Source organism: Herbidospora sakaeratensis (genome assembly GCF_001570525.1).
In the GTDB taxonomy this organism is placed as follows: Bacteria; Actinomycetota; Actinomycetes; order Streptosporangiales; family Streptosporangiaceae; genus Herbidospora; species Herbidospora sakaeratensis.
Genome location: NZ_BBXC01000025.1, coordinates 1 through 56,746, shown reverse-complemented (window position 1 = coordinate 56,746; position 56,746 = coordinate 1). Strand labels below are relative to the sequence as shown.

At 68.3% G+C, this 56,746-nt stretch carries 57 protein-coding genes and 1 pseudogene (1 of these 58 cut by a window edge); 37 read left to right on the top strand and 21 right to left on the bottom strand.

The window, feature by feature from the left end; translation table 11 throughout:
- From AW271_RS34930 to AW271_RS34920, 4 genes are all read left to right on the top strand, one after another.
- Positions 1-650: the final stretch of a multifunctional oxoglutarate decarboxylase/oxoglutarate dehydrogenase thiamine pyrophosphate-binding subunit/dihydrolipoyllysine-residue succinyltransferase subunit gene (locus tag AW271_RS34930; RefSeq protein WP_062342198.1), read on the top strand. 3,025 nt of this gene lie to the left of the window's left edge; the window shows 650 of its 3,675 coding nt (coding positions 3,026-3,675); its start codon lies beyond the left edge, outside the window; its stop codon occupies positions 648-650.
- A gap of 68 nt (positions 651-718) precedes the next feature.
- A complete protein-coding gene (locus AW271_RS41005) occupies positions 719-895 on the top strand; it encodes a DUF6104 family protein (protein ID WP_169806449.1) in 177 nt (58 codons plus the stop codon).
- A gap of 73 nt (positions 896-968) precedes the next feature.
- Positions 969-1,766: a DUF4097 family beta strand repeat-containing protein gene (locus AW271_RS34925; protein WP_062342069.1), complete on the top strand. Its 798-nt coding sequence runs from the start codon at positions 969-971 to the stop codon at positions 1,764-1,766.
- Positions 1,763-2,521, top strand: a complete 759-nt coding sequence (locus AW271_RS34920; protein WP_062342067.1) for a PadR family transcriptional regulator — start codon at positions 1,763-1,765, stop codon at positions 2,519-2,521. Before AW271_RS34925 ends, AW271_RS34920 begins: the two co-directional genes overlap by 4 nt.
- A 73-nt stretch (positions 2,522-2,594) precedes the next feature.
- Here AW271_RS34920 and AW271_RS34915 read toward each other — a convergent pair whose 3' ends face one another.
- Positions 2,595-3,557, bottom strand: a complete 963-nt coding sequence (locus tag AW271_RS34915) for a zinc-binding dehydrogenase (protein WP_062342065.1) — start codon at positions 3,555-3,557, stop codon at positions 2,595-2,597.
- A gap of 264 nt (positions 3,558-3,821) precedes the next feature.
- Between AW271_RS34915 and AW271_RS34910 the strand changes: the two genes are divergently transcribed.
- The 11 genes from AW271_RS34910 to AW271_RS34860 all read left to right on the top strand — a co-directional run bounded on the left by AW271_RS34910 (position 3,822) and on the right by AW271_RS34860 (position 19,257).
- The gene (locus AW271_RS34910) at positions 3,822-4,931 is read left to right on the top strand and encodes a trypsin-like serine peptidase (RefSeq protein ID WP_062342063.1); all 1,110 of its coding nucleotides are present in this window, start codon (positions 3,822-3,824) and stop codon (positions 4,929-4,931) included.
- Positions 4,932-5,155: 224 nt separating this feature from the next.
- Entirely contained in the window at positions 5,156-6,268 is a 1,113-nt protein-coding gene (locus AW271_RS34905; RefSeq protein WP_062342061.1) for a trypsin-like serine peptidase, read from the top strand.
- 90 nt (positions 6,269-6,358) lie between these two features.
- Entirely contained in the window at positions 6,359-7,552 is a 1,194-nt protein-coding gene (locus tag AW271_RS34900; protein WP_062342059.1) for a trypsin-like serine peptidase, read from the top strand.
- Positions 7,553-7,805: 253 nt separating this feature from the next.
- A complete protein-coding gene (locus tag AW271_RS34895; RefSeq protein ID WP_062342057.1) occupies positions 7,806-9,005 on the top strand; it encodes a trypsin-like serine peptidase in 1,200 nt (399 codons plus the stop codon).
- A gap of 365 nt (positions 9,006-9,370) precedes the next feature.
- Complete coding sequence (locus AW271_RS34890; RefSeq protein ID WP_062342056.1) at positions 9,371-10,639, top strand: trypsin-like serine peptidase; 1,269 nt, start codon at positions 9,371-9,373, stop codon at positions 10,637-10,639.
- Positions 10,640-11,041: 402 nt separating this feature from the next.
- A complete protein-coding gene (locus AW271_RS34885) occupies positions 11,042-12,217 on the top strand; it encodes a trypsin-like serine peptidase (RefSeq protein ID WP_062342054.1) in 1,176 nt (391 codons plus the stop codon).
- 172 nt (positions 12,218-12,389) lie between these two features.
- The gene (locus AW271_RS34880) at positions 12,390-13,619 is read left to right on the top strand and encodes a trypsin-like serine peptidase (RefSeq protein WP_062342052.1); all 1,230 of its coding nucleotides are present in this window, start codon (positions 12,390-12,392) and stop codon (positions 13,617-13,619) included.
- 341 nt (positions 13,620-13,960) lie between these two features.
- The gene (locus AW271_RS34875; RefSeq protein WP_062342050.1) at positions 13,961-15,166 is read left to right on the top strand and encodes a trypsin-like serine peptidase; all 1,206 of its coding nucleotides are present in this window, start codon (positions 13,961-13,963) and stop codon (positions 15,164-15,166) included.
- A gap of 325 nt (positions 15,167-15,491) precedes the next feature.
- Entirely contained in the window at positions 15,492-16,703 is a 1,212-nt protein-coding gene (locus AW271_RS34870) for a trypsin-like serine peptidase (RefSeq protein WP_062342048.1), read from the top strand.
- 164 nt (positions 16,704-16,867) lie between these two features.
- A complete protein-coding gene (locus AW271_RS34865; RefSeq protein ID WP_062342046.1) occupies positions 16,868-17,953 on the top strand; it encodes a trypsin-like serine peptidase in 1,086 nt (361 codons plus the stop codon).
- Positions 17,954-18,117: 164 nt separating this feature from the next.
- Positions 18,118-19,257: a trypsin-like serine peptidase gene (locus AW271_RS34860; protein WP_062342044.1), complete on the top strand. Its 1,140-nt coding sequence runs from the start codon at positions 18,118-18,120 to the stop codon at positions 19,255-19,257.
- Positions 19,258-19,303: 46 nt separating this feature from the next.
- Here AW271_RS34860 and AW271_RS34855 read toward each other — a convergent pair whose 3' ends face one another.
- Positions 19,304-20,479, bottom strand: coding sequence for an NAD(P)-dependent malic enzyme (locus tag AW271_RS34855; protein WP_062342042.1), 1,176 nt, complete (start codon positions 20,477-20,479; stop codon positions 19,304-19,306).
- A gap of 269 nt (positions 20,480-20,748) precedes the next feature.
- Here AW271_RS34855 and AW271_RS34850 point away from each other — a divergent pair, with 269 nt between their 5' ends.
- Complete coding sequence (locus AW271_RS34850) at positions 20,749-21,294, top strand: CGNR zinc finger domain-containing protein (protein ID WP_062342040.1); 546 nt, start codon at positions 20,749-20,751, stop codon at positions 21,292-21,294.
- On the opposite strand, the gene AW271_RS34845 is transcribed toward AW271_RS34850, so the two are convergent.
- Complete coding sequence (locus AW271_RS34845; protein WP_062342038.1) at positions 21,249-21,563, bottom strand: S24 family peptidase; 315 nt, start codon at positions 21,561-21,563, stop codon at positions 21,249-21,251. The two genes, AW271_RS34850 and AW271_RS34845, sit on opposite strands and share 46 nt — an antisense overlap.
- 57 nt (positions 21,564-21,620) lie before the next feature.
- Between AW271_RS34845 and sodN the strand changes: the two genes are divergently transcribed.
- The 3 genes from sodN to AW271_RS34830 all read left to right on the top strand — a co-directional run bounded on the left by sodN (position 21,621) and on the right by AW271_RS34830 (position 23,383).
- On the top strand, positions 21,621-22,007 hold the full coding sequence (gene sodN, locus AW271_RS34840; RefSeq protein ID WP_030456454.1) for a superoxide dismutase, Ni: 387 nt from the start codon (positions 21,621-21,623) through the stop codon (positions 22,005-22,007).
- A 159-nt stretch (positions 22,008-22,166) separates the two neighbouring features.
- Positions 22,167-22,586, top strand: coding sequence for an ATP-binding protein (locus tag AW271_RS34835; protein ID WP_030456453.1), 420 nt, complete (start codon positions 22,167-22,169; stop codon positions 22,584-22,586).
- Between the two features lie 17 nt (positions 22,587-22,603).
- Entirely contained in the window at positions 22,604-23,383 is a 780-nt protein-coding gene (locus AW271_RS34830) for an RNA polymerase sigma factor SigF (protein WP_030456452.1), read from the top strand.
- A 52-nt stretch (positions 23,384-23,435) separates the two neighbouring features.
- Here AW271_RS34830 and AW271_RS34825 read toward each other — a convergent pair whose 3' ends face one another.
- Positions 23,436-23,816: a hypothetical protein gene (locus AW271_RS34825; RefSeq protein ID WP_169806448.1), complete on the bottom strand. Its 381-nt coding sequence runs from the start codon at positions 23,814-23,816 to the stop codon at positions 23,436-23,438.
- Positions 23,817-23,851: 35 nt separating this feature from the next.
- On the opposite strand from AW271_RS34825, the gene AW271_RS34820 reads away from it, so the two are divergent.
- Positions 23,852-24,805, top strand: coding sequence for a diacylglycerol/lipid kinase family protein (locus AW271_RS34820; RefSeq protein WP_062342034.1), 954 nt, complete (start codon positions 23,852-23,854; stop codon positions 24,803-24,805).
- Positions 24,806-25,080: 275 nt separating this feature from the next.
- A complete protein-coding gene (locus AW271_RS34815) occupies positions 25,081-25,335 on the top strand; it encodes a WhiB family transcriptional regulator (RefSeq protein WP_030456449.1) in 255 nt (84 codons plus the stop codon).
- Positions 25,336-25,388: 53 nt separating this feature from the next.
- Here AW271_RS34815 and AW271_RS34810 read toward each other — a convergent pair whose 3' ends face one another.
- Positions 25,389-26,867, bottom strand: a complete 1,479-nt coding sequence (locus AW271_RS34810; RefSeq protein WP_062342196.1) for a PAS domain-containing sensor histidine kinase — start codon at positions 26,865-26,867, stop codon at positions 25,389-25,391.
- A 67-nt stretch (positions 26,868-26,934) separates the two neighbouring features.
- On the opposite strand from AW271_RS34810, the gene AW271_RS34805 reads away from it, so the two are divergent.
- From AW271_RS34805 to bioD, 3 genes are read left to right on the top strand one after another with little or no spacing between them, the layout of a single operon-like run.
- Positions 26,935-28,086 carry an 8-amino-7-oxononanoate synthase gene (locus AW271_RS34805; protein ID WP_062342032.1) on the top strand — a complete coding sequence of 384 codons (1,152 nt, stop codon included), beginning with the start codon at positions 26,935-26,937 and terminating at the stop codon, positions 28,084-28,086.
- Entirely contained in the window at positions 28,083-28,808 is a 726-nt protein-coding gene (locus AW271_RS34800; RefSeq protein WP_030456446.1) for a GntR family transcriptional regulator, read from the top strand. Before AW271_RS34805 ends, AW271_RS34800 begins: the two co-directional genes overlap by 4 nt.
- Positions 28,809-28,818: 10 nt before the next feature.
- A complete protein-coding gene (gene bioD, locus AW271_RS34795; RefSeq protein WP_062342030.1) occupies positions 28,819-29,586 on the top strand; it encodes a dethiobiotin synthase in 768 nt (255 codons plus the stop codon).
- Here bioD and AW271_RS34790 read toward each other — a convergent pair.
- A pseudogene (locus AW271_RS34790) lies at positions 29,554-30,766 on the bottom strand (RNA-guided endonuclease InsQ/TnpB family protein). The gene bioD and the pseudogene AW271_RS34790 overlap by 33 nt on opposite strands.
- 116 nt (positions 30,767-30,882) lie before the next feature.
- Here AW271_RS34790 and bioB point away from each other — a divergent pair.
- A complete protein-coding gene (gene bioB, locus AW271_RS34785; protein WP_062342028.1) occupies positions 30,883-31,875 on the top strand; it encodes a biotin synthase BioB in 993 nt (330 codons plus the stop codon).
- Positions 31,876-31,949: 74 nt separating this feature from the next.
- Entirely contained in the window at positions 31,950-33,584 is a 1,635-nt protein-coding gene (locus AW271_RS34780; protein WP_062342026.1) for an acetolactate synthase, read from the top strand.
- 39 nt (positions 33,585-33,623) lie between these two features.
- Here AW271_RS34780 and AW271_RS40380 read toward each other — a convergent pair whose 3' ends face one another.
- Both AW271_RS40380 and bsaP read right to left on the bottom strand, forming a co-directional pair.
- Entirely contained in the window at positions 33,624-35,255 is a 1,632-nt protein-coding gene (locus AW271_RS40380; protein ID WP_062342024.1) for a serine/threonine protein kinase, read from the bottom strand.
- Positions 35,256-35,394: 139 nt separating this feature from the next.
- Entirely contained in the window at positions 35,395-35,577 is a 183-nt protein-coding gene (bsaP, locus tag AW271_RS43300; RefSeq protein WP_083974672.1) for a biotin synthase auxiliary protein BsaP, read from the bottom strand.
- Between the two features lie 47 nt (positions 35,578-35,624).
- Between bsaP and AW271_RS34770 the strand changes: the two genes are divergently transcribed.
- Positions 35,625-36,008 (top strand): thioesterase family protein, encoded by a 384-nt coding sequence (locus tag AW271_RS34770; protein ID WP_062342022.1) that lies wholly within the window; start codon positions 35,625-35,627, stop codon positions 36,006-36,008.
- Here the strand turns inward: AW271_RS34770 and AW271_RS34765 are convergent.
- The 7 genes from AW271_RS34765 to AW271_RS34735 form a co-directional block, all read right to left on the bottom strand.
- A complete protein-coding gene (locus tag AW271_RS34765; RefSeq protein ID WP_156046122.1) occupies positions 35,998-36,207 on the bottom strand; it encodes a biotin/lipoyl-binding carrier protein in 210 nt (69 codons plus the stop codon). The two genes, AW271_RS34770 and AW271_RS34765, sit on opposite strands and share 11 nt — an antisense overlap.
- A gap of 33 nt (positions 36,208-36,240) precedes the next feature.
- Complete coding sequence (locus AW271_RS34760) at positions 36,241-37,572, bottom strand: acetyl-CoA carboxylase biotin carboxylase subunit (RefSeq protein WP_062342021.1); 1,332 nt, start codon at positions 37,570-37,572, stop codon at positions 36,241-36,243.
- A gap of 88 nt (positions 37,573-37,660) precedes the next feature.
- The gene (locus tag AW271_RS34755) at positions 37,661-38,926 is read right to left on the bottom strand and encodes an HD-GYP domain-containing protein (protein WP_062342018.1); all 1,266 of its coding nucleotides are present in this window, start codon (positions 38,924-38,926) and stop codon (positions 37,661-37,663) included.
- The gene (locus AW271_RS34750; protein WP_439649021.1) at positions 38,923-40,266 is read right to left on the bottom strand and encodes an HD-GYP domain-containing protein; all 1,344 of its coding nucleotides are present in this window, start codon (positions 40,264-40,266) and stop codon (positions 38,923-38,925) included. Before AW271_RS34750 ends, AW271_RS34755 begins: the two co-directional genes overlap by 4 nt.
- Before the next feature lie 122 nt (positions 40,267-40,388).
- Entirely contained in the window at positions 40,389-41,297 is a 909-nt protein-coding gene (locus tag AW271_RS34745; RefSeq protein ID WP_062342014.1) for an NAD-dependent epimerase/dehydratase family protein, read from the bottom strand.
- A 10-nt stretch (positions 41,298-41,307) separates the two neighbouring features.
- The gene (rsrA, locus tag AW271_RS34740; RefSeq protein WP_062342012.1) at positions 41,308-41,574 is read right to left on the bottom strand and encodes a mycothiol system anti-sigma-R factor; all 267 of its coding nucleotides are present in this window, start codon (positions 41,572-41,574) and stop codon (positions 41,308-41,310) included.
- Entirely contained in the window at positions 41,571-42,176 is a 606-nt protein-coding gene (locus AW271_RS34735) for a sigma-70 family RNA polymerase sigma factor (RefSeq protein WP_061297191.1), read from the bottom strand. The genes rsrA and AW271_RS34735 overlap by 4 nt, the downstream gene beginning before the upstream one ends.
- A gap of 239 nt (positions 42,177-42,415) precedes the next feature.
- Between AW271_RS34735 and AW271_RS34730 the strand changes: the two genes are divergently transcribed.
- On the top strand, positions 42,416-43,159 hold the full coding sequence (locus AW271_RS34730; RefSeq protein ID WP_062342010.1) for a methyltransferase domain-containing protein: 744 nt from the start codon (positions 42,416-42,418) through the stop codon (positions 43,157-43,159).
- On the opposite strand, the gene AW271_RS34725 is transcribed toward AW271_RS34730, so the two are convergent.
- The 3 genes from AW271_RS34725 to AW271_RS34715 form a co-directional block, all read right to left on the bottom strand.
- Positions 43,156-43,461: a TraR/DksA family transcriptional regulator gene (locus AW271_RS34725; RefSeq protein ID WP_062342009.1), complete on the bottom strand. Its 306-nt coding sequence runs from the start codon at positions 43,459-43,461 to the stop codon at positions 43,156-43,158. The genes AW271_RS34730 and AW271_RS34725 overlap by 4 nt on opposite strands.
- Positions 43,462-43,618: 157 nt before the next feature.
- Complete coding sequence (locus AW271_RS34720) at positions 43,619-44,497, bottom strand: ankyrin repeat domain-containing protein (RefSeq protein WP_169806446.1); 879 nt, start codon at positions 44,495-44,497, stop codon at positions 43,619-43,621.
- A gap of 48 nt (positions 44,498-44,545) precedes the next feature.
- The gene (locus AW271_RS34715) at positions 44,546-45,262 is read right to left on the bottom strand and encodes an SOS response-associated peptidase (RefSeq protein WP_062342192.1); all 717 of its coding nucleotides are present in this window, start codon (positions 45,260-45,262) and stop codon (positions 44,546-44,548) included.
- A 36-nt stretch (positions 45,263-45,298) separates the two neighbouring features.
- Here AW271_RS34715 and aroA point away from each other — a divergent pair, with 36 nt between their 5' ends.
- Together aroA and rsgA are read left to right on the top strand one after the other, a co-directional pair.
- Complete coding sequence (gene aroA, locus AW271_RS34710; RefSeq protein ID WP_062342005.1) at positions 45,299-46,576, top strand: 3-phosphoshikimate 1-carboxyvinyltransferase; 1,278 nt, start codon at positions 45,299-45,301, stop codon at positions 46,574-46,576.
- A complete protein-coding gene (gene rsgA, locus AW271_RS34705) occupies positions 46,573-47,580 on the top strand; it encodes a ribosome small subunit-dependent GTPase A (RefSeq protein WP_062342190.1) in 1,008 nt (335 codons plus the stop codon). The genes aroA and rsgA overlap by 4 nt, the downstream gene beginning before the upstream one ends.
- Here the strand turns inward: rsgA and AW271_RS34700 are convergent.
- The gene (locus AW271_RS34700) at positions 47,577-48,023 is read right to left on the bottom strand and encodes a DUF4442 domain-containing protein (protein ID WP_245653345.1); all 447 of its coding nucleotides are present in this window, start codon (positions 48,021-48,023) and stop codon (positions 47,577-47,579) included. The two genes, rsgA and AW271_RS34700, sit on opposite strands and share 4 nt — an antisense overlap.
- An 82-nt stretch (positions 48,024-48,105) precedes the next feature.
- Between AW271_RS34700 and hisN the strand changes: the two genes are divergently transcribed.
- Complete coding sequence (hisN, locus tag AW271_RS34695; protein ID WP_083974678.1) at positions 48,106-48,885, top strand: histidinol-phosphatase; 780 nt, start codon at positions 48,106-48,108, stop codon at positions 48,883-48,885.
- On the opposite strand, the gene AW271_RS34690 is transcribed toward hisN, so the two are convergent.
- A complete protein-coding gene (locus AW271_RS34690) occupies positions 48,882-49,196 on the bottom strand; it encodes a hypothetical protein (RefSeq protein ID WP_157554954.1) in 315 nt (104 codons plus the stop codon). The two genes, hisN and AW271_RS34690, sit on opposite strands and share 4 nt — an antisense overlap.
- A 115-nt stretch (positions 49,197-49,311) precedes the next feature.
- Here AW271_RS34690 and AW271_RS34685 point away from each other — a divergent pair, with 115 nt between their 5' ends.
- From AW271_RS34685 to AW271_RS34660, 6 genes are all read left to right on the top strand, one after another.
- Entirely contained in the window at positions 49,312-50,568 is a 1,257-nt protein-coding gene (locus AW271_RS34685) for a helix-turn-helix domain-containing protein (RefSeq protein ID WP_062341997.1), read from the top strand.
- A 200-nt stretch (positions 50,569-50,768) separates the two neighbouring features.
- The gene (gene pstS / locus AW271_RS34680) at positions 50,769-51,884 is read left to right on the top strand and encodes a phosphate ABC transporter substrate-binding protein PstS (RefSeq protein WP_062341995.1); all 1,116 of its coding nucleotides are present in this window, start codon (positions 50,769-50,771) and stop codon (positions 51,882-51,884) included.
- 3 nt (positions 51,885-51,887) lie between these two features.
- Complete coding sequence (pstC, locus tag AW271_RS34675; RefSeq protein ID WP_062341994.1) at positions 51,888-52,871, top strand: phosphate ABC transporter permease subunit PstC; 984 nt, start codon at positions 51,888-51,890, stop codon at positions 52,869-52,871.
- Positions 52,868-53,755: a phosphate ABC transporter permease PstA gene (pstA, locus tag AW271_RS34670; protein ID WP_245653344.1), complete on the top strand. Its 888-nt coding sequence runs from the start codon at positions 52,868-52,870 to the stop codon at positions 53,753-53,755. Before pstC ends, pstA begins: the two co-directional genes overlap by 4 nt.
- Before the next feature lie 5 nt (positions 53,756-53,760).
- Positions 53,761-54,537, top strand: a complete 777-nt coding sequence (gene pstB / locus AW271_RS34665) for a phosphate ABC transporter ATP-binding protein PstB (RefSeq protein WP_062341990.1) — start codon at positions 53,761-53,763, stop codon at positions 54,535-54,537.
- Positions 54,538-54,560: 23 nt separating this feature from the next.
- The gene (locus tag AW271_RS34660; protein ID WP_030456421.1) at positions 54,561-55,247 is read left to right on the top strand and encodes a response regulator transcription factor; all 687 of its coding nucleotides are present in this window, start codon (positions 54,561-54,563) and stop codon (positions 55,245-55,247) included.
- Here AW271_RS34660 and AW271_RS34655 read toward each other — a convergent pair.
- On the bottom strand, positions 55,237-55,974 hold the full coding sequence (locus tag AW271_RS34655; protein WP_245653343.1) for a serine hydrolase: 738 nt from the start codon (positions 55,972-55,974) through the stop codon (positions 55,237-55,239). The two genes, AW271_RS34660 and AW271_RS34655, sit on opposite strands and share 11 nt — an antisense overlap.
- Positions 55,975-56,746 lie beyond the last annotated feature (772 nt).

Genomic DNA, 56,746 nt, shown 5'->3' with positions numbered 1-56,746 from the left:
TGCTGCCGCACGGCTACGAGGGTCAGGGTCCCGACCACTCCTCGGCCCGCATCGAGCGGTTCCTGCAGATCTGCGCGCTCGACAACATGACCGTGGCCCAGCCGACCACTCCGGCGAACTACTTCCACCTGCTGCGCTGGCAGGCGCTGTCCGACCGGCGCAAGCCGCTGGTGGTGTTCACGCCCAAGTCGCTGCTGCGCCACAAGGCGGCGGCGTCGGCGGCCGGCGAGTTCACCTCGGGCACCTTCCAGCCGATCATCGGCGACACCACCGTCGACCCGGCGGGCGTGCGCAAGGTCGTCCTGTGCTCCGGCAAGATCTACTACGATCTGGCCGCCGCACGTGACAAGGGTGGCCACACCGACACGGCGGTCGTCCGGATGGAGCGGCTCTTCCCGTTCCCCGAGCAGCCGCTGAAGGCCGAGCTGGCCCGCTACGCCGGTGACGTCGAGCTGGTGTGGGCGCAGGACGAACCGGTCAACATGGGCCCGTGGCCCTACCTGGCGCTGAAGATGACCGAGCGGCCCGAGGTCCTCGACGGCCGTCGGCTGCGGCGGGTCTCGCGGGCGGCGAACTCCTCGCCGGCCGCCGGTTCCCACAGCACCCACGACAACGAACTGCACACCATCGTCTCCGAGATCTTCGGCTAGACACGTCACACCCAGCGGGAGGCCCTCCACTGCGGGGGGCCTCTCGCCGTTTCCTGGAGCGGATATCCATGTACTTCACCGACAGGGGCATCGAGGAACTCGTCGAACGCCGGGGCGAGGAGGAGGTGCAGATGCTCTGGCTGGCCGAGCGGCTGCGCGAGTTCGTCGACCTCAACCCCGAGTTCGAGACCCCGGTCGAGCGCCTGGCGACCTGGCTCGCCCGGCTCGACGACGACGAGGACTGAACGCGATACATCTTGACTTTCCGCGAACGCGACATATCGTGTTTTGTAAGCAGTTCGCGGAAGGGGCGGCGTCATGCCGAGATGGACCATCGACAAACCCGACCAGCTCACGTTCGATCCGGTCGACCGGCTGAGCGTGCGCATCGTGGCGGGCCACCTCGCGGTGCTGGCCAGTGACGGCCCGCCCAGCCTGGAGATCAGCGAGATCGGCGCCGACCCCCTGGTCGTCGACCACGAAGATGGCCGGTTGACGGTCAGCTACGGCGATCTGAGCTGGGAAGGCGTGCTCGGCTGGTTGCGGCCCGGCGGCGGACGCCGCTGCGTGGCCACGCTGACCGTGCCGAAGACCTGCCGGGTCGAGGCGGGGGTGATCTCCGCCGGGGCGGTCGTCGCCGGGTTCGAGGGGCGCACCCGGGTGCGCAGCGTGTCGGGCGACATCGTGCTCGACGGTGTGAGCGGCGACGTCCAGGCCGAGACCGTCTCCGGGTCGGTCGAGAGCCGCGCCCTGGCCGGCGACCTGTCGTTCACCAGCGTCTCGGGCGAACTGACCGTCGCCGACGGCGTGCCGCGCCGCCTGCGCGGCAACACCGTGAACGGCGACATCACCGCCGATCTGGTGCTCGGCCCGACCGGCCATGTGACCCTCAACACGGTCTCGGGCTCGATCTGGGTGCGGCTCCCCCGGGCCACCGACAGCGACGTGACCTTCCGGTCGATGTCGGGCAGTCTGGAATCCGCCTTCCCGGGCCTCGCCTACAACGGCCACCCCGGCAGCAAGACCCTCACCGGACGCCTCGGCGGTGGCATGGCCACGCTCAGCGCGACCACCGTCTCGGGCGGCGTGACCCTGCTCAGTAAGGAAACAGAATGAGTCCCGTCTTCGGCCACGGCAGGCTCCGGCTCTACCTGCTCAAGCTGCTGGAGGAGAGCCCGCGCCACGGCTACGAGGTCATCCGCCTGCTCCAGGACCGCTTCCTCGGCGTCTACTCCCCCTCCCCCGGCACGATCTACCCGCGCCTGGCCCGGCTGGAGGAGGAGGGCCTGGTCACCCACGAGGTCGTCGACGGCAAGAAGGTCTTCACCCTCACCGACAAGGGCCGCGAGGAACTGAACGCCCGCCTCGACGAGCTCGCCGACCTCGAACGCGAGATCACCGCCTCGGTCCAGGACATCGCCCGCGAGGTCAAGGAGGACGTCCGGCAGACCGTGCGCTCCCTGCGCCACGAGCTGACCACGATGGCCCGCACCATCAACCACGAGACGACCGGCACGGCCCGCGACACCCGCGACGAGTGGAAGCGCCAGCGCGACCGGCAGAAGGCCGAGTGGTCCCGCCAGAAGCAGCAGTGGAAGGCCGACTCGGAGCGCTGGAAGGTCGAGTGGCAGCGCATCTGGACCGACACCTGGGCCATGACGGGCTTCCCGGCGCCCCCGAACGGCACGACCGACGACGAGCGGGCCACGGCCAACGACGCCGAACTCGGTCAGCATCTGGCCGACTTCGTCGCCGACGTCCGTTCGGAGGCGGCCGAGATCCGGCTGAGCGACGACGACCTGGCGGCCTGCAAGGCGGTCCTCGACGAGACGGCGGCCCGCCTGCGGGCGATCCTCGATCCGAACGGCTGAGCCCGGTGGGTGACGCTCACCTGTGCGTGGTGTGCGGCCTGTCACGCCGCTCGTGGTCGCTGCTCTGTTTCCGTCAGAGCGTGAAGACGATCTTCCCGAACACGTCGCCCCCGGCCATGGCCGCCACGCCCTCGGGGGCCTCGGTCAGCGGGAGCACCCGGTCGACCAGCGGGCGCACGCCCGTCTGAGCCAGGAAGGTGGCGAGGCGGCCGAGCTGGTCGCGGGTGCCCATGGTCGAGCCGATGATCTGCTTCTGCAGGAAGAAGACCTGGGCCAGCTTGGTCGGGGCCACCATGCCGCTGGTCGCGCCGCAGATCACCACCCGGCCGCCGGGACGCAGCGAGGCGATCGAGTGGTCCCACGTCGCCTCGCCCACGCTCTCCATGACGGCGTCGACCCGCTCGGGCAACCGCGCGCCGGTCTCGAAAGCCTGGTCGGCGCCCAGCTCCAGGGCCCTCTCGCGCTTGTCGCCCGAACGGCTGGTCACCCACATGCGGTGACCGGCCGCCCGGCCCAGCGCGACCAGCGCCGTCGAGACGCCGCCGCCGGCGCCCTGCACGAGCACGGTCGAGCCGGGCTCCAGGCCCGCCTTCTCGAAGAGCATGCGGTAGGCCGTCAGCCACGCCGTCGGCAGGCAGGCGGCGTGCTCGAACGACAACGCGGCCGGCTTGGGCACCAGGTTGCGCCGGGGCACCACGACCTTCTCGGCGAAGGTGCCCTGGTGGAGTTCCGACAGCAGGGTGCGCTTGGGGTCGAGGGTCTCGTCGCCGTCGACCGGCTCGCCGATGACGGCGTGCACGATGACCTCGTTACCCGCCTCGTCGACGCCGGCCGCGTCACAGCCGAGCGTCATCGGCAGCCGGTCGGGGCTGATGCCGATCCCGCGGAGGGTGAACAGGTCGTGGTGGTTGAGCGCGGTGGCGCGGACGGTCACCGTCGTCCAGCCGTCGGGGACGGCGGGCTCGGGCCGCTCGCCCACGGTCAGACCCTTCAGTGGGTCGTTCGGATCGATCTGCGAAGCCGTGACTGCGATCATGTCCAGAACATTACTCTATCCCTGTTACTGAAGTGACAAAAGGGACCGAGACCGGCCGCGAATAATGCGTAAACCGAATCGGCAAACCAGGGATCACCTGCGGAGATGCCATTCATAACAGCGGCGCATGAATAACGGTAAGGCCAATTGACCCAGCCCTCTCGTTATATCTGCGGCGTTACCCGTGATCGCGTCATTAACGTTCGGAGCTGTTTCCACGTATTTGGGACGCACCCTCAATTCGTCCCAAGGGAAAGGACTTCGATGATCTCCCGAGCACGTCGTCTCTCCATCCCCCTCGCCGGCGCGATGGTCGCGTTCGGCGCGGTGGGCACCGCCTCGTCGGCCACGGCCACGGCCCCCAGTGACGTGACCCAGAAGGCGGCCCCCACCACGGCCGCCGCCGCGGCGCAGTTCTGGACCCCCGACCGGCTCCGCGCCGCGAAGGACCGCACCGAGGAACTGGGCAACGCGGTCAAGGGCTCGGGCCGTCCGAGCACCCCCCAGCCCGACGGCAAGGCCGGTGTGGTCCCGCCGATCGGCGGCGAGAAGGCGGGCACCCCCGCCAGCAAGCAGGTCAACCTGCCCAACACGGTCGGCCGGGTGTTCTTCACCCTGCCCGGCAAGAACCCGCTCGACCCGCGGAGCTGGAAGTACTGCTCTGGCACCTCGATCCAGGGCAAGTTCCGCAACGTCGTGGCCACCGCCGGCCACTGCGTGTACGACCCGGCCAGCAACAAGTTCTACGACAACTGGGTGTTCATCCCGTCGTACTGGGACGGCACGCAGGCGTGGAACGGCAAGGCGCCCTACGGCATCTACCCGGCCACCTGGTACCAGGCGCACGACGACTTCGTGGTCAAGGAGGACTACGACTACGACTACGCGTTCGTCAACGTCGCCTCCGGCTACAAGGCCAGCTGGGAGAAGGTCGACGGCAAGTACAAGCTCGTGAAGACCGCCGTCGGCCGTCTCGGCGACAACGTCGGCGGCCAGGGCTTCACCTGGAACCGCAGCACCAAGACCAACGTCTTCTCCTTCGGCTACCCGGCCGGCCCCCACCCGGACGGCGACCGTCCGTTCAGCGGCAAGACGATGAAGTGGTGCTACGGCCAGACCTCGGCCATGCCGGCCGCGCCGAAGTACAACGTCCAGGAGCACGTCGGCATCAAGTGCGGCATGACCGCCGGCGCCAGCGGCGGCCCGCTGCTGTGGAACTACAAGAGCAAGACCCGCTCCGGCTACCTCTACGGCGTCAACAGCATCGCCTGGGACACCGACGGCAACGACCGGTACGACCGGCTCTCGTCGCCCTACTTCAACGGCGAGACCTACGACGTCTACAAGGTCGCGGCGAACCGCTGGACCGCGTAACGGCTTCGAGAACACCGGTGCCCGGGGGACGATCTTCGTCTCCCGGGCACTTCGTTTTACGCGGGCCGTAGCGTGAGCCCGATCTACTGGGACGGACCAGAGGGCCGTTCGGTTCCCTCGAATTCATAACGAGACAGCCAAGAACCTGTGCCTGATCACTGGTGATCTGGAAAAATCACCCTCTACGATCGATACCTCCGTCACGAGACCCCCGAGAGGCCCCCATGACCAGGCGGATCACCCTTGCCGCGGGCGGCGTCGCCGCCGCGCTGGGTGCCGCCGCGCTCCTCTCGGTCTGGACGCCGACGTCCACCCCCGCCATCGCGGCCCCGCCCACGGCGCCCCTGATGGAGGTCTCCGCCAAGATGGCCGCCCCGCCGGCTGAGAAGCACCTCGGCAAGGGCGTGATGGCCTACCCCCTCGCGGCGGCCGGCGCCGACATGCAGAAGGTCGCCGCCTACTGGACGCCGGCCCGCCTGAAGGAGGCCAGCACCTACGTCCCGGCCTCCAAGCCGTCGACCGGCGCGCGGCAGGCCCCCTCGATGGCCGAACTGTCCGGCGAGACCACGCTGACCGCGACCGGCACGGCCGCGGCGCCCTCGCCGCAGCCGATGGTCGGCAAGGTCTTCTTCAAGCTGGGCGACAAGGAGTACTGGTGCTCCGGTTCGGTCGTCCACTCCAAGAACCGCAACCTGGTCGCCACGGCCGGCCACTGCGGCTGGTCGCTGGGCCAGAACAAGCCCGTGGAGAACTGGGTCTTCATCCCGTCCTACGCGGGCGGCTCGACCGACGCGGGCGTCTACGTCGGCCACACCCTCTACCTCCACGAGGACTTCTCCGGCGCGGGCGACTACGACCGCGACTACGCCTTCGTGACCGTCTACCGGGGCTTCACCTGGAAGGGCGACCAGCGGGTGCAGGGCGGCCGGCTCGAAGACAAGGTCGGCGCGTTCCAGTTCGCCTCGACGAAGGGCCGCTCGCGCGCGGTGTCGGTGTTCGGCTACCCGGCCGGCGCCCACCCCGACGGCAGCCGCCCCTACGACGGCCAGACGGTCCGCTCCTGTTCCGGCACGACCAGGGCCACCGCCGCGAGCGCGCCCACCTATCTCCTGGAGAACGGCGTGCTGCTGAACCCGTGCCCGTTCACGGCGGGCGCGAGCGGCGGCCCGTGGGTGCTCGGGTGGGATCCGGTGAAGAAGACCGGCTTCCTCAACGGCGTGACCAGCCTTACGTGGAACATCAACGCCGACGGCAAGCTCGACGCGGCGTCGTCGCCCTATTTCAACGCGGTGACCGCGCGGGTCTACCAGCAGGCCGCCAAGCAGGCGACGAACTAGAAAGCGTCCTGCAAGCGCGCATAAAGCCGAGATAAAGCGCAGGAACCTACCTTCATCACAGCACACCCTCTGTGATGAAGGAGCACCACCATGCGATCCCGAGCGAAGCACCTCGCGCTCCTGGGCGCCACCGCCGGCCTTCTCGGCGCGGCCCTGGCCGTCCCGTCCGCGGCCAGCGCCGCGCCCGACGAGGCGTCCGACCCGCTGGCCGGCAGCGGCATCGCCGCCTGGAACGTCGTCGCCTTCTGGTACGGCCAGGAGAAGGCCAACCTGAACGCCGCCACCCCCTACGATGTCGAGACGAAGGTCGTCGCCAAGCACCTGTCGAAGGGCGGCCCGTCGGCCGACGGCAAGCCCGGCCTGGTCGCGCCGATCGGCGGCGCGGGCTCCACCTCGTCCAAGAACGTCAACCTGCCCCGCACCACCGGCAAGGTCTTCTTCCTGGACGCCGACAAGAAGCCCCGCTGGTGCACCGCCACCTCGCTGCAGTCGAAGTACAAGAACCTGGTCGCCACCGCCGGCCACTGCGTCTACGACACCGAGTCGAACGCCGCCACGATGAAGTACTGGGTGTTCGTCCCGGCCTACTACCAGGGCAAGACCCCCTACGGCGTCTACGTCGGCAAGCAGGCGTTCACCCACTACGACTTCGACGTCTACGAGGACTTCGACCGCAACTACGCCTTCGTCACCGTCTACAACGGCCTGAAGGCCCCGCACGACGGCGGCCCGCTCGACGGCGACTGGAAGAAGGTCTCCAAGAGCGAGTGGGACAAGTACCGCTCCTACGGCACCTACCCGTGGCTCGTGAACAAGTACACGAAGAAGATCGGCTCGAAGTACTACATCTGGAAGTTCGTCGACGCCGGCCGCCTGGGTGACAACGTCGGGGGCCAGGGGTTCGCGTACAACCAGAAGAAGAACGTGAAGGACTACGTCTTCGGCTACCCGAGCGGGTCACACCCCGACGGCAACCACGCCTACACGGGCCAGACCCAGAAGTGGTGCTACGGGACCACGTTCCCCGCCTCGGCCTCGGCCATCAAGGCGGAGGAACTGCTGGGCGTCAAGTGCAGCTTCACCGGCGAGGGCTCGTCGGGCTCGGCCTGGATGTACAAGTACAGCAACACCAGCCGCAAGGGCTACCTGAACGGCGTCACCGCCGCGGTCTCCGACACCGACGGCAACGACCGCATCGACGTCAGCCTCTCGCCCTACTTCGACGGCGAGACCTACGGCATCTACAAGCACGCGGCGAACCTGTGGTCGGGTTCGATCGCCTAGCGCGAAAGGCCCGGCCGTCCTCGGCCGGGCCTTTTTCATGCCAAGAAGAATTAGACGTACATAGCCGGATTTCGGTGCCATGGAAAAATGTGATTCGAGTCACATCTGAACCAAGATCCGACTGCCGCCAGTCAAGTTCCCACCTGCGGCAATGCGTGCACAACGGCCCCAAAGGCGCGGTGAAGTCGCTTTGGACGCGCGGAACATCCCGCATATCGTCCTGACGGTCCCTTTACCAACGCATGGAGCAGCCTTGAAGCGCACCCTCGCCCTCACCGGTGTGGCAGCCGGCCTGCTGGCCTCCGCCCTCGTCACCCAGCCCGCTTCGGCGGCCGGCGACGTGGCGAGCGACCCGCTGGCGAAGACCGGCCTCGCGGCCAAGAACGTGGTCGCCTACTGGTTCGCCAACAAGTACGCCAACCTGGTCGGCTCGACCCCCTACAACGCCGAGACGACCATCAAGGTCAACAAGCACGTCTCCACCGGCGGCCCCGCGGCCGACGGGAAGGCTGGAACGGTCCCCGCGATCGGCGACGAGGCCAAGTCGGGCGGTTCCTCCAAGAACGTCAACCTCCCCCGCACCACCGGCAAGGTGTTCTTCCGCGGCGGCGACGGCAAGCCCCACTGGTGCACCGCCACCTCGCTGCAGTCGAAGTACAAGAACCTGGTCGCCACCGCCGGCAGCTGCGTCTACGACACGGTGACCAACAAGGCCACCCTCGACTACTGGGTCTTCGTCCCGGGCTACTACCAGGGCAAGACCCCGTGGGGCATCTACGTCGGCAAGACGGCCTACACCCACTACGACTTCGACGTCTACGAGGACGGCGACCGCAACTACGCGTTCGTCACCGTCTACAACGGCCTCAAGGCGCCGTCGTCGGGCCTGCCCGCCAAGGGCAGCGAGTTCGCCAAGTGGATGCGGACCGAGAACACCAAGGAAGTCTCCAAGGCCGAGTGGGAGACCTACAGCAAGGCCATCCGCTCGCCCGGCCCGATCAAGGGCAAGTACTACGTCATCCGCTTCACCGACGCCGGCCGCCTCGGCGACAACGTCGGCGGCCAGGGCCTGGCCTACAACCAGAAGGTCGGCCAGAACGTCTACGTCTTCGGCTACCCGAGCGGCAGCCACCCCGACGGCAACCACGCCTACACGGGCCACACGCTCAAGTGGAGCTACGGCAAGACGTTCAAGGCCAAGGCGTCGGCCGTGAAGGCCGAAGAGCTCATCGGCGTGAAGTCGTCGTTCACCGGCCAGGGCTCGCTGGGCTCGGCGTGGCTCTCGCAGTACAAGAGCGCCCGTCGCCTCGGCTACCTGAACGGCCTGACGAGCGGCGTCTCCGACACCGACGGCAACAAGCGCATCGACACGAGCGTCTCGGCCTACTTCGACGGCGAGACCTACGGCGTCTACAAGGCGGCCGCCAACCTGTGGAGTGGCTCGATCGCCTAATCGAGATCGACCCCTGTGAAGGCCCGGCCGATACGGCCGGGCCTTTGCCGTTCGCGACGGTTCCATTGATTTCGTGTGATTTAGCTCACATTCTCAGAATGTTCCAAGGAATGTGTGGTTCCCTACGCCACCGGCCTGTCACACACGGGGGGTCCCAGAGCTGCGCTTCCGCCCCTCGACTCCCATTGACACATCTGTCGACAAACGGTCACTCAGGTCACGGACCCGCATCCGTCACCCAGCGTCAGCGTCGAGCCTCAGTTTGCTCTTCAGCCACAGAAGATCAGCGCTGTAAGGTCCAGCCATCCCTTTCCTGACGCATGGGACGCAAGATGCGGCCCACGTACAGACCAAGGAGTTCCCCCATGAAGCGCACTCTCGCCCTCGGTGGCGTGGCGGCGGGCCTGCTGGCCTCCGCCCTCGTCACCCAGCCGGCTGCCGCCGCCGGTGACGTCGCCAGCACCCCGCTGGCCTCGACCGGCATCGCGGCGCAGAACATCGTCGCCTACTGGGCCGCCAACAAGGCTGCCAACCTCGTGGGCGCGACCCCCTACGACGTGGAGACCCAGGTCGTCGGGAAGCACGTCTCGACCGGTGGCCCCACCGCCGACACCAAGCCCGGGATCGTTCCCGCGATCGGTGACGAGAAGAAGGTCACCAGCACCTCGAAGAACGTCAACCTGCCCAAGACCACGGGCAAGGTGTTCTTCACCGGCGCCGACGGCAACCCGCACTGGTGCACCGCCACCTCCGTGCAGGCCGCGTACAAGAACCTTGTCGCGACCGCCGGCCACTGCGTCTACGACGTCGTGAGCAACGCCGCCACGCTGAAGAACTGGGTGTTCGTCCCCGGTTACTACCAGGCGAAGACCCCGTGGGGCATCTACGTGGGTAAGCAGGCCTTCACCCACTACGACTTCGACGTGTACGAGGACGGCGACCGCAACTACGCGTTCGTCACCGTGTACAACGGTCTGAAGGCCCCGCACGACGGCCCCGCCTTCGGCGGCCCGACCCCGAAGACGCCGAAGTGGTACGACACTTCCGGCGGCGCCGGCTGGAACGACCTCGGTGGCTGGGCTGAGGTCACCGAAGAGGTGTACAAGCAGTACTTCGGCTTCGACACCTTCATCGGCGACACCTACAAGTTCTTCGTGAACAAGCCCGGCACGAAGTGGCACGGATGGCACTACTTCGTCTGGAAGTTCGTGGACGCTGGCCGTCTCGGCGACAACGTCGGTGGCCAGGGCCTCGCGTACAACCAGAAGATCGGCCAGTCGGTCTACGTCTTCGGCTACCCGAGCGGCAAGCACCCGGACGGCAACCACGCCTACTCGGGCCACACGCTCAAGTGGAGCTACGGCAAGACCTTCGCCGCGAAGGCCTCGGACATCAAGGCCGAGGAGATCATCGGCATCAAGTCCTCCTTCACCGGTGAGGGCTCGCTCGGTTCCGCGTGGCTCTCGCAGTACAAGAGCGCTCGTCGCCTTGGCTACCTGAACGGTGTGACGATCGGCGTCTCCGACACCGACAAGAACAACCGTATCGACACCTCGGTGTCGCCGTACTTCGACGGCGAGACCTACGGCGTCTACAAGGCTGCTGCGAACCTGTGGAGCGGCTCGATCGCCTAAGCGATCACCCGTCCGACGAAAGACCCGATCGTTTTCGATCGGGTCTTTTGTCGTTTTTGCGCGTTCCAGCAAAGGTTGGGTTAACTCCCGGATCGGTTCCATCGATCCCAAGTGATTTACATCACATTCACAGGATCTTCACAGAACACTGTGGTTTCCTTCCGCGCCCACACGCGATGGATCATGGCCATCCGATCTGCGCTTCTGCCTCCAAAGGCGCTCCTGACAGGCTTGTCAACATCGAGTCATTCTGATCACGGAAATATCTCGACGCCTCAGGAGCCCCGGCGAACCCCAGGTATCGCTACGGACACCCCCAAGATCGGCTGTAAGGTCCACTCATCCCTTTCCTGACGCATGGGACGCAGGACGCGGCCCACGTACAGACCAAGGAGTTCCCCCATGAAGCGCACCCTCGCCCTCGGTGGCGTGGCGGCCGGCCTGCTGGCCACCGCCCTCGTCACCCAGCCGGCTGCCGCCGCCGGCGACACCGTCAGCACTCCGCTGGCCAACAACGCCATCGCGGCGAAGAACATCGCCTCCTTCTGGTGGGCCGAGAACATGGCTCAGCTGAAGGGCGCGACCCCCTACGACGTGGAGACCCAGGTCGTCGGGAAGCACGTCTCGACCGGTGGCCCGACCGCCGACACCAAGCCGGGGATCGTTCCCGCCATCGGTGACGAGAAGAAGACCACCAGCACCTCGAAGAACGTCAACCTGCCCAAGACCACGGGCAAGGTGTTCTTCCGCGGCGCTGACGGCAAGTCGCACTGGTGCACCGCCACCTCCGTCCAGGCCGCGTACAAGAACCTTGTCGCGACCGCCGGCCACTGCGTCTACGACGTCGAGGGCAACAAGGCGACCCTGGACCGGTGGGTCTTCATCCCGGGTTACTACCAGGGCAAGACCCCGTGGGGCATCTACGTCGGCAAGCAGGCCTTCACCCACTACGACTTCGACGTGTACGAGGACGGCGACCGCAACTACGCGTTCGTCACCGTGTACAACGGCCTGAAGCTGCCCCACGGCGGCCTGAAGGACGTCACGCCGGAGAACATCGGCAGCTGGGTCGAGGTCTCCTCCGACCTCGCCAAGCAGTACGAGCACTGGCTGAAGAAGTTCAAGAACGGCAAGTGGTACGTCTGGAAGTTCTTCGACGCCGGTCGCCTCGGCGACAACGTCGGCGGCCAGGGCCTCGCGTACAACCAGAAGGTCGGCCAGAACGTCTACGTGTTCGGCTACCCGAGCGGCTCGCACCCGGACGGCAACCACGCCTACTCCGGTCACACTCTCAAGTGGACCTACGGCAAGACGTTCGCCGCCAAGGCGTCGGACATCAAGGCCGAGGAGATCATCGGCATCAAGTCGTCCTTCACGGGTGAGGGCGCCCTCGGTTCCGCGTGGCTCTCGCAGTACAAGAGCGCTCGTCGCCTTGGCTACCTGAACGGTGTGACGATCGGCGTCTCCGACACCGACAAGAACAACCGTTACGACACCTCGGTGTCGCCGTACTTCGACGGCGAGACCTACGGCGTCTACAAGGCTGCTGCGAACCTGTGGAGCGGCTCGATCGCGTAAGTGGTCACCAGCTGAACGGAAGGCCCGGTCGTTAACGACCGGGCCTTTTGTCGTTCTCTGACTGGTTTCTTGATCGCCGCAGTACGAAAAGGTCCCATCAGTAACCTCCGGAACATCCCTTTCCTGACGTATGGACGCAGGCGCGTCCACGTACAGACCAAGGAGTTCCCTCATGAAGCGCACCCTCGCCCTCGGCGGTGTGGCGGCCGGCCTGCTGGCCTCCGCCCTCGTCACCCAGCCGGCCAACGCGGCCGGCGACGTCGCCAGCGACCCGCTGGCCTCTACGGGCATCCAGGCCAAGAACGTCGCGGCCTTCTGGCTGGCGGAGAACGCCGCCAACCTGATCGCCGCCACCCCTTACGACGTGGAGACCACGGTCCCGTCGAAGCACGTCTCGACCGGCGGTCCGACGGCCGACACCAAGCCGGGTGTCGTCCCCGCGATCGGCGACGAGAAGAAGACGACCAGCACGTCGAAGAACGTGAACCTGCCCAAGACCACCGGCAAGGTCTTCTTCGCCGACGGTTTCGAGAACAAGGGCACGTTCTGGAACCCGAAGTGGGTCGCCAAGAACCCGCACTGGTGCACCGCCACCTCGGTTCAGTCGAACTACCGCAACCTGGTCGCCACGGCCGGCAGCTGTGTCTACAACACCGAGACCAACTCGGCGACCATGAACTACTGGGTCTTCGTCCCGGGCTACTACCAGGGCAAGACCCCGTGGGGCGTGTACGTCGGCAAGCAGGCCTTCACCCACTATGACTACGACGTCTACGAGGACGGCGACCGCAACTACGCGTTCGTCACCGTGTACAACGGCCTCACCCTGAACGGCCCCGACCAGTCGGCTCCCGTGAGCAAGGTCGAGGTCACCGAGGCCGAGTACAAGACCTACTGGGAGAACAGCGGCCGCCTGCTGCTGGCCGGCGCCGAGAAGGACGCCGCCAACAAGTGGCACTTCTACATCTGGAAGTTCAAGGACGCCGGTCGCCTCGGCGACAACGTCGGCGGCCAGGGCCTCTCGTACAACCAGAAGGTCGGCCAGAGCGTCTACGTCTTCGGCTACCCGAGCGGCTCGCACCCGGACGGCAACCACGCCTTCTCGGGCAAGACCCTCAAGTGGACCTACGGCAAGACCTTCGCCGCCAGCGCGTCGGCCATCAAGGCCGAGGAGCTGATCGGGGTCAAGTCGTCGTTCACCGGTGAGGGCTCGCTGGGTTCCGCCTGGATCTCGCAGTACAAGAACACCCGCCGTCTGGGCTACCTGAACGGCGTCACCATCGGCGTCTCCGACACCGACAAGAACAAGCGCTACGACACCTCGGTCTCCCCGTACTTCGACGGCGAGACCTACGGCGTCTACAAGGCCGCCGCGAACCTGTGGACCGGTTCGATCGCCTAAGTGCTCGACCGAAGGCCCGGCCGTCACCGGCCGGGCCTTCTCGGTTCCATTGATCGGCTGTGATTTACGTCACATTTGTTGATCTATGTCCGACTTCTTCACCATCGGTTAACCGGGAACGTCAAGCGCGAGACCCCAATGGGCGTGGACCTTTTCACGTCGTCCCGCCACTGACCGGCGGGCCGACTGTGAGTCACCCGAATAACACGACCATCACGGGCCCCTGAGGTGCGCAAACGCCACTTCAGACGCCGAAGATCGCGGGAGTAACCTCCGGAACATCCCTTTCCTGACGTATGGGACGCAGGACGCGGCCCACGTACAGACCAAGGAGTTCCCTCATGAAGCGCACCCTCGCCCTCGGTGGCGTGGCGGCCGGCCTGCTGGCCTCCGCCCTCGTCACCCAGCCGGCCAACGCCGCCGGCGACGTCGCCAGCACCCCGCTGGCCTCGACCGGCATCGCGGCCAAGAACATCGCGGCTCTGTGGCTGGCGGAGAACGCCGCCAACCTGGTGAACGCGACCCCGTACGACGTGGAGACCCAGGTCGCCTCCAAGCACGTCTCGACCGGCGGTCCGACGGCCGACACCAAGCCGGGTGTCGTCCCCGCCATCGGTGACGAGAAGAAGACCACCAGCACCTCGAAGAACGTCAACCTGCCCAAGACCACGGGCAAGGTGTTCTTCTCCGACGGCTTCGACTGGGACCGCAAGTCGCACCGCTGGGTCGCCGTGAACCCGCACTGGTGCTCGGCCACCTCGGTTCAGTCGAACTACCGCAACCTGGTCGCCACCGCCGGCAGCTGTGTCTACAACACCGAGACCAACAAGGCCACCCTCGAGAACTGGGTGTTCGTCCCGGGTTACTACCAGGGCAAGACCCCCTGGGGCATCTACGTCGGCAAGCAGGCCTTCACCCACTACGACTACGACGTGTACGAGGACGGCGACCGCAACTACGCGTTCGTCACGGTGTACAACGGCCTGAAGCTGCCCTCGGGCGGCTTCGCCGCGATCGAGTCCGACGCCGACCTGGGCGCCTGGACCGAGGTGACCGAGACGGTCGCCAAGACCTACAAGTTCCACTTCCGGTACAAGGGCAAGTACTACGTCTGGAAGTTCATCGACGCCGGTCGCCTCGGCGACAACGTCGGTGGCCAGGGCTTCGCCTACAACCAGAAGGTCGGCCAGTCGGTCTACGTCTTCGGCTACCCGAGCGGCCAGCACCCCGACGGGAACCAGGCCTTCACCGGCAAGACCCTCAAGTGGAGCTACGGCAAGACCTTCGCGGCCAAGGCCTCGGCCATCAAGGCCGAGGAGCTCCTGGGCGTCAAGTCCTCCTTCACCGGTGAGGGCGCCCTGGGTTCGTCGTGGATCGCGCAGTACAAGAGCGCCCGCCGCCTGGGCTACCTGAACGGCGTCACCATCGGCGTTTCGGACACCGACGGCAACAAGCGCTACGACACCTCGGTGTCGCCGTACTTCGACGGCGAGGCCTACGGCGTCTACAAGGCCGCGGCGAACCTGTGGAGCGGTTCGATCGCGTAGTGGTTCTCCAGCGGGAGGCCCGGCTCCGGCCGGGCCTTTCGTTTGCCCGTTCCAACGAAGTTCCCTTTGACGCACGGGCCCCCGAATCGGTGCCATCCGGTTTATGTGATTTACATCACATCATCACCTGTTGATAACGACCCGACTCCACCTCTGACCTCGGGTCTGACAGATCACGGAAATGTCACGGGAACCTGAGTGGTTTCGGACGCCCCAGTTTCGCTACCGCGTGTGACGAACAGGCATGTAAGTTCCGGGTTGCCCCTTTACTGACGCATGGGACGCAAGAGGCGGCCCACGTACAGACCAAGAGGAGTTCCCCCTTATGAAGCGCACTCTCGCCCTCGGTGGTGTGGCGGCCGGTCTGCTGGCTTCCGCTCTCGTCACCCAGCCGGCCAACGCCGCCGGCGACGTCGCCTCGGACCCCCTGGCGACGACGGGCATCGCGGCCAAGAACATCGCCGCCCTCTGGCTGACGGAAGGCGCCGCGAACCTGATCAACGCGCAGCCGTACAACGTCGAGACCACGGTTCCGTCGAAGCACGTCTCGACCGGCGGCCCGACCGCCGACACCAAGCCGGGCATCGTCCCCGCCATCGGTGACGAGAAGAAGACGACCAGCACCTCGAAGAACATCAACCTGCCCAAGACCACGGGCAAGGTGTTCTTCGCCGACGGCGTCAAGAAGGACCCGGCGACCGGTCGCGTCGTGGCCGTCAACCCCCGCTGGTGCACCGCCACCTCGGTCCAGTCGGCCTACCGCAACCTGGTCGCCACCGCCGGCAGCTGCGTGTACGACACCGAGACCAACTCGGCCACGATGAACTACTGGGTGTTCGTCCCGGGTTACTACCAGGGCAAGACCCCGTGGGGCGTGTACGTCGGCAAGCAGGCCTTCACCCACTACGACTTCGACGTGTACGAGGACGGCGACCGCAACTACGCGTTCGTCAACGTCTACAACGGCATCTCGCTCGGCCAGGGTGCGCCCGCCGAGATCACGAAGGCCGAGTACGACACGTACCAGAAGAACGGTGGCGGCTTCCTCACCCGGACGAAGACCGAGAAGGTCGACGGCAAGGACGTCACGAAGTACTTCGTGTGGAAGTTCAAGGACGCCGGTCGCCTCGGTGACAACGTCGGCGGCCAGGGCTTCGCGTACAACCAGAAGGTCGGCCAGTCGGTCTACGTCTTCGGCTACCCGAGCGGCTCGCACCCGGACGGCAACCAGGCCTACACCGGCAAGACCCTCAAGTGGAGCTACGGCAAGACCTTCGCCGCCAAGGCCTCCGCCATCAAGGGCGAGGAGCTGCTGGGCGTCAAGTCGTCCTTCACCGGCCAGGGCTCGCTGGGCTCGGCGTGGCTCGCGCAGTACAAGAACACCCGCCGTCTCGGCTACCTGAACGGCACGACCATCGGCGTCTCCGACTCCGACGGCAACAAGCGCATCGACACCTCGCTCTCGTCGTACTTCGACGGCGAGACCTACGGTGTCTACAAGGCCGCCGCGAACCTGTGGACCGGCTCGATCGCCTAGTCGATCCGCTTGACCAATGAGAAAGCCCGGCAACCAGCCGGGCTTTTTCCTTTTTTATGTGTTCTTTAGCGGAGTTGCCAGAGTCATGTAAGTTTCTGGCTATCCCTTTCTGGCGCATGGGACGCAAGAGGCGTCTCACGCCAATCGCAAGGAGCGAACCCCCTGTGAAGCGCATCCTCCTTCCCGTCGGCGTGGCCGGCCTCGTGGCCGCCTCCTTAGCGGTCCCGGCGAGCGCGGCCCCCAAGCTGGGCACCTCGGCCAAGCTGGCGACGCCCGCCGCGGCCGCCGACACCCTGGAGTTCTGGACCGCCGACGGCGGCAAGAACCTCAAGGCCGCCGCCCCCTACGGCCTGGAGCACGCCCGCGTCCCCAAGCACGTCTCCACCGGCGGCCCGGCCGCCGACGGCAAGCCGGGCGTGGTGCCCGCCATCGGCGACGAGGCCAAGCCCACGACGTCGTCCAAGAACGTCAACCTGCCCAAGAGCGCCGGCCGCGTGTTCTTCACGCTCGGCGACTCGCTCTTCTCGTGTTCGGCGTCGTCGATCCAGTCGGCGTACAAGAACCTCGTGGCGACCGCCGGGCACTGCGCCTACGACCTGGAGAGCAACGCCTCCGTCGTCGGCCACTGGGTCTTCATCCCGGGCTACTACCAGGGCAAGGCTCCTTGGGGCGTGTACGTCGGCAAGACCGCCTACACCCACTACGACTTCAGCGTCTACGAGGACATCGACCGCGACTTCGCCTTCGTGACCGTCTACAACGGCATCACGTGGTCGGAGGACAAGTGGAAGGACGTCGGCCGCCTCGGCGACAACGTCGGCGGGCTCGGGTTCGCGTACAACCAGAAGGTCGGCCAGAACGTCTTCGTGTTCGGCTACCCCACCGCCGCGCACCCCGACGGCGACTACACCTATACCGGCTCCACCATGAAGTGGTGCTACGGCAAGCCGGTCTACCCGGTGGCCGAGAAGAGCGTGAAGGCCGAGGAGCACATGGCCCTGCGCTGCTCGCTGACCGGCGGCGCCTCGGGCGGCCCGTGGATCATCAAGTACAGCAGCACGGCCCGCAAGGGCTACCTGAACGGCGTCAGCAGCCTCGGCGGCGACACCGACGGCAACAACCGCAGCGACCTGATCACCTCGCCGTACTTCGACGGCGAGACCTACGCCGTCTACAAGACCGCGGCCCCGCTGTGGTCGGGCTCGATCGTCAAGAAGGACGGCACGCTCGGCATCACGGAAGTTAAGTAGAAGCGGGATGCGGTCGGCCGGAGGCCGACCGCATCCCGCGCCCGGAATCTGCCCAATAGACACTGTGTGACTTAGGTCACATTCCTTTTCCTCCCGTTTGTTTTCGGCCTCTCGGTTAGTCATCTGCGAGATCAATCCGCAACGGGAGGAAAAGGAGGGTTCACGTGGACACGCGCGCACGCCTGGGTCTCGTGACCGCCGGCATAGCCGGATCCGCCGTTCTGGTGGCGTTACCGGCGAACGCCTCGCCCGCCGACGGACCCACGGTCTCCGTGGCAGACGCCGACAACATCGCGGGCTTCTGGTTCCGCAGCAACAACAAGGCGCTCAAGGCCGCCACCCAGTGGGGCCCCGACGCCGAGACGGTCGCCAAGGTGGCCAAGCTGTCCTCCAAGGGCGGCCCCTCGGCCGACGGCAAGGCCGGCACCGTCTCCCCGACCGGGCCCGGCGGCCAGGCGGGCAAGTCGAAGAACATCAACATCCCCAAGACGCTGGGCAAGGTCTTCTTCCGCAAGAACGGCAAGACCTACTGGTGCTCGGCGAGCTCGATCCAGGCCAAGTACAAGAACCTGGTCGCCACCGCCGGCCACTGCGTCTTCGACACCGACGACAACGACCACATGCTCGACCAGTGGATCTTCGTCCCCGGCTACTACCAGGGCAAGGCTCCTTGGGGCGTGTACGTCGCCAAGCAGGGCTTCACGCACTACGACTTCGACGTCTACGAGGACTACGACCGGGACTACGCGTTCGTCACGGTCTACAACGGCGTCAAGTTCGAGGCCAACCGGGCCGTGTCCGAGAAGCAGTACAAGGGCCACGGCGGCGTCAAGTGGCGCGACAAGGGCAAGTGGTGGGTCCTCACCATCAAGGACGCCGGCCGTCTCGGCGACAACGTCGGCGGCCAGGGCCTGGCCTACAACCAGAAGGTCGGCGCCGGCGCGGTCTACGCCTTCGGCTACCCGGCCGCGCGCCACCCCGACGGCAACAAGGCGTTCACCGGGGTCACCCCGAAGTGGTGCTACGGCAAGCCGAACCGTGAGGTCACCGACGCCGGGCTCAAGATCGAGGAGCAGATCGCGATCACCTGCTCGATGACGCCGGGCGCCGACGGCGGTCCGTGGCTGCTGAAGTACAGCAACGCCCGCCGCCTGGGCTACGTCAACGGCGTGACGAGCGCCTTCGCCGACAGCAACGGCAACGACCGCATCGACAAGATCACCTCGCCCTACTTCGACGGCGAGACGTACGACGTCTACAAGGCCGCGGCCGGCAACTGGTCGGGCAGCATCGTCAAGAAGTAGCACCGGAAGGGCCCGGCCTCGGAGGGAGGCCGGGTCCTTCGGCGTCTCAGCGGCGCGCCACGCCGTCCTTGCGGGCCTGGTCGGCCACCGCCCGGGTGACGGCCGGGGCGACCCGGTCGTCGAACGGCGACGGGATGATGTTGTCGGCCCGCACGTCGTCGCCCACGACCCCGGCGAGCGCCTCGGCGGCGGCGATCTTCATGTTCTCGGTGATCGTGGTGGCCCGCACGTCGAGCGCCCCCCGGAACACCCCGGGGAAGGCCAGCACGTTGTTGATCTGGTTGGGGAAGTCGGACCGCCCGGTCGCCACCACGGCGGCGTGCCTGGCGGCGACCTGGGGGTGCACCTCGGGCGTCGGGTTCGACAGGGCGAACACGATGGCGTCCTGCGACATCGAGGCGATGGCCTGCTCGGACACCGTCGAGCCGGACAACCCGATGAACACGTCGGCGCCGGCGAGCGCCGACTCGGTCGAGCCGGTCAGCCCGGCCTTGTTGGTGTCGCGGGCGAGCGCGGTCTTGTACGGGTTCATGCCGGCCCGGCCCTCGAAGATCAGGCCCTTGCTGTCGGACACCGCGATGTCGCCGATCCCCGCGTTGAGCAGCATGCGGGTGACCGCGACCCCGGACGCCCCGGCCCCGGCGACCACGACCCGGAGCTCGCCGAGGCGGCGGCCGGTCACCCGGGCGGCGTTGGTGAGCGCGGCGGTGGCGACGATCGCGGTGCCGTGCTGGTCGTCGTGGAAGACCGGGATCGACAGCAGCTCGCGCAGCCGGTCTTCGATCTCGAAGCAGCGGGGGGCGCTGATGTCCTCCAGGTTGATGCCGCCGAAGGAGGGCGCGAGGCGCACGACGGTCTCGACGATCTCGTCGACGCCGGTGCAGTCGAGGCAGATCGGCACCGAGTCGACCCCGCCGAACTCCTTGAACAGCAGCGACTTGCCCTCCATGACGGGCATCGCGCCCGCGGGGCCGATGTCGCCGAGCCCCAGCACGGCGGTGCCGTCGGTGACCACGGCCACCACGTTGGAGACCCAGGTGTATTCGTTGGCGAGCTCGGGCGAATCGGCGATGGCCGAGCAGACGCGGGCCACGCCGGGCGTGTAGGCGAGCGACAGATCGTCGGCGTTTCGGACCGGGATGGTGGCTCTGACCTCTAGCTTTCCGCCGCGGTGCAGCGCGAAGGCCGGATCGAGGTCGAGGGCTTCGAGGGAAGCAGTCATTACGCTGACCCCTGATGTCTGGTGACGGACACAACACAGACCGTTACGAGACGAGGGCCCGCGGCATGGATAGACACCGGAACCGTCGTCGTTGACGGCCGTCTCGGGCACGGGGGTCACCCGTTGCCCTAGTGTGCCACATGCTGAGACGGCCCCTCGCGGTCAGATACGCCGCAGTCGATTCGCCTTTGATGCCCTGACAATCTCTTTGGAACTTTCCGTCCCTGTGTAATACTCAATGTCCTGAGTCACCTATTACAGGGTTCCCCGTGGACTTGACCTCCTATGCCGAACTGGCCGTCCTCCTCGTCAACCGCCGGGACGATCTGAAGACCCTCGACGGGCTGCGCGGCCTGCTGGCCGAGACCGGCCGGACCGAGGCCGCCGGGCGGGCGACCCGGCGCGACCTCGACCACGTCATCGAGCTGCGCGACGAACTGACCGAGGTGTTCGAGTCGGCCGCCGAGGGCGACGAGGACGACGTGGTGCAGCGCCTGAACGGACTGCTGGTGCGCCATCCCGTCCACCCCCAGATCGCCGGGCACGACGGCCAGCCCTGGCACATGCACCTGACCGAGGGCGGCCGGGTCGGCGACACCGTCGCGGTCGGGTCGGTGATGGGCCTGGCGAGCGTGGTCACCGGCCTCGGGGTCGACCGGCTGGGCATCTGCCACGCCACGCCCTGCCGCAACGCCTACCTCGACACCTCGTCGAACAAGTCGCGGCGCTACTGCTCCGAACGCTGCGCCAGCCGGGCCAACGTGGCCGCCTACCGGGCCAGGAAACGCGGCCCGAAGGCGAGTGACGGCCAGTAACGGCCGACCACCTTCCCGACGATCCGGTCCTGGGGAATCGCGCCGAAGTCCCACGAGTCCTTCCGGCCGGGCGCCCGCTGGTTGTCGCTCTCGAGCCACCAGCCCTCATCGGTCCACCGGAACACCCTTTTGACGATGAGGTTTCCGGGTATGCGAGCGATCACGACGTCTCCCGGCCGGATCTTCGCGGCGCGGCGCACCAGCAGACAGTCGCCCGGCCGCAGGGCCGGAAGCATGGAATCCCCGGAGACCCGGACGCTGGTGAACATGATCCACCTCGGAGCAGTAATGTCGGAACCGCAGCCACTCTGACGAAAGGAAACCCGATGCTTGCCAAGCACGTGGCATCGGCCCATTGTGACCTGCCGTGCGGCGTCTACGACCCCGCCCAGGCGCGTATCGAGGCCGAATCGGTCAAGGCGATCATGCAGAAGTACGCCGACAACGACGACCCGGTGTTCCGTTCGCGGGCCCTCACGATCAAGGAGGAGCGGGCCGAGCTGGTCAAGCACCACCTGTGGGTGCTCTGGACCGACTACTTCAAGCCCCCGCACCTGGAGGCGCACCCGCAGCTCCACCAGCTCTTCTGGGACGCCACCAAGCTGGCCGGCGCCGCCGGCGCCAAGGGCACCGTCGACGTCGCCAAGGCCGACGACCTCCTGGGCAAGATCGACGAGATCGCGAAGATCTTCTGGGAGACGAAGGCCGCCTAAGGCCTTCCGCCCCGGACCCCGCGCGATCTCTTGGAGCTTTCCGTGCGGGGTCCGCGCATTTCCGGCATCGGCGCGTCCAAGCCGAGCAATCGCGGTCGAGTGGCGGTAGGTTGCAAACATGCGGCCCCGCGAGATGTGGCCGGCAGGGCAAGGAGGATCGTGACCGACGCAACTGATGTCACAGGGGATCTGGCCGGGATCCGCGACGCCGTGAGCGTACGGCTTCCGGCGGCCAGCGCCTATCTGTCCGTGTTGCGGACCGCGACAGCAGGTCTGGCGGCACGGCTCGACTTCACCATCGACGAGATGGAAGATCTGCGGATCGCCGTCGACGAGGCGTGCGCGATGTTGTTGCGCCATGCCGTCCCCGGCACCGACCTGATCGCGGAGTTCGAGCTGACCGGGCAGGAGATGTCGATCCGGGTCGAGGTCACCACCGTCGGGATCGCCGAGCCCAAACGCGATGACTTCGCCTGGATGGTGCTCACCGCGCTCGCCGACGACGTCGATGCCGTGTCCTCCCCCGATCACATGGCGATCGTGCTGCGCAAGCGGCGAGGCGCGGCGAGGCCGGCGTGACGGAAAGGACCCGTGCCATGGCCACCAGCGACTCCGGAGTCCCGGATCGGGTGCGCGCCCGCACCCTCTTCGGGGAGCTCGCTGAGCTGCCGGCCGACGACCCGCGCCGCCAGCGCATCCGCGACGAGCTCGTGGAGCTGCACCTTCCGCTGGTGGAATACCTCGCCCGCCGGTTCCGCAACCGCGGCGAGTGGCTCGACGACCTGACCCAGGTGGCCACGATCGGCCTGATCAAGTCGATCGACCGGTTCGACCTGGCCCGGGGCGTCGAGTTCTCGACCTACGCCACCCCGACCATCGTCGGTGAGATCAAGCGCCACTTCCGCGACAAGGGCTGGGCGGTCCGCGTGCCGCGCCGCCTGCAGGAGCTGAAGTTGTCGCTGACCAAGGCGATCAGCGAGCTCTCGCAGCGCGAGGGCCGGGCGCCCACGGTGGCCGAGCTGGCCGCCCATCTCCAGATGACCGAGGAAGAGGTGCTGGAGGGCCTCGAGTCGGCCAACGCCTACTCGACGGTCTCGCTCGACGCGCCCGACTCGGGCGACGACGACGCGCCGGCGGTCTCCGACTCGCTCGGCATCGTCGACGAGTCGCTGGAGGGCGTCGAATACCGCGAGTCGCTGAAGCCGCTGCTGGAGCGCCTGCCCCCGCGGGAGAAGCGCATCCTGCTGCTGCGGTTCTTCGGCAACATGACCCAGTCGCAGATCGCCACCGAGCTGGGCATCTCGCAGATGCACGTGTCCCGCCTGCTGGCCCGGACTCTCGCGCAGCTGCGTGAGGGCCTGACCGCGGAAGACTGACGATCACCTTCGGCCGGCGTCGCGCGACGCCGGCCGAAGCCGTTTCCGGCCGCTAGACGTCGCCCATGAGGGCGTGGGTCGACGGCGGCGCGAGAAGAGTGACGAGAATCACCACGGCCGCCACGATCAGCGGCACCCCCCAGGCGAGCTGCCCCGCCTGGATCAGCGTGACGGCCAGGAGCCCGGCGAAGATCTGGGTGACCACGGCGGGCCCCCGGCTCCAGCGCATCAGCTGGAGGATCCCCCACGCGACCCAGACCAGGCCGGCGCCCACGGCCAGCGCGAACGCCGCCAGCACGAGCGAGCTCATGACGTCTCCGGCCCCGCCGAGCAGGGTCTCATAGGCCACCCAGCCGCCGATCGCGACGGCGGCCAGTCCTTCGATCGCGACGACGACCGCCGCGACGAGGATGGTGAAGGGACGGTTCTGCACAGTTGGTGAGACTACCCGTCGCATAACCTTCAGGCATGCGGGCACTTCTGCTGGTCAACCCCAAGGCGACGTCGACCAACCGGCGCACGCTCGACGTCCTGCTGCGGGCGCTCGGGGCGGCGGTCGACCTGGAGGTCGCCGAGACCGGATATCGGGGTCACGCGTCGGTGCTGGCGGCCCACGCCAAGGAGAAGGGCTTCGACGCGGTGGCCGTCCTCGGCGGCGACGGGACGGTCAACGAGGTCGCCAACGGATTGATGGCGGCCGACGACCGGGCCAAGATGATCATCATTCCGGGCGGCAGCGCCAACGTGCTGGCGCGGGCGCTGGGGCTGCCGAACAACCCGATCGAGGCCACCGGCGCGGTCCTCGAGGCGCTGCGTGAGGGCCGCTCCCGCACGATCAGCCTCGGGCTGGCCGAATGGGATGTTAGAGATTCCGGCACCGGGGCAGGGGTCGAGTCTCGCTACTTCACATTCTGTGCCGACCTGGGCTGGGACGCCGAGGTCATCAGAGCCGTCGAAGGACTGCGCAGCGCCGGTTACCGGGCTTCGCCGACGTTGTACATGCAGACGGCCCTGCGGCACTACCTCATGACCGACCGGCGGCATCCGGCGATGACCCTGACCCGGCCGGGGCAGCGCGACGTACCAGGGATCTTCCTGGCGATCGTGTCGAACACCGCGCCCTGGACGTTCGTCGGGAGCCGGCCGGTCAACCCGACGCCGTGGGCCGGATTCGACACCGGCCTCGATCTGCTGGGGATGACGAAACTGCGGCTACCGGCCGTGGTGAACCTGCTCCGGCAGATCGTCGGCGACCCTCAGGGATTGCCGACGGGTAAACACCTCGTTCAAGCACATGACGAGAGTGTTTTCACGATCGAGGCGGCCCGGCCCATCGCACTGCAGCTTGACGGCGACTACCTGGGAGAACGGGAAAGGGTCACATTTCGCTCTATCCCGGACGCGTTACAAGTTCTGGTCTAGACAGTTACAAGCGGTCATAGTGTGACGCATCCGACAGCTAGGACCCGCAAAACCTTCCCCCAAACCTCTTGTGTGCTGTAGGAGTGGCTGAAAAGCTGAACGCGACGTCGGAACGTAGGACCTTTCGAGAGCCACAGCTCACGGCAAGGTTCCCGGCGATCGTCATCGCGAATCTCGTCCCTCAAACTTTTCGGGCGGCCGTTCGCGTCAGTTAGTGAATCTGTTCACAAAGGTGCAGGAGCCGCCCAGGCTCCACTTACGAAGGAGTGGAACGCATGGACTGGCGCCACCGCGCTGCCTGCCGTGACGTGGACCCCGAGCTGTTCTTCCCGATCGGCAACACCGGGCCCGCGTTGATGCAGATTGAAGAGGCCAAGCAGGTCTGCCGTCAGTGCACGGTCAGCGAACTGTGCCTGAAGTGGGCTCTGGAGTCGGCGCAGGACGCCGGCGTCTGGGGCGGCCTCAGTGAGGACGAGCGTCGCGCTCTCAAGCGCCGCACCGCCCGGGCCCGCGCCCGTGCCAACGTCTGACCACATACAACCGAATTAGATCGGGCCCGCATTGCGCGAATATTGCGCACGGGTCAAATCCGGTGAATGTCATTGGTGGGAACGTTCACCGGAATGCTGAGGACGACTTCCGTGCCGCCGCCTTCTCGCGGGGCCATGTTCAGATGCCCGGAAAGTTCTCCCACCACGAGGGTCCGCACGATCTGCAGGCCGAGATTGCTGTTCGTCTCGATGTCGAATCCCGGCGGCAGCCCCTGGCCCTCGTCGGCGATCACCATCTCGAGCGTGTCCTGATGGCGCTCCACCCGCACCTCGACGTTGCCCGGCCGCCCGTCGAGCCCGTGCTCCACGGCGTTCTGCAGCAGCTCGGTGAGCACCATCGCGATCGGCGTCGCCACCGCCGCGGGCAGGATGCCGAACGTGCCCGCCCGCCGCAGCGCGACCTGGGCCACCGACACCTCGGCCGTCATGTGGATCACCCGGTCGGCGATCTCGTCGAAGGCGACCAGTTCCTCGGGCATCTGCGCCAGGGTCTCGTGCACGATCGCGATTGATCCGACCCTTCTGACCGCCTCGTCGAGCGCGGCCCGCCCCTCGGGCACCCGCAGGCGGCGCGACTGGAGCCGCAGCAGCGCGGCCACCGTCTGCAGGTTGTTCTTCACCCGGTGGTGGATCTCCCGGATCGTGGCGTCCTTGGTCAGCAGCTCGCGCTCGCGGCGGCGCAGCTCGGTCACGTCGCGCACCAGCACCAGCGCGCCGATGCGGCCCCCGGAGATGATCAGCGGGATCGCCCGGAGCTGGACGACCGTGCCGCCGCGCTCCACCTCGGTCTCCCTGGGCACCTTGCCGCTGGCGACCAGCATCAGGTCTTCGTTGATCGGCTCGTCGCGGTAGCAGAGGTCGGCCGTCGTCTTGCCGAGCTCCGAGCCGACCAGGTCGGCGTGCAGCCCCAGACGGCGGTAGGCGCTCAGCGCGTTGGGCGAGGCGTAGGTAACCCGCCCGGCCCGGTCGAGCCGCAGCAGCCCGTCGCCCACCCTCGGCGACCGGACCAGCATGGGCTCGTCGCCGTGGAAGGGGAACCGGCCCTCGGCGACCATCTGGGCCAGGTCGGAGGCGCTCTGGAGATAGGTCAGCTCCAGCCGCGAGGGCGTACGCGCCGACGAGAGGTTGGTCGAGCGCTGGATGACCCCGATGAGCGGCCCGTCGAGGGCGCGGCGGACCGGGATCGTCTCCTCGCGGACCGGCACCCCGGTCGACCAGTCGGGGTCGCCCTCGCGGCAGATGCGCCGCTCCTGCCAGGCCGTCTCGATCAGCGGCCGCTCGCTGCGCCCGATGAAGGAACCGACGACGTCGTCGTGGTAGACCGTCGGCCCGGTCGTCGGCCGCATCTGGGCGACCGCGATCCAGCCCTCTTCGGCGGGGATCCACAGGATGAGGTCGGCGAAGGACAGGTCGGCGAGCAACTGCCAGTCGGAGACCAGCGAATGCACCCATTCGAGGTCGGCGGCGGACAGATCGGTGTGCTTTGCCACCAGGTCGCTGAGAGTCGGCACCAATGCATCATGCGTGCTGAGCGGGACCGAACGCCAATCGGGACACGGCACCTGGCATCATCTCTCCATGCATGGGCCGATCGATCGACTTCGCCAGGCCGCCGAGCGCCGCGCCGCCGCCGGGCTGACCCGGGTGCTGCGTCCACGCTCGCCCGACTTCGACGGGCTGCTCGACCTGGCCTCCAACGACTACCTGGGGCTCTGCCGCGACCCCCGGTTGACCGAGGCGGCCGTGGCGGCGACCCGCGAGTGGGGCACCGGCGCGACCGGGTCCCGGCTGGTCACCGGGAGCACCCGCCTCCACCACGAGCTGGAGGAGGCCCTCGCGGCCTTCGCCCACTCCCCCAGGTCGCTCGTGTTCTCCTCGGGCTACCTCGCCAACCTCGCCGCCGTGGCGACGCTCGGCCGAGGTGGGCTGGTCGTCTCCGACGCGGGCAACCACGCCTCGATCGTCGACGCCTGCCGCCTCGCCCGCGCCCGCGTGGTGGTGACCCCCCACGGCGACGTCGGCGCCGTCGAGAAGGCGCTGGCCGGCCGCGAGGAGGAGAACGCGGTGGTGGTCACCGACGCGGTCTTCTCCGTCGACGGCGACCTCGCGCCGCTGGGGGCGCTCTCCGAGGTGGCCGTACGGAATGGAGCGCTCCTCGTCGTCGACGAGGCCCACGCGCTCGGTGTCGTCGGGGAATACGGCCGCGGGGCGGTTCACAATGCCGGACTTGCGGGGAATGCTCACATTGTGAGAACCGTCACGTTGTCGAAGTCGCTCGGCTCCCAGGGCGGCGCCGTGCTGGGCGCGCCGGAGGTGATCGACACCCTCGTCGACACCGGCCGGTCGTTCATCTTCGACACCGGCCTCGCCCCCGCGAGCGCCGGAGCGGCCCTCGCCGCGCTGCGCATCCTCGAACAGGAGCCTGACCTGCCGAAACGAGCCCGGGAAATCGCCCTCGCACTGGCCTCGACCGCCCGCGAACTCGGGCTCGAGACCGCCGAGCCGGCCGCCGCCGTGGTGCCGGTGGTGCTGGGCGACCCCCACCGGGCCCTGGCCGCCGCAGCGACCTGCGCGGACCACGGTGTGAAGGTCGGCTGCTTCCGACCCCCTTCGGTCCCCGACGGGCGGTCTTGTCTAAGGTTGACCGCTCGGGCCAATCTGGGGTCCGAAGATCTCGCGGTGACCGGGCGCGCGCTCGCCGCCGTGGCCGGAACGAAGGTGACCGCGTGACCGAAGACACTCCCCGGGTGCCGAAGTACTACGACGTCAAACGTAGCCTGCTCGAGCTCACCAAGAGCCTGCCCGCCGGGAGTGCCCTGCCCCCCGAGCGCACCCTCGCGGTGCGCTTCGAGACCTCACGCACGACGGTACGCCAGGCGCTGACCGAACTCGTCGTCGAGGGTCGCCTGATCCGCATCCAGGGCAAGGGCACCTTCGTCGCCCAGCCCAAGGTCGCCCAGGTGCTCCAGCTCACCTCTTATGTGCAGGACCTGCGTACCGTCGGCCTCGAACCCGACACCAAGATCCTCGACATCTCCTACATCACCGCCGACGAGGCCCTCGGCCGGCGGCTGGCCATCAACCCCGGCGGCCGGGTGCTGCGCATCCACCGCCTCCGCCTGGCCAACGGCGAACCGATGTCGATCGACACCACCCACCTCTCGGCGCGGCGATTCCCACGGCTGCGGCGCGAGCTGGAGGGCCACCCCTCGCTGTACGAGACCCTCCACAACGCCTACAGCGTCCGGCTCTCCGACGCCGAGGAGATCATCGAGACGGTCCTGGCCACCCCCTACGACTCACAGGTCCTCGGCGTCGACATCGGCCTGCCGATGCTGATGCTGACCCGGCACGCCTTCGACGCCGACGGCAATCCGGTGGAGTGGGCCCAGTCCCTCTACCGGGGCGACCGCTACAAGTTCGTCACACGGCTGCGGCGTCCGACTCCGTAATCTTGGCCGGATGAGCGTTCTTGTGGTGACCGGCACCGACACCGGTGTCGGGAAGACCGTGGTCACGGCCGCCGTCACGGCCCTGGCGATCGAGCGGGGCGGCCCCGTCGCCGTGGTCAAGCCGGCCCAGACCGGCGTCGGGAAGACCGAGCCGGGCGACCTCGACGAGGTGATCCGGCTCTCGGGCGCGACGAACACCTTCGAGTTCGCCCGCTACCCCGACCCGCTGAGCCCGGCCGCCGCGGCCCGGGTCGCCGGGCTGCCCGCGCTCGACCTGGCCGAGACGGCCACCCGCGTCGCCGAACTCGCCGAGTCGCACCGGCTCGTCGTGGTCGAGGGCGCCGGCGGCCTGCTGGTCCGGTTCGACGAGGAGGGCGCCACCCTGGCCGACCTGGCCCACACGCTGAAGGCGCAGGTGCTGGTCGTGGCGCGGGCCGGGCTGGGCACCCTCAACCACACGGCGCTGACGCTGGAGGCGATGGCCAACCACGGCCTCGACCTCGCCGGCGTGGTCATCGGGTCGTGGCCGGCCGAGCCGGGCCTGGCCGAACGCTGCAACGTCGCCGACCTCGAGATGCTGGCGGCCAGGCCGCTGGCGGGTGTCGTGCCGGAGAACTGCTCGAGCCTGTCCCGGTCCGCGTTCACCAAGGTTGCACGGGCTTCGCTAGGCACGGCCTTGGGCGGCGCGTTCGACCCGTCGGCTTTTCGATCGGCCCTTAGGATTTCCCTTGACATCCTCCCCTCCCTAGAAGGAGGGGAGTCTCACGGTCACCCGTGAGGCTTCCTGTTTCACCGCCGAACGCCCGCCGGAGAGGAACTCCTTGAGGTCTTACACCAGCTCCGCAGGCGTTTCACCTCTCGGCCAGCCCGGCCGCGAGAATGTTCCTAGCAGCGTTGACGTCCCGGTCGTGGTGGACGCCGCACCCACACACCCAGTCTCGGACTCCAAGCGACATCGATTCGCCGACGACCCCGCACACCGAGCACTGTTTACTGGAGGGGAACCAGCGATCGACCACCAGCAGTTCCCGCCCGTACCAGCTCGCCTTGTAAGCCAGCATTGTGCGCAGTTGTCGCCAACTCGCATCCGAAATCACCCGGGCCAGCGATCGGTTCTTGACCAGGTTGCGGACCGCGAGGTCTTCTACGGCGATCACTTGGTTCTCGCGAACAAGCCGTGTAGTGACCTTGTGCAGATGATCCCGTCTGCGATCGGCTATCCTCGCGTGGATCCGCGCGACTACGAGCCTGGCCTTGACCCGGTTGCGGCTGCCCTTGGTCGTACGAGCCAGGGCACGCTGGGCTTTGGCGAGCTTTCTGCGGTCGGCCCTCTCATGGCGGGGGTTGGCGATCTTCTCACCGGACGACAGCACCGCCAAATGGGTGAGCCCGACATCCACGCCGACCATCGCGCGGCTGCAGGGCAGCGGGGCGATCTCCTCCTCCACCAGGATGGACACGAACCAGCGCCCTGCCGCATCCCAGGAAACGGTGACAGTGGACGGTTCTGCGCCCTCAGGCAGTGGCCGCGACCACACTATGTCCAGCGGAATGTTCATCTTGGCGAGGGTGAGCCTGCCACGACGCCAGCGGAATGCCGTGCGTGTGTATTCCGCCGACGCCCGCGTCTTCTTACGGGACTTGAAGACCGGATATCGGGCACGGCCTGCGAAAAAGTTCACGAACGCCGCCTGCAGATGCCGCAACGCCTGCTGCAGTGGCGTACACGACACCTCGTTGAGGAAACTCAACTCCTCGGTGCGTTTCCATCGCGTCAGCGCGGCCGAAGACTCTGCGTAGGAAACTCTTCGGCCTTCAATCTGGTACGCGCGGGTCCGCTCTTCCAACGCCTTGTTATAGACGAGACGCACACATCCGAACGTCTGAGCCAACTGCTCAGCCTGTACAGAGGTCGGGTAGAAGCGGTACTTGTAGGCCCGCTTAACGAGCTGTCCCATGGCCTGCAATCTAGTACAGGACCTGTCCATCATCGAACTCATGTTCGATCCTGTGACGCCAAGATGCGTTTCCTCTCCCGCCCGAAGGCGGGACCATTCACGCTCAGGGAGATTCGATGACCATCCTGGAGATCGCCAGAACACAGGTGCTCGACGAGGGCCGGGGCTTGACGCGGGAGCAGGCGCTCGAGTGCCTGAACCTGCCCGACGAGAGCCTGCCCGACCTCCTCGCCCTCGCTCACGAGGTGCGGATGAAGTGGTGCGGCCCGGAGGTCGAGGTCGAGGGGATCATCTCCCTGAAGACCGGCGGCTGCCCGGAGGACTGCCACTTCTGCTCCCAGTCGGGGCAGTTCACCTCCCCCGTGCGCTCCGTGTGGCTGGACATCGACGAGCTGGTGAAGGCCGCCGTCGAGACCGCCCAGACCGGGGCCACCGAGTTCTGCATCGTCGCGGCCGTGCGCGGGCCCGACAAGCGCCTGATGGACCAGGTCCGCGAGGGCGTCAAGGCCATCAAGGAGGCCGTCGACATCAACGTGGCGTGCTCGCTGGGCATGCTCACGCAGGCCCAGGTCGACGAGCTGGCCGAGATGGGCGTGCACCGCTACAACCACAACCTCGAGACCTGCAGGTCCCACTTCGGCAACGTGGTCACCACCCACACGTGGGAGGAGCGCTGGGACACCTGCCTGATGGTGCGCAAGGCCGGCATGGAGTTGTGCTGCGGCGGCCTCATCGGCATGGGCGAGTCGGTCGAGCAGCGCGCCGAGTTCGCCGCGCAACTCGGCGAGCTCCAGCCCGACGAAGTCCCGCTCAACTTCCTCAACCCCCGTCCCGGCACCCCGTTCGCCGACTACCCGGTCGTCGAGGGCGCCGAGGCCCTGAAGACAATCGCGACCTTCCGCCTCGCTCTACCGCGAACCATCCTCCGGTACGCCGGCGGACGTGAGCTGACCCTTGGCGACCTGGGCACTCGTGCGGGCATGATGGGTGGCATCAACGCGATCATCGTGGGCAACTACCTGACCACCCTCGGCCGCCCCCCAGCCGAAGATCTGGCTCTGCTGACCGACCTGAAGATGCCGATCAAGGCCCTGTCCCAGACGCTTTAGACCAGGAGGGTTCGTTCGCCCGCGGCCAGGGCAGCTCGTAGGTCCACTAGTTAACCGACTGGTAGGTTTCACGAATGAGCAAGCACGCGGGCGACGTCGCTGTCGGCGTCTCCAAGGCCTACGGCGTCGAGACGATGTTCACCCTGTCGGGCGGGCACGTCTTCCCCCTCTACGACGGCGCCGTCCACGAAGACATGCGCATCCTCGACGTACGCCATGAGCAGAGCGCCGTTTTCGCCGCCGAGGCGACGGCGCGGCTCACTCGCAAACCGGGCCTGGCGGTGCTTACGGCCGGGCCCGGCATCACCAACGGCGTTTCGGGCGTCGCGACCGCCCACTTCAACGGCAGCCCGGTCGTGATCCTCGGCGGCCGGGCCCCGCAGTCGCGCTGGGGTTCGGGCGCGCTCCAGGAGATGGACCACCCGCCCCTGTTCGACTCGATCACCAAGCTGGCCTTCACCGGTTCCGGCGCCGACTCGATCGGCCAGGACGTCGAGATGGCCTTCCGCACCGCGCTCGCCCCCCATCGCGGCCCGGTGTTCCTCGACTTCTACATGGACCACCTGTTCGCGCCCTCCCCCTCGGTCGAGACCGAGACGCTCGCGCCCTCGCCGCTCGAACCCGACACCGACCACCTGGCCGCCATCGCCGCGCTGATCGCCGAGGCCGAGCGGCCGATGCTGGTGGTCGGCTCCGACGTGTGGATGGACCGCGCCGAAGAGGCCGCGCGCGACTTCGCCGAGGAGTTCCGCCTCCCGGTGGTGCCCAACGGCCAGGGCCGCGGCATCCTGCCCTCGGGCCACGAACTGCTCGTCACCCGCGCCCGCGGCCTGGCGTTCTCGCAGGCCGACCTGGTCATCGTGGCCGGCACCCCGCTCGACTTCCGGCTCAACTACGGCTGGTTCGGCGGCAAGCAGGGGGCGCCGCTGGCCCGGGTCGTCCACCTCGCCGACGCGCCCTCCCAGCTGGCCACCCACACCGGCCTGTCCGGTTCGGCGGCCGGCGACCTGTCGCTGCTGTTCTGGGGGCTGGCGGCGGCGTGCCGTACCGCGAGCGTGAAGCCCCGCGACGAGTGGACGACCAAGCTGGCCGAGGCGGCCAAGGCGGCCATCGCCGAAGACGCCGAACTGCTCGCCTCCGACAGCGACCCGATCCACCCGATGCGCATCTACGGCGAGCTCAACCGCCAGCTGGCCGACGACGCGGTCGTCATCGGCGACGGCGGCGACTTCGTCTCCTACGCCGGCAAGTACGTCGAGCCCAAGCGCCCCGGCCACTGGCTCGACCCCGGCCCCTACGGCTGCCTCGGCACCGGCCTCGGCTACTCCATCGCCGCCCGGTTGGCCCGCCCGTCGTCGCAGGTCGTGCTCCTGCTCGGCGACGGCGCCGCCGGCTTCTCGCTGATGGACGTCGACACGCTGGTCCGCCACAAGCTGCCGGTCGTCATGATCTGCGGCAACAACGGCATGTGGGGCCTGGAGAAACACCCCATGCAGATGTTGTACGGCTACGACGTCGCCGCCGACCTCCAGCCCCAGTGCCGCTACGACCAGGTCGTGACCGCGCTCGGCGGGGGCGGCGAACTCGTCACCAAGCCCTCCGAGATCGGGCCGGCGCTGCAGCGGGCGTTCGACTCGGGCGTGCCCTACATGGTGAACATCGCGACCGACCCCGAGATCGCCTACCCGCGCAACACGACGGGCGTCTGACGACGTGGCGGTGACGGCCCGTCCGTCACCGCCACCCTGCTACGGAAGAGTGCCGGTGCCCGTCGAGGCGGCCGAGGGAGACGGCGACGGCGAAGCCGCCGGGCAGGCGATGCGCCGCACGTAGACGGTGATCGTCGAGCCTTCCGCCGCCTGCGTCGAGCCCTTCGGGTTCTGCGAGTAGACCTCGGTGCAGCCCAGACCGGTGTCGCCCTTGGTCTGGAAGGAACCCTGGAACCCGTGCTTGAGCAGCGCCGACTCCGCGTCGTCGGCCGACATCTTCCAGAGCAGCGGGACGGTCCGCATCTCCTTGGTCGGGGTCGGCGACGGCTTGGGCGGCGTCTTCGACGGCTTGGGTGACGGGCTCGGAGAGGGACTGGGCGAGGGCTCCTCGGAGGGCTCCTCCGTCGGCTCCTCGCTCACCGACGGCTTGGCGGCGGTCGGAGTCGGCTTGGGGGACCTGCGAGGCGGCTTGGTCGGGCTCGGGCTCGGGGTGAAGGTGTCGGGCGCGGCGACGTGGTTCGCGCCGGGCGGCTTCTCGGCCGCTTCGCCCGAGTTGCTAATGATGTTCACGCCCGCCCAGCCGATGCCTACCGACGCGAACACCCCCGAGACGATGGCGACGATCGTCAGGCCGCGCTTGCCCTTGTTGCCCTGCTTGCGCCGGCCGCCCGGCCCCGCCGGGGTCGTCTCCGGCGTGACGGCGGTCGTGCGGAAGCTGCCGGTCGCCGGGTAGTTGCCGGTCGCGGCGTAGGTTCCGGTCGCGGGGGGCTCGTACCAGTCGCCCGTCTTCGGGAACACGCCGGAGGTCGCCTGGGCCGGGTTGGGCTGGGTCAGCGACGCGCCGGGGTTGGCGGCCTGCCGGGCCGCCTGGCTCATCGCCATGGCCGTCGGCCAGCGTTCGGCCGGCGACTTCAGCAGAGCGCGTTCCACCACGTGGCGGATGTGCGGCGGGATGTCGGCCGGCAGCGGCGGCGGCTGCTCGCGGATGTGCTTGAGCGCGATCGTGACGGGGGTGTCGCCGTCGAAGGGACGCCGCCCGGCCAGGCACTCGTAGGCGACGACACCGAGCGCGTAGATGTCGACCGCCGGGGTCACCGGCTCGCCCTCGGCCTGCTCGGGCGCGCAGTAGGCGGCGGTGCCGAGCACCATGCCGGCGTCGGTCAGCCGGCTCGCGGCGTCGGAGCGGGCGATGCCGAAGTCGGTGAGCACGAGGGTGCCGTCGGCCTGCACGAGCAGGTTGCCCGGCTTCACGTCACGGTGCACGATGCCCCGGTCGTGGACGGCTTGGATCGCCGCCGCGGCCTGCCCGATGAGCTCCATGACCGCTTCGGGACGGATGCGCCCGATCCGCAGCAGCAGCCGGTCGAGCGGCTCGCCGTCGACGAACTTCATCACCAGGTAGGCGGTCGGGCCGTCACCCGGGACGTCGGTCACCCCGTAGTCGTAGACGTCGACCACGCCGGGGTGGTTGATGAGCGCCATGGCGCGCGCCTCACCCTGGAAGCGCGCACCGAAACCGGGGTCGTCGAGACGGCCCGGGAGCAGCACCTTGACGGCGACCGTGCGCGCGAGGACGGTGTCTTCCCCGCGCCAGACCTCGCCCATTCCGCCAGCGCCGATGCGCTGGTCCAATCGGTAGCGCCCGGCCAGCGTAGTCCCTTGGGCAACCATGCCCCCGGATACCCCCTATGTCACTGACCACTGTCGTGCCGGAAGTCTAGCGGGCACCGGCAAAATCGGCCGGTAAGCCCAGATCTCCCAGGAATCCCTCACCATAACGGTCAGAACACAGGTTTGGTTCAGGTTGCGTTCAGGCTGCGGTGAGCCCGTGTTGTGAACAGCGCGCCGACCAGCCCGTCGGCGTCACCTGGACGGTCATCCGGCGGCGGCACTTGGCGCAGTAGCGAGGCGGCTCCATCTCGCGGGCGCCCTGGCAGCCCCCGTGGTCGCCGTCATCCGAAAGGCCCCCGCAGTGGTCGCAGTAAAGGTCCACGTCACACCTTTCGATCAGTTGGAGGGTCGAACTACTAGCATCCCACCATGGCGCTCACGCCCGGACTGCGGGCCAATCGGTTGATCATGGTGGAGAAGAGTGACACCGCGGAGAGGCTCGGCAGCGGCGACGTGCCCGTGCTGGGCACGCCGAGGCTGCTGGCCCTCGCCGAGGGCCTGACCTGCGAGGCGATCGGCGGGCTGCTCACGTCCGAGCAGACCTCGGTCGGCGTGCGGGTCGAGCTCCAGCACCTCGCCGCGAGCGGGCTGGGCGCCCACGTCGAGATCTCGGCCGAACTGGTCGAGGTCGAGGGGCGCCGCCTGGTCTTCGCCTTCACCGCGGCCCACCTCGACGGCTCGGTCGTCGCCACCGGCGTGATCGAGCGGGTCGTGGTCGACCGCGAGAAGTTCCTCTCGCGCGCTACTCGATGACGGCGATCAGGTCGCCTTCCTGGACGACGTCGCCTTCGGAGACCTTGATGGCGACCACGCCGTCGTCTTCGGCGATGACCGGGATCTCCATCTTCATGGACTCCAGGATGACCAGGGTGTCTCCGTCGGACACCGTCTCACCTTCGGCGACGACGACCTTCCAGACGTTCGCCACCATCTCCGCGCGTACCTCAGCCACCACTGTCTCCCATCGAACCTCTGTCGTTCCGGATCACGATCTCATGCGGGACACCAGGCCGGTGTCATAGTCGCCGCTGACGAACTCGGGGTGGTCGAGGAGTTCGGCGCAGAACGGCAGGTTGTGCTTGGGTCCGGAGATCGTGAAGCCCGCGACGGCGGCCTTGGCGCGTTCAACCGCTTCGGCGCGGGTGGCGCCGTAGACGCAGAGCTTGGCCATCAGCGGGTCGTAGAAGGGGGTGACGGTGTTGCCGGCCTCGTAGCCGGAGTCGACGCGCACGCCCTCGCCCGACGGCTCCACCCATTCCTTGACGTGGCCGGGGCCGGGCAGGAAGCGCTTGGGGTCTTCGGCGTACACGCGGAACTCGATGGCGTGGCCGCGCGGGGTGACGTCGAGCTCGACGTCCTCACCGGCGGCGATGCGCAGCTGGGCGGCGACGAGGTCGACGCCGGTGACGAGCTCGGTGACCGGGTGCTCGACCTGCAGGCGGGTGTTCATCTCGAGGAACACGAAGTCCTGCGCGTCGGCGTCGACGAGGCACTCGACGGTGCCGGCGCCCCGGTATTCGACCGCCGCGCCCGCGCGGGCCGCCGCCGCGAGCATGCGCTCACGCAGCTCGGGGGTGATGCCCGGGGACGGCGACTCCTCGACGACCTTCTGGTGGCGGCGCTGCACCGAGCAGTCGCGCTCGCCCAGGGCCAGCACCCGGCCGTCGTTGAGGCCGAGGATCTGTACCTCGACGTGGCGGGCCCGCTCGATGTAACGCTCGAGGAGGATCGCGGGGGTGCCGCCGAAGCGGGCGGCCGCGCGGGACGCCTGCTCGAACGCCTTGGCGAGGCTGTCTTCGTCGTGGGCGACGCCCATGCCGATGCCGCCGCCGCCACCGGCGGTCTTCACCATGACCGGGTAGCCGATCTTCGCGGCGGCCTTGGCGGCGTCCTCGATCGTGGTGACCGGTTCGCGGGTGCCCGCGGCGACCGGCACGCCGGCGGCCTCCATGAGGTTGCGGGCGTTGATCTTGTCGCCCATCTGGACGATGGCCTCGGGCGAGGGGCCGATCCACGTGAGCCCGGCGGCCATGACGGCGCGGGCGAACTCGGCGTTCTCGGAGAAGAAGCCGTAGCCGGGGTGGATCGCCTGGGCGCCGGTGGCGCGGGCGGCGGCCAGGACCTGGGCCTGGTCGAGGTAACTCTGCGCCGGATTGGCCGGGCCGATGTTCACCGACTCGACGGCCTCACGAACGAAGGGCAGGTCGGCGTCGGCCTCGGAGTGGACGGCGATCGACCTGATCCCCATCTCGTTGAGGGTCCGGATGATCCTGCGAGCGATTTCGCCGCGATTGGCGACCAAGACTGACTCGAACACGCAGCCAACCTTACGGCCCGGAAGATCCCGCGCCGTGCACTCTTGAGCACTGATCGTTACGCCTCAAACTGTAGGAAGCCCACAATTGTCACAGTCTGTTGACCGGGACGAGCCGGTCGATGACGGTGGCCATCGCCTCGACGACGCCGGGGTCGTACTGGGTTCCTCCGTCGAGCCGCATCCGCTCCAGCGCGGCGGCCGCGCGGTCGCGGTTGGTGGATCCGCTCACCAGGTCGTCGTAGGCGTTGGCGGCCCTGATGATGCGGCTGGCCAGCGGCGGACGCTCCTCAAGGGGGTCGCACTGGCGGCGCACGATGTCGGCGACCTGGTTGAGCACGCCGGTCTTGCGGATGACCTCGGCGCCGAGCTCGGCGATGCGGCGGGCCTGCTCGGGATCGGTCAGCACGGTCGCCCCGCCGGGGATGGGGTCGGTCAGGCTGAGTTGTCCGATGTCGTGCATGAGGGCGGCGTACTCGAGTTCGAGCAGTTCGGGTTCGGCCATGCCGAGGTCGCGGCCGATGGCCACGGCCAGGCGGCTGACCCGGCGCGAGTGGCCCGGCTCGACGTAGCCGCCGACCTCGGTGACGCGTGCGAGCGCCCTGATGGTCTGCAGGTACGTCGCCCGGATGCCGGCGTACTTGCGGAAGGCGACCTGGGTGACGAGCAGCGGCGCGGCGAAGGCCAGCAGCGCGGTCAGCTCCATGCTGTGCAGGGCGAGCGCGAGCAGGATCCCGCTGGCCGCCACGGCGGCGCCGAGCGGCGCGGCCATGCGCGCCTCGTCGCGTACGGCGACCGAGAAGGCGGTGCGGACCTGTTCGGCCCGCAGCAGCCCGGCCACCACGACGTCGACGGCCAGGGCCACCGCGATGAGCAGCACCATCACCAGCAGCGCCACCCACCACGCCCCGCCCGGCGGCGGGCGCAGCGCGTCGGCGAACGGCCGGAACGCGAAGGCCAGCAGCGCGCCGCAGATGAGCCGCCGGGCCAGCGCGTCGAGCCGGGGCGCGCGGCCCACGGCCAGGTGCGGCAGCCCGCCGGCGATCATGCCGACGGCCATCACGGCGACGACCTGCAGCGCCGAGTGGGCGGCCTGCTCGCCGCCGACGTAGAGCAGCAGCGCGTAGCCGAACGCGGCGGCGGTGCTGATCGGCGCCACCTCGCGGTTGCCCGGCATGGTCAGCCGGGCCAGCTCGCCACAGGTGATCAGCGCGCCGAACCCGATCGCCACCTGGGAGTCGACCAGCCCGACGGCGGCCGTGTGGGAGATCCCGGCGACCGCGAGCATGCCTCCGGCGCAGATCAGCAGCAGTTGCCCCGAGTCGAGGCCCTGGATGCCCCGGGTCTCGCTCGTCATCGGTCGGACACCACCTGGATCGGCGTGGTCGGGTCGTCGTGGTCCTTGGCGGCGGTGACCACCGGCATGCCGCTGGGCGCGGGCACGCTCGCGGGCGGGTTCCAGCCGTCGCGGTCGAGCGCCCGGATGAACGCCCCCACGATGATCGGGTCGAACTGGGTGCCCGACCACTTGCGCAGCTCGGCCACCGCCTCCTCCTGCGGTTTGGCCTTGCGGTAGGAGCGGTCGGAGGTCATCGAGTCGAACGCGTCGGCCACGCAGATGATCCGGGCGAACTCGGGGATCTCCGACCCGGCCAGGCCCATCGGATAGCCCCGGCCGTCGTATCTCTCGTGGTGGTGCATGATCCCGGCGAACGCCTCGTCGAGGAAGCCGATGCCGCGCACGATCTCCAGCCCGCGCATGGGGTGGAGCTGGATGGCGGCGAACTCCTCTTCGGTGAGCACGCCGTCCTTCTGCAGGACCTTGGTCGGCACGCCGAGCTTGCCGACGTCGTGGAGCATGCCGGCGTAGCGGATGGCGTGGAGGCGCTCGGTGCCCATGCCGATCTCCTCGGCGATCATCGACGAGGCGGCCGACACACGGGTGCAGTGGCCCCGGGTGTACCAGTCCTTGGTCTCCACGGCCTGGCAGAGCGCGGCGATGGTGGCCTCGTAGGAACGGTGCTGCGCGTGGTACTGCCCGAACGCCCAGCGGGCGACGAACAGCGGCAGCAGGACCAGCACGGCCGAGATCGACTGGACGGTGGCCCACAGGCCGGCGATGAGGAGGCCGAAGGTGGCGTACCCGAGGTAGGAGAGCAGGAACTGCGCCACGTCGGGCACCGGCACCTGGCGTTTGCCGACGCCCTCGGCCAGGGCCAGGATCAGCGCGGTCAGCACGAAGTTGAGCGCCACGAATACGAAGGTCGCGGCGCCGTAGGGCAGGATGATCTCGGGGAAGTCGGTGCGCCGCGGCAGGCCCGGTTCTCCCCCGGCCACGGTGTAGATCCACCCGGCGGCGTAGCCCGAGATGAGGAACTGGGCCCCGTTGAACAGGCGTTTGTGGGTGGCGAGCCCGGGTCGTACCGAGAAGACCGCCGTGGCGGCGACGAGGGCCGCGCCTTCGGGACCGACCAGCACCACCGCGGCGAGCGCGGCCGAGAAGCTGACCGAGATCGCCGCCTGACGCACGCTCAGCTGGGTCGGCACCGACTCGCAGACGAGGAAGAGCAGCGCGAGGACCAGCGTCGACGACCAGTCGAGCCCCTCATAGGCCTGCGAGCTCCGGAGGAGCAGAATTCCGGCCGCCCCGATGCACAGGACGAAGTAGATCTTCGCCGGCCACGGCATTTCGCGCAAAGCGGCCATCCCTCAAAGAAGGCGCGTCTGTCAACCTGCGCCGCCTCCACATTGATGTGCACGGTCAGGCTACCCAGCGGACAGGCACTTCACTGGGTTGTCGCCAAACCGTAATCAACTCATCACTGAGCGTTGCGGACCCAATCCACGGTGAGTTTGAGCGCGGCGGCGAGGTCGTGTTCGGGCCGCCAGCCCAGCCCGTCGAAGGCGGGCACGGGGTCGACCGCCATCGCGGGCAGGTCGCCCAGCCGGGCGGGCGCGAGACGGGGCTCGTCGGGCACCCCGGCGGCGGCGGCGATGAGGGAGTGCAGCGCCCGGTCGGAGGTCTGCGCGCCGGTGCCGATGTTGAAGGTGCCGCCGTCGCCCCGGGAGCCGCACGCGCGGGCGAAGGCGTCGACCACGTCGTCGACGTAGACGTAGTCGCGGGTCTGGGAGCCGTCACCGTAGAGGACGGTCGGCCGGCCGCCGAGGAGGGCGTCGGTGAAGATGGCCACCACGCCCGCTTCGCCGCCGGGCGACTGACGCGGCCCGAAGACGTTCGAGAGCACCAGCGTGGTGTATTCGAGGCCGTAGAGCGCCCGGTAGGCCGACAGATAGGACTCGGCGCTCACCTTCGAGGCGGCGTAGGGCGACATCGGGCGGGCCGGGGTGTTCCCTGGCACCGGAATCGTCTCGGGGCGGCCGTAACGCGCCACCGACGACGCGAAGACGACCTTGCGGACCTTCTTCACCCGGGCCGCTTCGAGGACGTTGAGGGTGCCCTCGACGTTGACGCGCGCGTCGGTCAGCGGATCGGCGACGCTGGCGCGGACCGAGATCTGGGCGGCCAGGTGGCAGATCACCTCGGCGCCGTCGGCGGCCTCGGCCAGCGCCGGGTCGCGGACGTCGACCTGGTGGAACTCCGCCCGCGGGGCCCGGTTGGACCCGGAGGAGAGGTCGTCGGCCACGACGACCTCGTGGCCGTCGGCGAGCAGCCGATCGACGAGGTTGGACCCGATGAAACCCGCACCGCCCGTGACCAGAATCCGCATGGCCAGCAGGCTATTCCACCAGTTCGGTTCGCACCTGTTCGATCCGCAGCCGGATCTTGGCCCGAAGGTCGTCGGGCACCGGTTCACAACCGCAGTGTTTTGCCACGAGCTGCTTCACGACTTTGTCGAGCCCGTATTCCCGCAGGCAGGGGTCGCACTCGTCGAGGTGCTGCCGGATGTCTCCACACTTGTCCTCGTCGAGTTCACCGTCGAGAAAGCTGTAGACCCGGTCGAGCACCTCACTACAGTCGGTGTCGTGGTGGTCACCACAGCTCATGCGCCCTCCTCCGATCGCACAAGCCCGCGCTCGCGCGCGTAGTCCTCAAGCTGCGAGCGCAGTTGCCTGCGGCCGCGGTGGAGGCGCGACATCACGGTTCCGATGGGGGTCCCCATGATGTCGGCGATCTCCTTGTAGGGGAACCCCTCGACGTCGGCCAGGTAGACCGCGATCCGGAATTCCTCGGGGAGCGCCGCGAGAGCGTCTTTCACGTCGCTGTCGGGGAGGTGTTCGAGCGCTTCGAGCTCGGCCGACTTGAGCCCACTCGACGTGTGGGACTCGGCGCGGGCGAGCTGCCAGTCTTCGATCTCCTCGGTGCCGGCCTGCTTCGGCTCGCGCTGCTTCTTGCGGTAGCTGTTGATGAAGGTGTTGGTCAGGATGCGGTAGAGCCAGGCCTTCAGGTTGGTGCCCACCTGGAACTGGTGGAACGACGCGAAGGCCTTCGCGAAGGTCTCCTGGAGGAGGTCTTCGGCGTCGGCGGGGTTGCGGGTCATCCGGAGCGCGGCGGAGTAGAGCTGGTCGATATAGGGCATGACATCCCGCTCGAACCGCTCACTGCGCTGCTCCAGAGTCTCCTCGGCAGTCTTGGAGACCGGACCCACCCCCTCATAGATGCGTATCGCATCAGAGGATACCGGGACGGCATAGGCCGGGGTTTCCGGCCTCACCAGCAACGCGTTCATGCCCATCGTCAACCGCGGCGGCGTAGAGTCTGTTCCCGGACAAGGTACGCAATGCCTTATCCGGGGAAAAAGCTACGTACCGGCTGGTAGGGACGGTGTCATCCACGCTGTCTCCACCAGACCCTCCTTCTGAGAACGTCAACGTCCAGGAGCCGCTCGTGCTGCCCATTCCGGCCAATGAACTCAACGGCACAGGAAATCTCGGGCCTTACTGGACCTTTTACCACGCCGTCGTCGCCGAGCAGCTGCGCCGCTGGCTGCCCGAAAAACCCTCCCTGCTGCTGGATCTCTCCGGCGGCCGGGGGCGCTGGCCCGCCCAGGCCGCCCGCGCCGGGCACCGCGTGGTGGAGGTGCTCGACTTCCGCCGTCCCGCGGCCGAGCCGTGGCTCAGGGAGGCGTCCGACCACATCCACAAGGTGCGCAGCGACGACCTGGCGTTCCTGGCCGACGAGAGCGTCGACGCCGTGGTCGCCGAGGAACGCGCCCTGTCGGTCGAGATCATGGCCGAGTCGGCGCTGGCCGACGTGACCCGCGTGCTCAAGCCGGGCGGCCGGGTGCTGGTCTGCGTCGACTCCCTCGTGCTCGGCATGGCGATCCTGGCCGAGCAGAACTACTGGGCCCACCTCTGCCAGACGGGCGAGGTCATGCTGGTGCCCTGGCCCGACGGCAGCATCACCCGGTGCTTCTCGGCCGCGCAGCTGCGCGACCTGCTGACGGGCGCGGGCCTCGAAGTCGAGTGGGTACGCCCGCGCACCGTCCTGTCGCCCTCGACGGTCGACCACGTGCTGGGCAGCGACCAGCGATCGTTGTCGTGGCTGGTCAGAACCGAGCTCGAGGCCCACCCCGACGACGACGACACGGTCGGCATCCACCTGGTGGCCAGCGGGCGCAAGCCCCTCTAGCGGCGTCTTTCCCGCCGCGACTGACACCCGATGCAGCGGGCCGCCTCGGGCCGGGCCTCCAACCGGCCCTCCGGCACCGCGACGCCGCAGTCGACGCAGCGGCCGTAGGTCCCGGCGTCGAGCCGGGACAGCGCCGCCATGACCGCCCGGCGCTGCCGGCCCGCCGCCTCGATCATGGCGTGATTGCGGTCGGCGTCGCCGAGTGTGATCTCGGCGGACGGGGTGGTTGTCAGGACTCCGATGGACCGGTCCAGGTCGTCGAGCATCATCTCCAGGCGCATACGCGCGGCCGCAGATTCCACGAATCCGCACCTCCGGGAATGGGGGGACGCCGCCGGGGGCTGGCGGCTGAGTGCAACCGGAGCAGGGTGATCGCCGAGAGTCGGCCGTTCCTCCCGGTCTCACCTGCCATTAGAGGTATTCCGCTCTTGGGAGGTGCGAACACCTGGCCAGGGCCGGCTATGCGGCGGGGACGACGACGAGCCGTTTCGGAGCCTCGAACAGCCAGTCCTCATCGACCTGGACGCCGGTCAGCAGGGTCCCGAGCGCCAATCCCTTCATCCCACCGGTCGTCGAGTCGTCAGACCTGTCGTAGAAGCGGCACAACCACTCCTCGGTCGTGGTCTCCTGACCAGGATCGTGCAAAGACTGGAAGATCCGGGTGTTGCCGCCGTCCCGCCAGATCTCGATGCAGGTGTCGGCGATCACGTTGGTGGAGACCGCCACCACCGGGCCGGGCGAGCTGAGGGGCCCCCACACGTGCCCCCTGCCCGGCCAGGTCCCGACGAGGTTGAGCAGCGCGACGCCGGATCCGCCCGGCGGCGTGCCCAGCCAGTACGCCTCAAAGCCGACCCCCGGCAGGGCCTCCTCGTAGTCACGGCTGCCCACGGTCGGGCAGTCGGCCGGGTCGAGCCCGAGGCGGCGGATGGCCGTGTCCTCGTCGACGCCGGCGACGAGCGCGTAGCTCTCGCCCTCTTCCAGATACTCCGACCAGGTGGCGTAATGGGCGACCACCGCATCGGCCCGCCGCTGGCGACCCATCCACGCGGGATCGACGGAGGGCGCGCCCGGGAGATCGGCGAACAGGTCGGCCAACGGTCCGGTGAGCGCGACCGAACCCGCCGACCGAGTCCCGATGATCAACCGCCAGGGATCGGCCCCGGCGCGCAGCAACATGCTGATGATGTCCCGATTTCCCCGCCGTACCGCCAGCCAGAGCGCCGACTCGTCCAGGTAGAGCGACTCGGCGTTCGCCCCGCGTTCGAGGAGAACCTCCACTTCGTCGGCGTCGCCGTCGAAGATCGCCTCATGAAGGTCCTCGTCGCGGGCATCTTCCATCAGGTGGACCATCCTGGGTTCGGGGTCGCCCTTCGCCTGCGCGCGCACTCAGAACAGCTGATCGGTGTCACCGCCGTCCTCGAGTGGGGCGATGAGCTGCTCTCCGTTGTTGCGCACGTTCCCCACCGCCGGATCCACCGGGTAGGCCACCAGCCCCGCCGACGTCGCCGGAACCAGGAGTTCGGAAGCGTCCGAAACCCCGGGGTCGAGCCATTCGGCCCACTTGTCGCGCGCGATCAGCATGGGCATGCGGTCGTGGATGTGGCCCAGGCGGTCTTCGGCGTCCTGGGTGATCACCGTGCAGGTGCAGATCCACTCGCCTTCCGGGTCCTTCCAGAACTCGTACAGGCCGGCCATCGCCAGCACGCCGCCGTCTTCCGGGTGGATGAAGAAGGGCTGCTTGCGCTTGTCGTCGGTCGGCATCCACTCGTAGTAGCCGTCGGCGGGCAGCAGGCAGCGGCGGGTGGCGAACGCCTTGCGGAAGGCGGGCTTCTCGGCGACCGTCTCGATCCTGGCGTTGATCATGCGGGAGCCGATCGACGGGTCCTTGGCCCAGCTCGGGACCAGGCCCCAGCGGACCACGCGGAGTTGCCTGACCGGCCTGGTCGCGCCCTCGACGTGGGGGACGCGGCTCATGACCGCGTACACGTTCTTGGTGGGGGCGACGTTGTAGTCGGGTTCGAGCTCCTCTTCCGAGTCGAGTTCGACCTCGAACTCCTCGAGCAGCTCGTGGCGTTTGCGCGCCGACGCGTATCTACCGCACATCACTCCAGACTGCCACCCGCCGATAGGCTTGGCCGCATGTCCGCTCCGTTGTGGCCCGCTCCCGTCGCGTCCGGCCCGGTGGTCGCCACCGTGGCGCTGCCCGGCTCCAAGTCCGTGACCAACCGCGCCCTGCCGCTGGCCGCGCTGGCCGACGGTCCGGGGCGGGTGCGGCTGGCGCTGCGCAGCCGCGACGCCGACCTGATGGCCGCCGGCCTGCGGACCCTCGGCGCCGGCATGACCAACGTCGGCACCAGCGCCTCCTCCGCCGACTGGGAGATGACGCCCGGCCCGATCACCGGCGGCGGCCACATCGACTGCGGCCTGGCCGGGACCGTCATGCGGTTCCTGCCGCCGATCGCGGCGCTGGCCGACGGCGAGGTCTCCTTCGACGGCGACCCCCACGCCCGCAAACGGCCGATGGGCACCATCCTCGACGCGCTCCGCGGCCTGGGGGCCCACGTCGACGGCGACCGGCTGCCGTTCACGATCCGCGGCCCGCTGTCGGGCGGCGAGGTGACCGTCGACGCGTCCGGCTCCTCCCAGTTCGTCTCCGGGCTGATGCTGGCGGCGGCCCGGTTCCCGAAGGGGGTCACGGTCCGCCACGTCGGACCGCCGGTCCCGTCGATGCCACACATCGCGATGACCGTCCAGATGTTGCGGGCCCGGGGCGTCGAGGTCGACGACTCCGAGCAGTACGTCTGGCGGGTGCTGCCCGGCCCCATCGCGGCCACCGATTTCACGGTCGAGCCCGACCTGTCGAACGCGGCCCCGTTCTTCGCCGCCGCGATGGTCGCCGGCGGTTCGGTGACGGTCCCCCACTGGCCGGCCGAGACCACCCAGCCGGGCGACCGGCTGCGTGAGCTGCTGACCGGCATGGGCGCCCGGGTCGAGCTGACCGCCGAGGGCCTGACCGTGCACGGCGACGCCCTCCACGGCGTCGACGTCGACCTGCGCGACGAGGCCGAGCTCACCCCGACCATCGTGGCGCTGGCCGCGCTGGCCGACTCGCCGACCCGCATCCGGGGCGTGGCCCACATCCGGGGCCACGAGACCGACCGCATCACCGCGCTGGCCACCGAGGTCAACCGCCTGGGCGGCGACGCCCGCGAGACCGACGACGGCCTGGAGATCTTCCCGAAGAAGCTCCACGAGGGCGTCTTCCACTCCTACGACGACCACCGCATGGCCACCGCCGGGGCCGTCATCGGCCTGGCCGTGCCCGGCGTCGAGGTCGAGAACATCGCCACGACCGCCAAGACCCTGCCCGAGTTCGCCACGATGTGGGCGGCCATGCTCCAGGGAGACGCGTCCTGAAACGGCGCGAATACGACGAAGACGACGTCAGGGTCCGGCCGGGCAAGGGGTCCCGGCCGCGCACCCGGCTCCGCCCTGCCCACGAAGCGGCGGTGCCGGGGTTCGTCGTCGCCGTCGACCGGGGCCGCTACACGGTGCTGACCGGGCGCGGCATCCACGAGACCGGCCCGTCGACCGTGATCACGGCCATGAAGGCCCGGGAGCTGGGGCGCAAGGGCATCGTGGTCGGCGACGAGGTCGCGCTCGTCGGCGACACCTCGGGCAAGCCCGACTCGCTGGCCCGGATCGTGCGCCGCGAGGAGCGCCGCTCGATGTTGCGGCGCAGCGCCGAAGACTACGACGAGGTCGAGCGGCCGGTCGTGGCCAACGCCGACCAGCTCGTCATCGTGACCGCGCTGGCCGACCCGCCACCCCGCCCGCGCATGATCGACCGCCTGCTGGTGGCGGCCTTCGACGCCGACATCGACCCGCTGCTCTGCCTGACCAAGGCCGACCTGGCCGCCCCCGACGAGCTGATCTCGCTCTACGAGCCGCTCGGCGTCGAGCACATCACGGTCCGGCGCGGCGGCGACCTGTCGGAGCTGCGCGACCATCTGACCGGCCGGGTGAGCGTGCTGGTCGGCCACTCGGGTGTGGGCAAGTCGACGCTGGTCAACGCGCTGGTGCCGACGGCGGGCCGGGCGGTGTCCCACGTCAACGCGGTCACCGGCCGGGGCCGCCACACCTCTACCTCCGCCGTCGCGCTGGAGCTGCCCGACGGCGGCTGGATCATCGACACGCCGGGCGTGCGCAGCTTCGGGCTCGGCCACGTCGAGATCGACAACGTGCTGGTCGCCTTCCCCGACTTCAACGAGGCCGCGGTCGACTGCCCGAAGGGCTGCACCCACCTGGGCGACGGCTGCGCCCTCGACCGTTTCGTGGCCGAGGGCCACGGCGACCCCGCCCGCCTGGTGTCACTGCGCCGTCTGCTGTCGAGCCGCGACGGCGCCCCGGACGACGACTAGCGGTTGGGCCGCAGCGTCCACTCCACGGTGACCTCGGCGACCGTCGCGCCTTCTGAGTTGCGTACCGTCACCTCGACCGTGAACTCCGGCCGCCGGCCTTCCGAGAGTTCCGTGAGCACCGCCTCGCGCTCGGCCCTCACCACCGCTTCGGCGCTCAGATCTCCAAGAGCCAGTTTCCTGTACGCCACCCGCCCCACCGTGGCCAGCGGCGTCGCCCGGTCGAGGGTGTCGCCGAACAGCGAGAGCATGGCCGCCCCGGAGGCCGACTCGGCCAGGGAGAACACCACTCCGGCATGGGGTCCGCCGACGTGGTTGTGCAGGTCGGGACGGTCGGCGAGACGAGCGACAGCCGTACCGGAGTCGACGGAGTCGAAAGACACGCCGAGGGTGCGCGCGAAGGGGACGCTCTGCAGGAACAGAGCCCCCGTGTCGAAAGTGGTCATGGACGGCATGTTACTCATTGGTAGGATCTGGAGCGGTCCCGGGTCTGATGGAAATGCGGGCCAAACCGCTAGCGTGTGATCCGTGACGGCTTACAACGATGATCTGCGACTCGCGCACGTGATGGCCGATGCGGCCGACGACATCTCGTTGCGCCGTTTCAAGGCCGTGGATCTGAAGGTCGAGACCAAGCCCGACCTGACTCCGGTCAGCGACGCCGACCGGGCGGTCGAGGAGGCGATCAGGGGCACCCTTCGCCGGGCTCGCCCCCGCGATGCCGTCATTGGCGAGGAGTTCGGCAAAACGGGCTACGGCATGCGTTCCTGGGTCATCGACCCCATCGACGGGACCAAGAACTTCGTGCGTGGCGTGCCCGTGTGGGCGACCCTGATCGCGCTCATGGAAGAGGGCAAGGTCGTCGTCGGATGCGTCTCCGCGCCCGCGCTCAACCGGCGCTGGTGGGCGGCCCGCGACGGCGGCGCGTTCACCGGCCGCAGTCTGACCAAGGCCACCCGGTGCCGGGTGTCGTCGGTCGCCAAACTGGAGGACGCGTCCTTCTCCTACTCCAGCCTCGGCGGCTGGGAGAAGGAGGGCAAGCTCGACAACCTCCTCGATCTGACGCGCAGTGTGTGGCGGACGCGGGCCTACGGCGACTTCTGGTCCCACATGATGGTGGCCGAGGGTGCGGTGGACGTCTCGGCCGAACCGGAACTGTCGCCATGGGACATGGCCGCGCTCACCGTGATCGTCGAAGAGGCCGGTGGTGCGTGTACCGGCGTGGGCGGCAATCCGCCGCTCGACAGCGGGAGCATGGTGTGCTCGAACGGGCTCTTGCACACCGAAGTACTCAAAAAGCTCTCTTAATAGACTTTTCCGGAGAAAAGGTCGGCCCACATCTGTTCGGCGCGTGAGGACACCATCCGCTCGGTCTCCTCGGTGAGCTGCGACTGCAATGTCGTACGCCGAATGAAGTACTGACCGGCGGCTCCGACGAATTCGTAGACCACTCCGCGGCACGAGCACGAATGAGCCCTGATCCGCTCGCGGTCGGTCCACCGCGCGCCGGGACGCCAGGTCAGCCGCCTGGCGTCCGGATCGGGATGGCTCGGCACGTGCGGGCCGTGATAGGTGGTCATGACCTTTCCACGCGAGACTGTCTTGGTGGGGGCGTCCATGTTGTGATACTCACGACCTGGGGCGATCCCGTGGAATACGCCATGCGGATCAGAAATCGCGATATTCGTCCGGCGAATTCCTGCGTGACGTCGCGAATGGGCGTAACTTACCGTCATGGGTCATGACGGAAACGGTCTGCCGCCGGACTTCTGGGCCCGGCCGCCGGTCGCCGGCGCGCTCGCCGAGTGTGACATGGCGACGATTCTCGATCAGGTCCGATCCGCTCGCGGATGGACGCAGGGCCAGCTCGCCGACTTCCTCGGCTACTCCCAGAGCTGGGTGTCCAAGGTGCTCAGAGGGCGCCAGTCGCTCACCGTCGACCAGATCCGCGACCTCGCGCGGCAGGTCGGCATCCCCCAGTACCTCCTGCGAATCGGCGACGTCGGGGGTGAGGACCCCACGAAACGCCGCGACTTCAGCAAGATAGCCTTCCTGGCCGCGATGCCCGTGGCGCCGTCCATCTCCTACCGGTCGGCCGACGAGACGACCGCGACGTCCCTCGCCGCGATCACCGGCGCGCAGCGCCGGCTGGAGGCCGAGACCCCCGCCCGCGAGCTCGCCCGCGGCGCCGTCGCCCACGTCGAGCTCACCAAACGGGCTCTGGCCCGGTCGGCCGAGACGCCGTTCGCGGTGGAGGTCTGCCCGACCGTCAGCGAGGCCGCCGGGTTCGCCGCCTGGTTGCACGCCGACATGCAGGACATCGGCACCGCCCGCATGTTCTACCGGTTCGCGGTCGACTCGGCCCGCCGGGCCGAACACCCGCTGCTGGAGGCCTACATGCTGGGCAGCCTGGCCGCGTTCGAGATCGACCACGACGACCCGCTGCTCGGGCTGACGATGGTCGCCCAGGCCAGGGCGCAGATGGGCGGCAACCCGCCGGCCACCGCCCGCGCCTGGCTGGCGTGCATCGAGGCGCTCGGCCACGCGGGCAAACGCGACGTCATGGCCGCGCTCAACTGCCTCCGCGAGGCGGAGATCGCCGTCGCCCAGAGCGAACGCACCTCGTCGCCCCCCTGGCCGTGGGTCTTCCCCTTCGACCCCGGCAAACTGGCCGGCTACCGCGCGCTGGTGATGGTCCGCCTGGGCCGCCCCCACGACGCGGTCTCGGCCTTCGCCGAATCCCTGGTCTCCGTACGCCCCGCCGCCAAGCAGCAGGCGCTGCTCATGCTCGAGATCGCCACGGCCCGCCGGATGGCCGGGGAGGTCGACGAGGCCTTCACCCTGGCCGGTGAGGCGCTCAAGGCGGGGGTCGTCTATTCGTCCGAGAGGGTGCTCCACCGGGTGCGGCGGTTCCGCCGCGACTACGAGGGCCCGCCGTCTCTGCTGGTCCGCGACTTCGACGACAGACTGCGTGCGACCAGCGCATTCTGAATCGGTCCAGCGGCCCCGCTCCACTTCGGAGCGGGGCTTTCATTAACGCCGCAATACGCCTGTGACCTGCCCGTTATCTCTCGAGACCTGAGCGAAGGGGACCAAACCCGTTCATTCTTCGTTCACCTTCGTCCGGTCGTCAGGTCACCTTCGGCCCCTAGCCTCCCGGTTGTTGAAGAAACAATCAGGAGGATTCAGCCGTGAAGTATGCAGGCCGGCTCGCCGTAGCCGCCATCGCCGGCGTGCTGTCGCTCGCCGCGTGTGGGACCGACGACAACACTGGCGCCAGTGAGACCACCGCTCCGGCGGCGGGCACCACTGCTCCCGCTGCCTCGGGTGACGCCGCCCTCAGCGGCACGATCAACGCCGCCGGCTCCTCGGCTCAGGCCAACGCCATCGACGAGTGGAAGAAGGCGTTCCAGAGCGCCAACTCCGGTGTGAGCATCAACTACCAGCCGAGCGGCTCGGGCGCCGGTGTCCAGGCGTTCATCGCCGGCACCGTCGCGTTCGCCGGTTCCGACTCGGCCCTGAAGGAAGACGAGCCGGCTCAGGCCGACGCCCGCTGCGCCACCGGCAAGGCCATCAACCTGCCGATGGTCGTGGGCCCGGTCGCCGTGGTCTACAACCTCCCCGGTGTCGACGGCCTCCAGCTTTCGCCGAAGACCATCGGTGGCATCTTCAACAGCCAGATCACCAAGTGGGACGACCCCGCGATCAAGGCTGACAACCCCGACGCCACGCTGCCCTCGACCGACATCCAGGCGTTCCACCGCTCGGACGAGTCGGGTACCAGCGACAACTTCACCAAGTTCCTGGCCGCCACCGCCGAGTGGCCGTACGAGCCGGGCAAGGCGTGGCCGGCCGAGGCCAAGGGCCAGGGCGCCAAGGGCTCCGACCAGATCGCCGCGTCGGTCAAGTCGACCGAGGGCGCCATCTCCTACGTCGAGCTCTCGTACGCCGAGAACTCCGGCCTGCAGAAGTCCAAGGTCGCCAACGGCTCCGGCGAGTTCGTCGAGCTGACCCCGGAGAGCGCCGGCAAGACCGTCGAGGCCGCGACCGTCGAGGGCACCGGCAACGACCTCAAGATGAAGATCGACTACGCCACCTCGGCCGCGGGCGCCTACCCGATCGTCCTGGTGACCTACGAGATCACCTGCGAGAAGGGCCTCTCGGCCCAGGACCTGCCGCTCGTCAAGGGCTTCCTCACCTACACCGCCTCGGACGAGGGCCAGCAGGTGCTGACCAACCTCGGCTACGCGCCGCTCCCCGCGTCGCTGCTGACCAAGGTCCGTACCGCGGTTGAGGCCATCTCCTAAGTAATGGCGACCTCGACGCAAATGCGTGAAGGCGGGTCGGCTCCCCTGAGCCGGTCCGCCTTCCGGCGCAGCCGTGGCGACGGCCCCTTCCGTTACGCATCGACCGGTGCGGGCATCCTGCTGCTCGTGATCATGGCGGCTATCGCCGTGTTCCTGATCGCGCGAGCCATCCCCGCACTCCAGGCGAACACCGCGTCGTTCCTGACCGAACTGACGTGGAACGCCAACGCCTCAGAGCCGAAGTTCGGCATCGGCGCGCTCGCGTTCGGCACGGTCGTCAGCTCCTTCCTGGCGCTGATCATCGCCACGCCGATCGCGATCGGGGTCGCGCTCTTCATCTCCCACTACGCCCCCCGCCGCCTGGCCTCGTTCCTGGGCTACATCATCGACCTGCTCGCGGCGGTGCCCTCGGTCGTGTACGGCCTGTGGGGCATCATCTTCCTGGTCCCGTTCATGCGCGGGCCCTCGCAGTTCCTGAACGACTACTTCGGCTGGATCCCGATCTTCGGCGGCGACCAGGTCGTCGGCAAGTCGATGCTCGTCGGCTCGCTCGTGCTGGCGATCATGATCCTGCCGATCATCGCGGCCATCTCCCGGGAGGTCTTCCTCCAGGCTCCCAAGCTCCAGGAGGAGGCGGCTCTCGCCCTCGGCGCGACCCGCTGGGAGATGATCCGGATGTCGGTGCTGCCGTTCGGCCGCCCCGGCGTGATCAGCGCCGCGATGCTCGGCCTCGGCCGCGCCATGGGTGAGACCATCGCGGTCGCCCTGATCTTCCCGGCCACGTTCACGATCAGCTACGAAATCCTCAGCGCCAACGGCAACAGCATCGCGGCCAACATCGCCAACGGCTTCGGCGAGGCCAACGACATCGGCCGGGGCGCGCTGATCGCGTCCGGTCTGGTGCTGTTCATCATCACCCTGCTGGTGAACATGGCCGCCCGCTGGGTCATCTCCCGCCGCAAGGAATACGCGAGGGTCGCCGCGTGAGTGCCGTCACCCCTGAAATCCAGCGCATCTCCGGGATGCGCCGCTTCAAGGACAAGGGCGTCCAGGCCCTTGTCTATCTGGCGTTCGTCATCGCGGTCATCCCGCTCGTCTCGGTCCTGTGGCTGGTCATCGCCAACGGCATCGCCCGCCTCGACCTGGAGTTCCTGACCCACTCGATGCGCAACATCGGGGCCAGGGACGCCGGCGGCGGCGCCTACCACGCCATCATCGGCACCCTGGAGCAGGTCGCGCTGGCCTCGGTCATCTCGGTGCCGATCGGTCTGTTCACGGCGATCTACCTGGTCGAGTACGGCACCAACGGCCGCCTCAAGCGCTCGATCAGCTTCTTCGTCGACATCATGACCGGTGTCCCCTCGGTCGTCGCCGGTCTGTTCGTGCTGGCCTTCTGGATCCTCATCCTGGGCATGCCGTTCTCCGGCTGGGCCGGCGCCATGGCGCTGGCGATCCTGATGTTGCCCACGGTCGTCCGGGCCGCGGAGGAGATGCTGCTGCTGGTCCCCAACGACCTGCGCGAAGCCTCCTACGCCCTGGGCGTCTCCAAGTGGCGCACCATCGTCAAGGTCGTGCTCCCCACCGCGTTCACCGGCATCGTGACCGGCGTCATGCTGGCCGTCGCCCGTGTCGCGGGTGAGACGGCGCCGCTGCTGCTGACGGTCTTCTTCACCGACTCCATCAACAACGACCCGTTCAACGGGCCGCAGATGGGCCTGCCTCTCTACGTGTTCGACCAGGCCGCCCGGCCCAACGACACCGCGATCGACCGCGCCTGGGCCGCCGCGCTCACGCTGATCATCATCATCATGCTGCTCAACCTGGCCGCGCGCCTGATCACCTACTGGCGCTCGCCCGCGAGGAAGAGGTAATAGCCATGGCCAAACAAATCGAGGTCACCGACGTCGATGCCTACTACGGCAGCCACAAGGCCATCGAAGGCATCAACATGACCATCGACGCCCGCGCGGTGACGGCCTTCATCGGCCCGTCCGGGTGTGGCAAGTCGACCTTCCTCCGCACCCTGAACCGCATGCACGAGGTGATCCCCGGCGCCCGCGTCGAGGGCAAGATCCGCATGGAGGACCAGGACCTCTACGGCTCCGACGTCGACCCCGTGTCGGTGCGCCGCACGATCGGCATGGTGTTCCAGCGCCCCAACCCGTTCCCCACGATGTCCATCTACGACAACGTGGCCGCGGGCCTGCGCCTCAACCACCGCTACTCGAAGTCGCAGCTCGACACCATCGTCGAGGACTCCCTCAAGGGCGCCAACCTGTGGAACGAGGTCAAGGACCGGCTCACCAAGCCCGGTTCCGGCCTCTCGGGCGGACAGCAGCAGCGTCTGTGCATCGCCCGCGCCATCGCGGTCCAGCCGCAGGTGCTGTTGATGGACGAGCCCTGCTCGGCCCTCGACCCCATCTCGACGCTGGCGATCGAAGACCTGATCTCCAAGCTCAAGCAGGAGTTCACGATCGTCATCGTCACCCACAACATGCAGCAGGCCGCTCGCGTGAGTGACAAGACGGCGTTCTTCAACCTGGCCGCTCAGGGCCAGCCGGGCAAGCTGATCGAGATGGACGACACCACCAAGATCTTCACGAGCCCGACTCAGAAAGCGACCGAAGACTACATCACCGGGCGTTTCGGCTGATCCGACACATTGGGGAGGACCGGGTGGACGGGGAAACTCGATCCGCGCCGACGCTGTTGGTCGCCGACCCCGACAGCGCCCTGGTCGAGAACCTGACACACGAACTCGAGTCCGAGGGAATCGACGTCACCGGCGTGTTCGACGGCGCCCAGGCGCTGCTCCAAGCTGGAGCACTGCGCCCGGACGCCGTCCTCATCAGCGCGTCGTTGCCCATCATCGGACCGGTCGACTTCGTGCGGGCGGTACGCCTGGCACGGGCCGTACCGGTCCTGCTGGGCGTCGGCGAGGGATTCGCGGAACAGGCCATGGAGGCGCTGGCGGCCGGAGCGACGGCGTGCGTCGCCCGGCCGTACCGCGTGCCCGAGCTGCTTCCGCTCGTCCACGCGGCGTTCCGCCGGCAGGGCATCCAGCGGACCGTGCTGACCATCGGCGACGTCGCCCTCGACGTCACGGCGTACCAGGTGAAGGTGGGCGGCCGCGTCGTCCACCTTCCGCTGCGCGAGTTCGAGCTGCTGCACTACCTCATGCGCAACGCCGACCGCACCGTGACCCGCGAGCAGATAATGCGGCACGTCTGGCACTCCGCGGACGCGATGTCCACCAACACCATCGCCGTCCACGTGAAACGCCTGCGCGCCCGGCTGGGCGACGAAGACGACAAACTCATCCAGACCGTGAGGGGGGTCGGCTACCGCCTGGTCACCCCTTAGGACAGACGCGAAACCCGTCGAGCACCCTCTCGACGAGCCTCTCGACCTTGGCGATCCCGGCCTCACTGGTGGCATTGTCCTCAGTGAGCACGGCCACCGCGTATCGATCGGCGATGAGCCCCACGCTCGTGATCGCCCACAGGTCGTTGGCCACATGCTTCAACCAGCCGTTCTTGAGCGCGACCCGCTCCCCGGCACAGGCCCCCGCACTCACCCCCCACTTCTGCTCCGGTACGACCCGGCGCATCAACCGCCGAACTACGGCGCCGTCGCGCAACTTCGGCAGACGCTTCAGCAACCGCACCTGGTCGTCGGCGGTGGTCCGGGTGATCCCCCAGCAGTAGAGGTCGACGCACCTCCCGGGCACCGCGGTGGTCGCCCGCAACCCGAAGGCCCTGTTGGCCCGGGCCAGCCCGGCTTCGCGGCCGATCCGCTCCCAGAGCCGATCGGCCGCTTTGTTGTCGGAGTACCGGATCATGATCTCGGCGTCCCTCCTGACGGCCCTGGGCAGCCGATCCCAGCGCTCCTTCCGCAACAACGCCATGAGGATGTCGACCTTCGCGACACTGGCCGTCGGGAGGACCTCCTCGGCGCCGAACCGGAACACCCTGCCGGTACGCAGATCCTCGACGGTGATCGACGTCCTGCCGGGCCGGCTCTCAAGCAGTGCTTTGACCGCTCGGGTGAGCTTGCGCCTGTTGACGGGGGGTTCCTTCGACTCCGGCACGCCCCGAGGCTCCGACCACACCGGCTCCGACTTGACCACTACGGCTCTGACCGGAACCTGGGACCTCTCGGGTCGGCGGGGGAGGTCATGCGAGGCGGCACTGGCGGCCAGGGCCAGCGCTGCGAGGAGGGGGAGAACCACACGACGGGGGGACATCGTGGGCATCAATGTAGCCGCGGAAACCAACGCCGGACCATTTCCCCGTTGAACAACAGCCCACGCGACTGCGGGTGCCATGGTGTGACCGATGAGCACCAGCTGCGCCGGCAACTGCCTGCCTCGCCGACTCTTCTTAACGTGCCGCGTGACCGACGTCGCATCCGGTCCAGATGCTTGGCTGAGCCGCCGGGGAGATCAAGCCCCTGTGATCGCCTCTGAAAAGCAGAAAGCCCGGCCGCACGGCCGGGCAGAAACCACACCCGCGCGAAACCCGACACCACCACCGGTGCGGCCCGCGAATAACTCGTGACACGTCGAAGGCCACCCGCTCGTCAGGAAGGCCTGGCAAGTCTTCCCCCGTGATGCGGACCTGCCCGGAAACGACCAAAGCCCGGCCGCGCGGCCGAGCCAGAACAACACCCGCAAACAACCCAAGCCGCCCCCCGGCTGACGCCAGGCCGATACCCGATGGCGTGCCGGCGGCTTGCATGCGCTCTGGAAACGACGAAAGCCCAGCCAAACGGCTGGGCTCACCCCATGAAACGCCTTCGGTAGAGAACCGACGAAAGCCCGGCCGCAAGGGCCGGGCAGAGAAAACACCCCCGCACAAACC

Coding starts and splice junctions, on each gene's coding strand:
- AW271_RS41005 (WP_169806449.1), top strand. CDS start 719: ATGTACTTCACCGACAGGGGCATCGAGGAACTCGTCGAACGCCGGGGC.
- AW271_RS34925 (WP_062342069.1), top strand. CDS start 969: ATGCCGAGATGGACCATCGACAAACCCGACCAGCTCACGTTCGATCCG.
- AW271_RS34920 (WP_062342067.1), top strand. CDS start 1,763: ATGAGTCCCGTCTTCGGCCACGGCAGGCTCCGGCTCTACCTGCTCAAG.
- AW271_RS34915 (WP_062342065.1), bottom strand. CDS start 3,557: ATGATCGCAGTCACGGCTTCGCAGATCGATCCGAACGACCCACTGAAG.
- AW271_RS34910 (WP_062342063.1), top strand. CDS start 3,822: ATGATCTCCCGAGCACGTCGTCTCTCCATCCCCCTCGCCGGCGCGATG.
- AW271_RS34905 (WP_062342061.1), top strand. CDS start 5,156: ATGACCAGGCGGATCACCCTTGCCGCGGGCGGCGTCGCCGCCGCGCTG.
- AW271_RS34900 (WP_062342059.1), top strand. CDS start 6,359: ATGCGATCCCGAGCGAAGCACCTCGCGCTCCTGGGCGCCACCGCCGGC.
- AW271_RS34890 (WP_062342056.1), top strand. CDS start 9,371: ATGAAGCGCACTCTCGCCCTCGGTGGCGTGGCGGCGGGCCTGCTGGCC.
- AW271_RS34885 (WP_062342054.1), top strand. CDS start 11,042: ATGAAGCGCACCCTCGCCCTCGGTGGCGTGGCGGCCGGCCTGCTGGCC.
- AW271_RS34880 (WP_062342052.1), top strand. CDS start 12,390: ATGAAGCGCACCCTCGCCCTCGGCGGTGTGGCGGCCGGCCTGCTGGCC.
- AW271_RS34875 (WP_062342050.1), top strand. CDS start 13,961: ATGAAGCGCACCCTCGCCCTCGGTGGCGTGGCGGCCGGCCTGCTGGCC.
- AW271_RS34870 (WP_062342048.1), top strand. CDS start 15,492: ATGAAGCGCACTCTCGCCCTCGGTGGTGTGGCGGCCGGTCTGCTGGCT.
- AW271_RS34855 (WP_062342042.1), bottom strand. CDS start 20,479: ATGACTGCTTCCCTCGAAGCCCTCGACCTCGATCCGGCCTTCGCGCTG.
- AW271_RS34845 (WP_062342038.1), bottom strand. CDS start 21,563: ATGTTCACCAGCGTCCGGGTCTCCGGGGATTCCATGCTTCCGGCCCTG.
- sodN (WP_030456454.1), top strand. CDS start 21,621: ATGCTTGCCAAGCACGTGGCATCGGCCCATTGTGACCTGCCGTGCGGC.
- AW271_RS34830 (WP_030456452.1), top strand. CDS start 22,604: ATGGCCACCAGCGACTCCGGAGTCCCGGATCGGGTGCGCGCCCGCACC.
- AW271_RS34820 (WP_062342034.1), top strand. CDS start 23,852: ATGCGGGCACTTCTGCTGGTCAACCCCAAGGCGACGTCGACCAACCGG.
- AW271_RS34815 (WP_030456449.1), top strand. CDS start 25,081: ATGGACTGGCGCCACCGCGCTGCCTGCCGTGACGTGGACCCCGAGCTG.
- AW271_RS34805 (WP_062342032.1), top strand. CDS start 26,935: ATGCATGGGCCGATCGATCGACTTCGCCAGGCCGCCGAGCGCCGCGCC.
- bioD (WP_062342030.1), top strand. CDS start 28,819: ATGAGCGTTCTTGTGGTGACCGGCACCGACACCGGTGTCGGGAAGACC.
- bioB (WP_062342028.1), top strand. CDS start 30,883: ATGACCATCCTGGAGATCGCCAGAACACAGGTGCTCGACGAGGGCCGG.
- AW271_RS34780 (WP_062342026.1), top strand. CDS start 31,950: ATGAGCAAGCACGCGGGCGACGTCGCTGTCGGCGTCTCCAAGGCCTAC.
- AW271_RS40380 (WP_062342024.1), bottom strand. CDS start 35,255: ATGGTTGCCCAAGGGACTACGCTGGCCGGGCGCTACCGATTGGACCAG.
- AW271_RS34770 (WP_062342022.1), top strand. CDS start 35,625: ATGGCGCTCACGCCCGGACTGCGGGCCAATCGGTTGATCATGGTGGAG.
- AW271_RS34755 (WP_062342018.1), bottom strand. CDS start 38,926: ATGACGAGCGAGACCCGGGGCATCCAGGGCCTCGACTCGGGGCAACTG.
- AW271_RS34745 (WP_062342014.1), bottom strand. CDS start 41,297: ATGCGGATTCTGGTCACGGGCGGTGCGGGTTTCATCGGGTCCAACCTC.
- rsrA (WP_062342012.1), bottom strand. CDS start 41,574: ATGAGCTGTGGTGACCACCACGACACCGACTGTAGTGAGGTGCTCGAC.
- AW271_RS34720 (WP_169806446.1), bottom strand. CDS start 44,497: ATGGAAGATGCCCGCGACGAGGACCTTCATGAGGCGATCTTCGACGGC.
- AW271_RS34715 (WP_062342192.1), bottom strand. CDS start 45,262: ATGTGCGGTAGATACGCGTCGGCGCGCAAACGCCACGAGCTGCTCGAG.
- aroA (WP_062342005.1), top strand. CDS start 45,299: ATGTCCGCTCCGTTGTGGCCCGCTCCCGTCGCGTCCGGCCCGGTGGTC.
- AW271_RS34700 (WP_245653345.1), bottom strand. CDS start 48,023: ATGACCACTTTCGACACGGGGGCTCTGTTCCTGCAGAGCGTCCCCTTC.
- AW271_RS34690 (WP_157554954.1), bottom strand. CDS start 49,196: ATGGACGCCCCCACCAAGACAGTCTCGCGTGGAAAGGTCATGACCACC.
- AW271_RS34685 (WP_062341997.1), top strand. CDS start 49,312: ATGGGTCATGACGGAAACGGTCTGCCGCCGGACTTCTGGGCCCGGCCG.
- pstC (WP_062341994.1), top strand. CDS start 51,888: ATGGCGACCTCGACGCAAATGCGTGAAGGCGGGTCGGCTCCCCTGAGC.
- pstB (WP_062341990.1), top strand. CDS start 53,761: ATGGCCAAACAAATCGAGGTCACCGACGTCGATGCCTACTACGGCAGC.